The organism is Bacillus sp. L_1B0_5 (assembly GCF_000836715.1).
GTDB lineage: Bacteria > Bacillota > Bacilli > Bacillales > Bacillaceae_G > Bacillus_A > Bacillus_A thuringiensis_S.
Genome location: NZ_JXIS01000020.1, coordinates 56,813 through 103,362 on the forward strand (window position 1 = coordinate 56,813; position 46,550 = coordinate 103,362).

Genomic DNA, 46,550 nt, shown 5'->3' on the forward strand with positions numbered 1-46,550 from the left:
CATTTCCTTTTACATATGTATCAACAACACGTTCAAGTTCTCTTTTTCGAATAGAAATGTTTCGTTTTAAATACACATCACCTTCTACTAACCCATCTGGTGATTGATAAAATGCTAATTCTTCTCCACCGGTAAATGAATAAAACATACTTGCGACAGGTGCTCTCCAATCAATAATGATTGGTTTCATCGTGTCCATATCCGAAACCCCTACTTTTCCAATATAAATCGGCATAACTGCTTCTTTACCATCTTCCTGAAAATCTAACCTTCCAAAGTACGGCTCTTGCACACCAATACGTAAATTTTGTCTATTAGACTCTCTCATACTTTCAAGAATTTGCTCCTTAAAATCTTCCCCATAATAAACTGGGATTTTTTCAAGCTTATCCAATTGCTCATCCATCGTATGTAAAGTATCCTTCATTTTTTGTAACTCATCTTCAAATATGTTGCTCATTTCGACGATTCCCTCCTGTCCGTTCTAATTTTTCAGTCGAATTATCATTGTATTAAAAATTCAATCGTAAAGTCAATAGTTTCAATTTAAATTTTCCGAAAAAACTTACTTTTTATCTTTCTAATTTTAAAGATATATACAACATCTAAATCACATCACTACACATATAGTATAGTGATGCATACAAAAGATACCACTTTCTATTTGTCACCTATTTAATTTATATATTGACAAACAATGTAAAAGTCAAAGATACATAAAGTGAAAATTTTATAAGTGTGGTTTTACTGCCCACAAATAGTAGGATAAATTAAAGTAAAGGAGTCTATTCAAATGAAAGTCGCGAAAAAGAAACCGCTAAAGTTATATTTACTTATTTTTGTATTCATTGTTTTGGCCAGTGGATGGATTGGGGTATTTCTAGATTTTCTTCTAACAGATCAACCTGAAGGAAACACTTTAGGTATGGGATTATGGATAATATTCCCTTTCCTCGTAAGCATTTTCCTTAGAGTCATTAGCCGAGATTGGAATGATTTTGGCATCAAGCCCAATTTAAAAGGAAACTTTATATGGTATTTCACTGCACTACTTATTTATCCATTCGTTACAGTAATAACGATAAGCATATCGCTCATTTTTGGAGTAGCTCATATTTCTAGTTTTGATATATCCACGTTATTGTCACTCATAGTCATGTCTACTATTGGTAACTTTATTAAAAATATTTTTGAAGAGTTTTCTTGGCGTGGTTATTTAACTCCAAAGTTGATTGAACTAAATCTAAACGATTGGTACATTTATATTATTTCTGGTTTAATTTGGGCACTTTGGCATGCTGCATATTATATAGTCTTTTTGCCAAATGAATATTTTGAATCTATCTCAAGATTAAATACGCTTTTATCTGGCTGTATCCTTATGGTTTGTTGGTCAATTATGTATGTTGAAATATATAGACTTACAAAATCAGTCTGGCCATGCGTTATCATGCATGCGATCGAGGATGCTGTTCCTACTGTTTTAGTTACAATAACAGGGATTATTACTCTTACAAACAGTAGTGATTTTTGGTTAAACCCTATTAGCGGGGTCGCTGCTACTGTTTTATTTCTCGGAATTGGAATCGTACTAAGAACTATAAGAATAAAAAGAGAACGACATTTATTCACACAATAAAAGTAAAAAGAGTAAGGATTTAATCCCTACTCTTTTTCACTTTTACTCGATATGATAAACATTCATTTAAAGATGATTGCTCTTTATATTTCCCAGCTTCAAAATCATACGCTCCTCCTGGGAAAATCCCAACTATACTTAAATGAGCCTCAGCACATAAATTACTAATCTCATCTACAGCATAGCAGCGTAAAGATTGTGTCACGATATCATTTGAAGAATCTATTTCCCACCAATGGTCTAGCATTCTTGCATTTTCACTATCATATTCATACTTTCGCATTGCAGAACCTATCGGCATTTCTTGTCCATTGGCCTTTTCCCAATATAACGGTTGATAAATATCAATAAGTGCACATCCATCATCTTTCAACCAGTTATGTATACGTTTTAATAAAAATAATTGTTCTTCATCGGTTCCTACACCAAATCCGTCTAAATAACAAATAACATCAAACTTTTCTTTAAAGTTAATTTTATAAAAATCGGCGCAATGAACCTCAATGTCATTAGTAGAATGTTCTTTTGCAAACATAGCTAACTCCGGTACAAGCTCAACAGTAGTCATTTTTACATTCAAATTAGACATCGCCCTTGCAAATCCGCCATTTCCAGCCCCTAGTTCTAACATCGTCTGAATTGGATATCCAACTTGTTCTTGCACTTCTTTAGCAACTTCCTGTAACCAATTTTCATTATTTATATCATAGCTTATTAGTTCAAATTGTTTTTTATAAAATTCTTTTACATTTAATTCGTTCATTATTATTCTCCTCCTGCAAATTATTTTTCTGTTACAGGTGAGAAACTAAATTTCTAATCCCCATGAAAAATCCTCCTTTTAATTTCACTATATTTACAATTTATCAAAATAATAAGAATTTTGAAAGTGAAAGTATAAAAAATAGATAATGGATTATACCACTATCTACTCTTTAGCTACTCTTATTTTTCTTTTTGATACTCCACCCAGTCACCAGAATCAATAACTTTTAATATCATCTTTTTATCTTGAGCGATATACACATATGCCTCTATTTCCCTATCAGCAACATATACTGTTTGCGTAATTCGATTATATAAATCAGTCTCCGCATTACCTGTATATTCTTCTAGTTCATCTAACTTACACAATATCTCATCATTTACTACATAAACTTCTCCATACACCTTTTCTTCAATCGAATAAGTCATGGCCGGATATCCTTCGTTCGTATCAAATAATTTTCCATATGTCCAAGCTCTGTCTGGAATGCACGTTGCACCTAGCATATAATGAGCATTCGTTTGTCCTCTTCTTAACGTGCCATAAACGAAAACATGATACATAAATTCTTATCCCCTTTATATGTCTCTACTTTCTTATTTGTAAATAAGCACGAATCATAAAGTAACTCACTTCATTCGGAAGCTGTTCTTTAATAGATTTCAGACCACCCTCTGCATTTTGAACGGCAGTTTCAATAAGAGATTCATACTCTGCCGGAACAAAACTTTTCCACTCTACTTCCATTCCATCCTCGTAGCAGCGAATTAAATGGTTTTCTATTGTTTGTCTTGATAAGTTGCGTTCTTTTGCAATCTCATTCAAATCAATACCTTGTTTATACATTTCATACGTTTCTAAATGAGAATTCGCGGACGCTTTTCCTGCCTTTTTACGTTCTGAAACTACTTCTGTCTTAATCGTTTCAGCATAATTTGGATTTTCTTCAATAAAATGCTGAACTGCTTGTAAGAAGTGCGAGCCATATTTCACAAGTTTGTGTTCTCCGATACCTTTTACCGTCAACAATTCGGAATCACTTTGTGGCATTTTCACGCACATATCTTTCAATGTTTGGTCAGAGAAAATAACGAACGGAGGTACACCTTCTCCTTGTGCAATTTCTTTACGTACTTCACGAAGCACTTCAAATAAAGGATGATCTTGAACAATTTGTCTTGTTTCTACTCGTTCTTTTCGTAAAACATTCTCTTTACCAAGTAATACTTCTTTCCCTTTTTCTGTTACTTTTAACGTCGGATAAGTGCCATGTTCAACTGCAATTAACTCATCTGAAATTAAAAACTCAATAAACTCACTGACCTCTTTTACACTACGGTTCGATAAAAGCCCATACGTTGGTAAAGTATGAAAATTAAATTCAATAACTTTCTTATTTTTCGAACCCGTTAATACTTGCGCTATCATTTGCTTTCCAAAGCGTTGGTTCGTTCTAATCATGCATGATAAAACCATTTGTGATTCCCTTGTCACATCAATGCTCTCACGATCGTCTGTACAATTACCACAGCGTCCACAATCTTCTTTCGGTTCTTCTCCAAAGTATTGCAAAATGAATGATTGTAAACATTGTTCTGTATGACAGTAATCGGTCATATTTTGCAATTTTTCAAGTTCATTTGAAAAACGTGACTCTCCAGTTGATTGATCAATTAAAAAACGCTGTACTTGTACATCTTGAGAAGAATATAACAATATACATGTACTATCTAATCCATCACGACCAGCACGTCCTGCTTCTTGATAGTAACTTTCCATATTTTTTGGAAGCTGATAATGAATTACGTAACGAATATTCGATTTATCAATACCCATCCCGAATGCAGATGTTGCTACCATTACACTTACTTCATCTCGTAAAAAGAGTTCTTGTTGCTCATTTCGATCACTATCACTCATACCAGCATGATATTTTGATACAGAAACTCCTGCCTTCATTAAATCTTCATATAACTGATCGACTACTTTTCTAGTAGCTGCATATATAATCCCAGATTCCTTTTGATTTTGACGAATATAATCCGCCAAATATGCATTTCGATCTTGTCCTTTAATGACAGAAAACGATAAGTTCTCTCGCTCAAACGTTGTCATAATTGTATTTTCTTGATTAATTTCAAGTGTGTTACAAATATCATCACGTACTTGCGGTGTTGCTGTTGCTGTTAATGCTAATACGAGCGGTTTTTCTGGAAGATAATCTAATATGCGATGTATATGTAAATAACTTGGACGGAAATCATGTCCCCACTGTGAAATACAGTGTGCTTCATCAATCGCAATCATAGGGATTTTCATATCGATAAGTTGGTCAACAAACTCCATCGAATCAAGACGCTCAGGCGCCACATAAAGTAACTTGTAATGTCCTTGTTTCGCTAATTGAATTCGCTGATTTGCTTCAGCAATAGAAATAGAACTATTAATATATGTAGCTGAAATGCCATTCTGTACCAATGTATCTACTTGATCCTTCATAAGTGATATTAAAGGGGATATAACCAACGTCGTTCCTTCAAATACTAATGCCGGAATTTGATAACAAATCGACTTACCGCCACCTGTTGGCATAATACAAACTGTATCTTTCCCATCTAGTACATTTTTAATTGTTTCATCTTGTCCTCTTCGAAACGAAGAATAACCAAAGTAGGACGCTAAAAGTTCTTGTGCTTTAGTAAACAAAAAAGAGTCACCTGCTTTTCTTTATCTTTCATCTACTTCTATTATATCAATCACTTATACGACTTGAAAGGGATGAATAAATGCTTATTGTTTTTTCATTATTCTATATTTAATATGAATTAGCATCCGTGTTTTATATGTTTTACAACATTTATAACGTAAATCCAGTACACATGAAGAAAGAGTTTCAATTTAGATGTTCATTTTATTTCCATTTCTTGAATACTACTAATTGTATACATATAAATTCAGGAGGTTACTATATGAAACATCGTAATATGAGTTCCATCACGGCAAAAAAGAAAACAACACAATTCCAATTCTCTAATAATGATGCGTGGAAATATGAATCATACTATAAGTATCAGCCATTATTCTCTTATAAAAAGCTTTTACATTTTCTTTCTCAATTTTTTAGACGTTAATATATGCGCAAAAAATGTATCATTCACAGAAGTTTTCTCAATATTAAATGTATAGACTTACTACAATTCAGTTGTTACCATATATAATAATCTGTTGAATAAACCCCTTAAGTTGACCTGCTCATATTAGCAGGTCTTTTTCATGATTACATACTTCTGTCCACTTCAATCTCACTTCCAAGTCTTTTCTCCATTTTATAACCATATTTAAATCCCAACAATTGATGATAATCATAAATTGTTGGGATTTAAATTGTTCACATATAATTATGCAATTCTTCTTTCTCAATACACAAAACACATTTTACTTGTTACTATAAAAGTACTCCAGATGAGTTTTTGCTCATCGACATTATCTAGTTAATGGGGCCAGCCGCGGGAAGCAGGTCCCTTTGACTTTATGACGGTACCAATTTCATTTGGACACATTTACCAGGTTTTTTCAAAAGAATTTTATGATAACATTACGTAGTCGAGTCCGACATCTCGGCAATACCCTTTTGAGGGTCTGCAACTTCCCTTGCAGACCCTCTTTTACTTTATATTCATTTTATTCATATATACCACAACATCATTCATTGAATTTCTCCATTTCAAATTCCCTAAAAATAATCTAGGACACGTAACTAAAAATAAATATTTATCATACTTTGAGTTATACATGTTCAAAGGAGTGTTACTATTTATGTATTCTTATTGGCAATCGTATTACTCCCCCTACCATAACCCTTATGTAAACTATGATTTATCCGTACGTAACTACCGAATTAGTAAAAACGAGAATTTTTTAAAAGGGTATATGCGTTCTTTATGGGAACAACACGTCGCTTGGACGAGATTGGCTATTATAAGTATTGTATTTAATTTACCAGATGTTAACGTTACTGTTGGACGGCTTCTACAAAACGCAACACATATGGGACTATCACTTGAACCGTTTTACGGTGAGGATGCAGTGAAAAAATATAGTGCATTAATTAAAGATCACTTAGTAATTGCAGCAGATCTTGTTAAAGCCGCAAAAACTGGTGATCAAAATGCAGCGGCCGCTATAGAGAAAAAATGGTACGCTAATGGTGATGAAATTACTGAATTTCTTAACAGTATTAACCCATATATTGATAAAGAAGAATTTAGAAAAATGTTTTATGAACATTTAGCATTAACGAAAGCAGAAGCACTTGCCTTCCTAAACAAAGATTATGAAGCAGGAGTAAAACTTTACGATAAAATTGAAAAAGAAGCATTAGAAATGGCCGACATGATAACAAACGCAATCGTAAAACAATTCCCGCAAGTATTTCAATAAAGTGAAACTTTAATCAGAGTAGGTTACTACTCATTAATACTGGATAAAAATAAGTCGATTTCCCAACATAAATCGACTTATTTTTATCCATGATATTTCACCTCTCCTCTTTACATTTAGCTTATATCGATATATTTTATTAATATCCGTTTTTTATAGGAGGAAATAGTTTGATTAACGCCATTGGTCTCGTTTTTATACTCACAAATAAACACGAGAAAAAAAAGAAAGTTTACCTAAATGAAAAATTTGCACTAATAGATATTATTGATTCTAAAGAAGTATTTGATGATGAAGGTAATCCTTTAGTAGAACTAACATGTAAATACAGCATATATTTAGACGAAAAATATTACTGTAAATCTCTCGATGATTATACCGGACAAGTATTTCCTTTCTTAAGTGCAAAAATAGGAAAAGGTCTTCTAAGAAACTTAAACTACTACTTTTCTTACGTTGATGCCTATGATAAGAAACCACCGGTTAAAGAAATAAGACCACTTATGAAACATGTAACTAACAGATAGCGAAAAATACAAAAAAGAAAGCATCTAACTCTGGATGTTTTCTTTTTTATTGAAAACTCATTCACCCTCATCCCCTTCTAAAAATACGTATCCAAGCATAATTTAAATTAAAAACATTGGAGGATTAGACTGAATGAAATACTCAGAAACAATTATAAGCAAACGACTTCGAATACTTAAAATGACGGGTATGTTTTTCATGCTAGTATTAATAGCATGGATTGGATATACAAAATTACTTTATGAAAACGGATTCCTTCAAGAAAAAAAGAATTCAGTAGAAGTAATGAATACTAGCATTACAGGAGAAATAGAGCAGCTTTTTCATATAAACTTGCAAGGTTATCGAAAAACAAGCCTTGATGCTGTTATAGAAGCAAGTAAAACCGATCCAAGCGAACTATCCCTAATTGAACTGGTCAACAAATCCTGCTCGCGAGATTGCATAGGCGAGCCAGTAACATATGTAAACTCAAACAATGGATATATCTTTTATAAGGAATCTAATGGAACTAATGTAGCTATAACGGTTAAAAAGAAAGACACATGGGTAATTGTAAAGAAATCTGTTCAAGATGGATTATAATTCCCCCCAAAAAAAGAGTACGTATCGTACTCTTTTTTATTATTAATCTCCTTCCTCTTCACCTCTACAATGGCATTTCAGTTTTGTTTTACAATGACATTTTTCACACTCACATTTCGTTTTCTCTTTGCAACAACATTCGTGAAAATCTCTGCGTTTACATCTACATCTCCCAAACATTAAATCATCCCAAAATTTATTACAATTTCGGGAATGCCCACAATGACAAGTATTCCCCATGAATATACTTCCTCCTAAATAGAATTCATCATATTCTATGTTTGAAAGTATACAAAGGCTTGTATATTAGTCTATTTTCTCCGTATCATAAGTAGAGTTAGCAGATTACATTAAAATAAAAAGCCGTCACATGACGGCTCTTATTTTTATTTAGCAAGCTACTCTTTTGTATAAAAAAATTTAATTCCTTTCGTATCTAACCAAGCCGTTGCTTTGTCCAGTTCGTTCCCTTGACGATAATCTGTCTCAAAATACACAAGCCCTTGGTTATTTCCGCGAGATATTATTTTAGAAGTATATCCAAGCTTATCCATCATTTGAATCATGTCAGGAATTAAATTTACACCAAATTCATAAGTAACTACTTTGTTATATTTATTCACTATAATTCCAACCCCTTCTTGTTTTTTTATTGGCTCAACAGTTTGATTTGTGAACCAAGCTAACGGTTTATTTCCAATTAGCTCATTTAAATCACACTTTCCGATACCAGCTACATTCCCTGTTTCTGTGTATTGCCAAATTTCACATGGATACGCCGGTTTGTTACCACCATAACGAGGAATCCATATAAAATCAGAATTGACATTTGCCATTCCAAATGGAGCATACATATGATGAGCAATATATAAACCGACTTTCTTAGCTCCTAATCTGCGTAATTCATCAATAAAGGCTTGTGCACCCGTTCTCATATCGTTCATTGTTCTTACTTCTACGTCAGCTACCCAAACTGTTGCATTTTTATCACCACGGTTCCAAAAGTCTCTCGCTTCTATCCGTGCATCCTCTACTGAAACGAAATGACAGAACGCGTAATTACCAAACGGAATATTTCTTACTTTCATTGCTTGTACATAATTTTTATATAAAGGATCAACATAATTTGAACCATCTTGCACACGTGCAATTACGAAATCTAATTGTGGGGCTGCGATATCCCAGTTAATATTGTCATTCCATTTTGAAATATCTACAATGTAACCCATAATTCATCATCTCCTTTTTTATTATTATATTCAGAGCTTGTATTTTTTGCTCTTATCCCTTAAACAATCAAGTCAGTTTTTTAATTAGCAGTAGAGATTTTGTATTAATTGATAATGATTTAAAATTTAACTTATGTATCGAAAAATAGAATATTATTGCAGATTTAAAAGATGATTATTCCAAAAACTAAAGTATATAATTAAAACAATAAAAGCCAACTTGTATTTTCAACCCACTAATCATTAGTTTTACCCCGCATTAACGGGCAGTAAGACCCCCACCTCAAAATTCAGCGGAAGCAACGAAGTTAGCTGGGGGCGGGCTGCCCGTAAAAGCCCGATTGGTGAAGGCTGATTAAAGTTTCACTTTATCTCACATACTCATAGTACCACTTACGTGCATCTAACCAAGCTGTAAATTTATCGATATTTCCAGCTTGGTAGCCATTCGTTATAGCATAACCAATGCCATCTTTCTGAACGATAATTTGTCCATCAATACCTGCATCAACCATTGCTTGAGCTAAGGCTTGTAAATTACTAAATGCTACACCGCCAGTTTTTACTTTGAGCAAATCCACTGCACCTCCTCCAGTTTGTCCTGTAAGAGCAAATACAATAGAATTAGCGATTTTATCAACATTCCATTTTGCCATGTCGGACTCATTGTCAATAAATCCTAATTCTATAAGAATAGCAGGTGCTTTCGTCCCATTTAATACCGCTAAATCTGTACGCTGTTTCGCACCTCGATCACGCCATCCAATATCTTTTGCTAGTTGAGCTGAGATTTTAGCCGCTAAGTCTTTCTGATCATAATACAGAACCTCAACACCCTGTCCATTTCCATTGCTCGCATTAAGATGAAAAGAAATAACTAAATCCACAGCATTGGAATTGCTTTTACGAATGATATTATTTAAATTTTGTGATTGAGTTGTCCCTACCTCGTCCGTATCGTCATAAACCGTGTGTCCTAAGGCTCTTAACTTAGCCGCCACAGCATCTTTAACTTGCCTATCTAGAACGTGTTCTCTCCGATTCCCAAAATTAGCACCTTGAACAATACTATTGTGTCCTCCGTGCAAACTATATCTGGCCATTATTCATCAACATCTCCTTTCTTAATATCCTATTCAAAACTTGTCTTATTGCTATTCCCACTTACAATCTTAACTGTACCCATATATCCTACATTTTCTAAAGGTGAAGGCAATTCGTTTTCGATTTTAAAAAGAGATGTCACTTCACAAATCGGATTCTTTGTTCTCTAAATTGCATTAACTTGAATGGTGACACGAACAAAAAAGCATCACCTTTTTGGCGATGCTTAAAAACTCTATTTTACGTTTTAGTTCCCTAAATAAAGTTTAAGATCATGGTGATCGAAACTATACCTATATTTCCGCCTCTTCCTTCACTGCCTCTTTCAACCTCTGTAACATATACCCAATCCCTTTGCATCCTTCTAACGGATATGTAATCATTTCTTCTGGATATAACTTTGTCACTACTTTTTTATGCTTTTTTCCCGCTAGTAAGACGATTTCGTCAAACTGTAGTAAACTTTTATCTACCATCTGTTTTTGTAATTGCTCTATACTTATTACCTCATCGCTTTTTGAATCAAATGCAAGATCATAGTTTTCTAATACAATATCATTTGGTCTTAAAAATCCATGTTTCGCTGATAATATAACCCAGTTTTCGAAAAACATAGTTGCGTACGCCTGACATGCTTTTCCGAACGGACTAATATATACATCTTTTGCTTCCATCGGTCCGTAGTTTGAATACTTATCCCAAATTTTCTTTTTTCCACATGGAATTATACATAGCCTTTTCATATATATTTCTACTCCCTTTACTTCTGTAAATAAAATTCGTTATTTTGTACATTTTTCTCTCGAAATACTATATAATAATTCCGAAAGTTAAAATTACACATTTTACCATATACGTACTATGGATTACTCTCGTTGCAAATATTATAATACCATAAAATTTTTGCATTTTTTCTTCAAAATATTAAAAATAAATTGTAATATGAGGATGTATGAATAAAATTAAAAAGGAGGTTCATAAAAATGAAAAATATTATCCCTGCACTATTAGTCTATTTTATCGTTTGCGTTATTTCCGTTATCATTCCAGCATCTGAAGGCTATAATTATGTCAGCTGGAAGTTATTTGTTGGGCAAGTGTATGCGATACCTATTTTCTTCATTACTACTATCATTACATTTTATATAAACAAGAAAAAATCTTACGAATAAACGATTATAAGGATAGCTAACGCTATCCTTATTTTAATTCGTTAATCAAATCTAAAATAGCCCTTGCAGTACTTTGTATCCTTTCTTCCGAAAATTCAAACGCAACACCTGTATTTTTATATATTTCCTGTATAGATAAATTCCAATCTGAACTCGCTCCCTCTTTAAAGAAAGCAATCGCTTGTTCCGGATTCTCTCGATAAATTTGAAACAATTGCATTGCTCCTATTTGTGCAATTGCATATTCAATTTTATAAAAAGGAAACTGAACAAAGTGAAATGACTCAAACCAACTCGAACCAATTTCATTCTCTACTCCTGCAATATCAACTGATGAATATTTATACCTTTTACATAGTTCAATATATTTCTCATCTCGCTCTTCTGGTGAATGGTTTGGATTTGTGTAAAGCCAGTGCTGAAATACATCTCCTGAAACTGACGATATTAATAACGATAAAGTACGATATAATTGAACTCGCTGTACTTCTTTATAATCATCCTCTTGCGTATAAAAAATATTAAGCTTATCCATTAATAGCAACTCCAGGCTAAGGGAATAAAGTTCCGCCACCTCTTCACGAAGGTACCTTTCCTGCATACTACTTTCATTGTTAAATTGTTTATAAAAATGAAATGCATGCCCCAATTCATGTATTAATGCATTAATTGCATAAAATGAAGGACTAAAATTAGAATAAACAAAAACGTCTTTACTATGAGGTAAGGTAAAGCAAGCTGCCCCTGATGCTTTATTTTTCCGTTCTTGTACGTCAATTAATCCCGCTTTCCTTATATGAGTAAATTCCTCATGAAAACATGAATCTGTCTTCCGAAACATTTCTTCAACCCCATCCAATAAATCAATGTAATTTTCAAATGAAGATTTTTGCAAATTACAAGGAGCAAGATCCCAAGGACGATACGTTTTTACATCAAGATTCTTTTTAAAAAGACTTCCTAACTGTTTCCAAATTGGTACAACACACTTTTCTATCGACTCATGAAACTTATAACAATCTTCAATACTGTAATCTCTATTTTTTTGTTTAAAGGCATATTCACTATAATTATTAAACCCTGCATTTAAAGCCATCTGATTCCGCAATTGTACGAGTTCCTTCATAATACAATCTATTTCTATTTTTATTATACTTCTTGCTTCGCACAAAGCGTACCAAGCTTTTTCACGAATAGCTCTATTTGGGTTATCTAGCCTTGCTTTTACGTATGCATACGTCTTTTGCTCGCCTTCCCAATTAATAGATATGCTAGACATTATTTCTCTATATTTCGTAATAAGTTCTTGCTCTTTAACGGAAAGCGCTATGTTCTTTTCATTAAACATCTCACTCTTCACAAATCTTGCTTTTTTCATAAATCCATATTTCTGCTCATCTAATAAATCAGAAAACGGACAATCTCTAAATTTCTGGTCAAATTTTGCATTGTATCTTTTTAAAAGTGGCTGAATTTCATTTTGGTTATACATATGTATATCACGTATATTACTATCTTTTGTATTTCTATACATAGCGATTAAATTGATCGTTAACTCCTCTTCTATTTCTGTGTTTAAACGCAGCTCCTCCGAAAGCCAGCTCTCTAATTCTGAAACCGACGTAATATTTCGCTCTAAAAGTGACTGTAATTTACTCTCCAAATCATTAAACATACACAATCCTCCCGTTTTTAATTTTCTGTTTTTTAGAGATAAAAAAGGACAAGTAGCCAATCTGACTACTTGTCCTTGCTGTTTATGTGTACTCAATAAAATTAAGCTTGGAATGCTTCTGTTAATACTGGTACGATTTGTTTTTTACGAGATACAACACCTTTTAATGTAGCTGTGTTGTTTTCTAGTGATACGTTGTATGCTTTCTCAACTACGTTTGCTGCTTTACCGATCGCAAGACCGACAGAATCGTTAGTTAAGATATCAGTTACAACGAATAAGAATAGGTCTAAACCTTTTTCTTCTACTACTGCAGAGATTACTTTTTCAAGTTCCGCTTGGTGTACAAGAACGTCGTTTGTATCAACAGCGTTTACTTGTGCGATTTCAACTTTCGCATTACCCATTTGGAATTCTTTAGCGTCAAGAGAGATTAATTGCTCCATTGTTTTTCCGCTTAAGTCAGCACCAGCTTTTAACATTTCTAAGCCGTAGCTATCAGCATCTACACTAGCGATTTCCGCTAATTCACGAGCAGCTGCTACGTCTTGTTCTGTGCAAGTTGGAGATTTGAATAGTAAAGAATCTGAAATAATTGCAGATAACATTAAACCTGCAACTTCTTTACGAATTGTAACGCCATTTTCTTTGTACATTTTGTTTAAGATTGTAGCTGTACATCCCACTGGCTCACAACGATAGTATATAGGATCGCTTGTTTCAAAGTTAGCAATACGGTGATGGTCAATAACTTCTAACACACGAACTGATTCGATATCGTTAGCACTTTGTTGACGCTCGTTATGGTCAACTAAAATAACGTTGTCCACTTCGCTTGCTACTGTCTCAACAAAACGCGGTCCTTCTACTTTAAAATAGTCTAACGCAAATTGAGTTTCACCGCTGATTTCGCCTAAACGTACAGGCTCAGCATTCATTCCTAATTCTTTTTTCAATTCTGCATAAGCAATTGCAGAACAAATTGCATCTGTATCTGGGTTTTTATGCCCGAAAACTAGTACTTTTTCCATGTTTTCCACCTCTTCATGAAAAGGATATCTTAAAGAAGCAAATATGACAATATTTAAAGCATATTTTTTTATAAATAATTGCACTTTCTTCTATATTTTTCATCATTTTCATAAAAAAAATCATCTAAAATGAATTAGATGATCGAAATATATGTTTCAATTAAAATAGTGTAGGAGTTTGCACTACATTGTTAAAAGCGAAATTTGAAGCTAAGCCATTATTCACAAGGTTTACATCTATAACTTGATAAAACGCATTTCCAGTGTCTGCAATTTCCCAAACAGCTAAAATAAGATGGTATCCACTACGGTCAGTTGGTACATTTGCTTCGTGCGTTACTGTTGTCCCCGGTCTAGCTCCACCGTCATTTTTCACATAGAATGGCACTAAATCTAAATCTGATCGCGTTAAAGGTTTATTTGGATTCCAACCTTTTTTCGTAATATAATATTTCCACTCTTTCGTACTATGAGGAGCCGTTAGTTTCCACTTGAATGTATTCGTCCCGCCATTTAACGTAACTTTCTTCCACCTATCTACAGTTTGAACATCTAAAGCGGGAAAGTGACCAGCCCCTGCAATTTGTCCATCAGAAGGTCCTAGTTGCGGAAATCCACCTATCCCTTCTACACTTTGTGGTTCATATTGAATTGGTCCACAATTTACATTTACCCCTTGCTTACATAAATAAGATCGGCTCGCTGGTGATTCTACATATCCATGAGCTGAAGCCTTTTCTGAAAATCCAAATGTTAATAATCCCGTAAGTAATACGCCACCACTTAAAATAACTTTCTTCATCTTTTGTAAACTATTCTTTTTCATTCTTTCATCCCCTTCCGATAATAAAGCGAAAACAACTATAGTTGGCTAGTCATCTTCTCTACATTTATTATAAGACGAGAATCATTACTAAAAGAACCCTCTAAAAACTTTCTCAAATTCATTTAGTGCGTTAAATGGATTATATCAATAAATTTATTTAACACCGCCAGAAAAATATAGACGGTGTTAAAATAGTTTCTTATTATTCAGTATGATAACCTTTTAATCACAATTTATATGCATTTATAATAAAGAACCGTAGCATCTAACTTTCCATTCGGAGAAATTGCATACCCTGGTATTGTTCCAACTTCTTGGTAGTCTAGTGATTTGTACAATTTATTGGAAGGATCTCCTTCTCTAGTATCTAATACTAAAAGAGACCTGTTTTCTTCCTTCGCTCGTTCCTCTGCTTTTTGCATAAGCAATCGTCCAATACCGTTACGTCTAAAGTTTGGATGAGTCATTAATTTGCAAATCTCGGCTCTATGAATTCCGTTTGGCTTTGTAACTAATTGTAATTGAATACTCCCTGCTACTTCGTTGTTTATTTTAGCCACATACAATATCACTTCTGGCGCTAATACTGTTTGCCAATACTTTGTTGCGTCTTTTTGTTCCAGTGGAGGCAAAAAACCAATTGATGCCCCATCATTTACAACCGTTTTCAAAAGTTTCGAAAGTTCTTCCATATCATTTTCTAGTTGCTTAATTTCTTCAATTACTAAATTTCGCATTACTTTTCCCCCTTTTGTTTCATTGTAACAATTTTTAAAGAAGGAATAATGAAATAATAAGATGAATTTATTTAGGATATGATTTTTTTAGTGAAAGGATAACTATATGAAATATATATTAGATAGAACATATGCAAAAGAATTACTCGAATGGGCATATGAACAAAACCCCGGCCCTTGGTTTGGACATTCAATACATGTTGCTCATGCAACTGAAAACATAATTATAGAGCTTATCAAAAAAGGGTATGACCTAGACGCTGACATAGCATATAACGCTGCCCTTTTGCATGATATCGGAAGATACAAAGGTTTTACCAAATCGGTCATTCATTCCTATGATGGTTATATGTATATGAATGATTTAGGATATACAGGAAACGCCATTATTTGTGTGACACACTCATTTCCCTGTAAAAATGAACATATAGATATCGCAGCGGAATGGAATCTCGTTCCTGACCATATGAAAAGCCGCTTAGTTGCAATATTGAATGAACATAGTAACTACGACTTATATAATAAAGTAATTACTCTTTGTGACGCTCTTGCTGACGCAGATGGCTTTACTACGCTGGAAAGAAGATTAATTTCAGTTGGTTTGCGTCATGGTACAACATCTCATACATCTTTACATTGGAAAGGTTTTTATGCAATTAAGCAAGAATTAGAAGTTTTAATCGGTAAGAGTATATACACAGTTCTTCCTGATGTAGAAACATCTATTTATAAAGATATGAAATATTAAAGTGAATACAAACTGAAAACGATAAAATTTGTATGTGTGTTTCTAAAAGACTCTTTCAAAAGTGGAGGGATTTCTTATTAGTAAAATAGGATTTGACTTGATAAACCTTGAGGCGAATTTTGATTTTGGATATGAAGATATAAAAGAGATTTCTATGAGATGTAAATTTTCTAACTGTTCACATACAAACGAACCATACTGCGCGGTTAAAAGAGCTATCTCTGACAGAGCTCTTTCTGAAGAAGTAGTAAACAGTTACTATAGAGATTTTCATGAAGCACATTATGTTTCTAAACAGAAAAACAAAACAAAAGCTATTGATTATATGAAACAATTGAAGCTTTTTACAAAACCTTAAAATTAAATAAATAGTTGTTATTTCTCATTCTTACTAAATTTGAAATTCTTCCTTTATTGTATAACCATAAATTGAACCCATCCTAGATAATTTTTATACTCAAATTTAATTTCACATAAAAAACGTTTTAAACATAAAGTTTAAAACGTTTTTCTATTCAATGCTTTTGATTTTTCAGTTCTGTTAAACATTCTTGTACTAAAGTTACCGCTTGACTCATCGCAGCTCCGCCAGCAAATGCTGCTGAAACACCACATGCTTCCAGAATCTCTTTATCCGAACATCCTTGATCAAGACAACCTTTTGTATGATAAATTGTACAATACTCATCTTGCGTTGCTAAACTAATTCCTAATGCAATAAGTTGTTTTTCTCTTTTTGTTAAAGTACCCTCTTGAAAACAAGCTTGCGTGAACGCATTATATGTCTCAGCGATTTCAGGAATTTGATTTGTAAAACTACCTATACCTTCTTTATAATGGTGTAGAATATCATTTATCGAACTATGTTGCTCATGTTCCATCTTATTCCCTCCAGTCATTTTATCCATACCTATTGTAGTATGTGATGAAATGAAGGCAATATACCCCTTTAAAATTAAGAATTTTCAGTTAATTTAGGTTATAATTTTAAATTATCATCTACTATAACTTTTTCTCTAGAACTTTTCCTTTCAACCTCTTTACTTCTTTCTTCCCAAAATGTTAATCCTTCAATCCCTACATTTTTAGGATCAAATACTGGATCTTTCCCTTCTTTTTTCTGCGTTTCATAGTCTTTTAACACTTTTAATGCGATTTTACTTAATAATAGAATCGCGATTAAGTTTAACCATGCCATACTACCAATTCCTAAATCTCCAAGATTCCATAAAAGCGACGCTGATTCAACACTACCGATGTAAACCATAATTAAAAATCCAAATTTTAAAACTGGTTTTAACCAGCCATACTTCAATTGACGATCTAAATAAGTAAGTGTTGTTTCAGCGATATAGTAGTAAGCGAGTAACGTTGTAAATGCAAAAAAGAAAATCGCAATTGAAATAAATATTGGACCAAACCCTGTCATCACAGTTTCAACTGCTTGTTGCGTATAAATTGGACCTGCTTCCACATTTCCTATGTTTTTTACAATAGCGCTTTTCCCTTCAGGTATAACATTATACATACCTGTAATTAATATCATAAGAGCTGTCGCTGTACATACGACAATTGTATCGATATATACGGAAAACGCTTGAACTAATCCTTGTTTTGCAGGATGCGATACTTCAGCAGCCGCCGAACTATACGTCGCTTCTCCGACACCAGCAACGTTTGAAAATACAGCGCGTTTGACGCCCCATGCAATAGCTGCACCAACAATTCCACCAAACATTTCATTTACACCAAATGCGCTAGAGAAAATTAAAGCAAACATACTTGGAATATCCGATACATTCGCAATTAATATGATACATGTAACAATTACATAGCCAATTTCCATAAATGGAACAAGCATTTGAGAAACGCCAGCAATTCTCTTTACACCACCAAAAATAATTGCTGCTAGTAACACGACTAAAAATATACCAGTTATATATTTGTTAATACCATTAGAGTTTTCAAATCCAACTGCGATACTACTAGATTGAATACCTGGTAATAACACGCCATATGAAAGTGTTACAACTACCGCTACAATGACTGCAAACCATTTCATTTTTAAACCTTTCTCAATGAAATATGGAGTACCGCCGCGATATTCATTCCCTACTTTACTTTTGTATACTTGAGATAATGTTGATTCAACAAACGCGCTCGCTGCCCCTAACAAAGCCATTACCCACATCCAAAATACAGCTCCAGGCCCGCCGAAAGCGATTGCTGTCGCTACCCCTGCGATATTACCAATTCCAACTCTTCCTGATAAGGCTAAACAAAATGCCTGAAAAGATGATATTCCCGTCTCTGAACTCTTTCCTTCAAATAATAGTTTAATCATCTCTTTAAAATAACGAATTTGCAAAAAGCGTGTTGCAATCGTGAAATATACGCCTGCCCCTAATGCAAAAACAACTAAACCGATACTCCACACTTGCCCTACTAACCATTCTACTAAATTCTCCATCCAAATCCCCCTTATCATTCTTTTGAAAAACAATTTTGTATATAAGAAAACGGACAACTATTATCAAACTTTCTAGTTGTCCGCATCTTTCATTATTTCATCCCTCAATTTTTGTCAGTAAAACGCCCTATTACTTTATATTTACCCAAACACTTTTCACTTCTGTATAATTGTCAAGCGCATATGAACCTAATTCGCGGCCAATACCAGATTGTTTGTATCCACCAAATGGTGCAGCTGCATTTTCTAAGTTATAATCATTAATCCACACTGTTCCTGCTTTTAATTTATTTGCCACTTGATGACCCGTTTTGATATTTTGCGTCCATACACCCGCAGCAAGACCATAGGATGAGTTGTTCGCTCGTTCAATTACTTCTTCTGTCGAATCAAATGGAAGTACAACAACAACTGGTCCAAATATTTCTTCCTTAACGATTGTCATATCGTCTGTAACGTCTGTGAATACAGTTGGCTTAACGAAATAACCTTTTTCAAGCGCACGTTCGCCACCAGCCGCAACTGTAGCACCTTCTTTCTTCCCTTGCTCAATGTAATTTAACACACGCTCTTGTTGTTTCTTAGATACGAGTGGACCCATCTCCGTTCCTTTCTCCATACCTGCTCCAAGTTTTACGTTGTTCGCCATTTTCACAAGTGCATCTACTACAGTTTCATAATGTTTACGATGAACAAATACACGTGATCCTGCGCTACAATTTTGACCGTGATTATACATAATACCTTGGAATGCACCATTAATTGCTTCTTCCAAGTCCGCATCTTCTAAAATGATATTTGGTGATTTGCCGCCAAGCTCTAACGTTACATGCTTAATCATTTCTGCAGACTGACGCATAATATACTTTCCTGTAACAGTAGATCCTGTAAAAGCAACTTTATCAATGTCATGATGATTTACAATTGCCGCTCCTGCTTCAGGACCAAAGCCTGGTACAAAGTTTACAACACCGTTTGGAAATCCAGCCTCTTTAAAGAGTTTTGCTGTATATAGTAAGGATAAAGGTGTTTGCTCTGCTGGTTTTAATACGATCGTACAACCTGTCGCCAGTGCAGCTCCCATTTTCCAAGAAGACATAACGAGCGGAAAGTTCCACGGAATAATCTGACCTACAACACCTACAGGTTCATGTCTCGTATAGTTTAAGTAATCTTTTGAAATCGGGATTGTTTGCCCAATAATTTTTGTAGCCCATCCTGCGTAATAACGATAATTTTCTACAGTCGCTGAAATATCATCCTCAAGTGCTACTTGATACGGCTTCCCATTATCTAAAGCTTCTAATTGCGCTAACTCTTCTCTATGTTCTTCAATTAAATCTGCTAATTTATAAATAAGATGCGCTCTTTCAGCAGTAGTCATTTCTGCCCACGGACCAGATTCAAATGCAGATCTTGCTGCTTTTACTGCAGCATCAATATCCTCTTCTTGCGCTTCACATACGACTGCTAGAACATCTTCTGTTGCTGGATTGTACGTTTCAAACGTCTTTCCGCCAATAGCAGAAACAAATTCGCCATTAATAAACATTTTAATTTCTTCATTTAAAAACGCTTCCACTTTTGGTTTCAGCTCAATATTTGTCTTTAACATTATGTTCTCCTCCTTATTTAAACAGCTGCATGAGCTGCAATATTTGATAAAATCGTTTGAAGCTTTTGATCTTCGTTAACAGTTAATCCTAGTCTTGGATAGCGAGAAGGTCCTCCCGCTTGCCCATGTAATTCCATGGAACGTTTAACGATTTGAACATATTTCCCTGACCCTTCAAGAAACTCGCAAAGTGGTAAAATAGCATCGTTTATTTCCCATGCTTTTTCTAATTCACCATTTTGAAAATGCTCATACATTTTTGTAACGAGACCAGGAACGATATTTCCTGCTACTGAAACCCATCCCGAAGCACCAACTAAATATGATTCCATAACTAAATCTTCAGAACCACAGAAGACTTGGAAAGCCCCTTCACTTTGTCTTACTAAATCTCTCGCTTTTCGAATATCTCCGCTAGATTCTTTAATATGTGTAACATTTTCACACTCTTTTCCAATACGGAGCATTAGCTCTGTACTCATATCAACACCAGAAGTAAATGGATTATTGTATAACATAATTGGTATATTTACAGAGTTTGAGATTTCTTTAAAATGAAAATAAATCTCCTCTTCCTTCGGTTTACAATAGTAAGAGTTTATAATTAATGCACAATCCGCTCCGTGTGCTTCTGCATGTTTCGTATATTCAATTGTTTCTTTCGTCGTCTCTGCTGCAGTTCCAACAATGACTGGAATACGGCCATCAATTTCTTTCAACACGGTTTCTACCATTTTAAATCGTTCTTCTTTTGATAAACTTACAAACTCTCCTGTACTTCCATTAATGATGACACCTGCAACCTTTTGTTCGATAAAGTAATTTACATTTTGTTTTACCCCATCCCAATTAATTTCCTGAAATTCATCCATCGGTGTTATTAATACTGGAAATGCCCCTTTAATTTTTTGCATATTTATCTCTCCCTATCACATTTTATTTTAATAAGAAACCTGCCGGAAACGGATCCGTAGGGTCTAATAGAAACGTCTGCATCCCTGTAATAAATCCTCTACTTTCAAAACGGAAAATGTATCCTAGTTCCTCCTTCTTCACTTTTTCCACAGTTATAAAACTATTAAATATACTTTCATTTTTAAAAGGTTGATCCGCCATATAATCATTTTTAAATAATGCATGAACATAGGAAACAATAGTAGAAACAAACCCCGGTGAACGAACAATAAAATTATTTTCATGAAATGTAATCGATTTTATATGGTTTTCCTCTTTATTTAAGGAATCTATTAATATAAGTCTTTTTATAAGTAGTTCCTTTTTTATAGCTTGAAGCGTAGCTTCTCCCCATTTTTTTAATTCAGAAATATTTTCCATACAGATTTCTGGTGAATACGTATCCTTTTCTACTACTGCATATACTTTATCTGCCTGTATGAGAGAGTAAGTGATATTACCACTCTTTAAATTTTCCTCAATCATATAGCATAATTTGCTTTCAAACGAAACAGATATAACTTCATCATTCTCTACATACGCATGAACTAAAAATATTCCAGATAACGTTTCAATTTTATATTGATTGGACTCTCTCTTTTTTAAATACCCACTTTCGAGTAACATCGTTATTACCGCAACAATGCCCCCATAATGAAGCGGAATCGAACCTTCATGATTAAAAAATAATACAGCTGCATCTACTTCATTATGGATAGATGGAACGACAATACACCCATTCAAACCAATAAAACCACGTGGTTCATTTAATAAAAGCTTCATCTCTTCTGCTAATTCACCTGAAAATTGTTCATTTAATTGCTCCAAACTGTAGTAGTATTTGCATGGTACGTCCTTCATTACACGAAATGCCTCGCCATTTACATGTACGTCTACTGCTGTATACATTTTTTGAATGTTCATTTTATATCCTCCGTTTCATGTTCCATCGGCGGAATTAGCAAAAATCCTTCTTTGAGTGGATCCATTTCATTGTAAAAAAATTTATGCATACCCATAAGCCAAGCTGATCCCGTAATTTTCGTTATGACAGCTTCAATATTTTCAACATGTGTCGTATTCATGACATATCCTTTAAATAAAGAACCAACGATACTCTCATGAATGAACTCTTCACCAATTTTGATTTCTTTCTGAGCGTATAATACAGCTAGCTTCGCAGATGTTCCTGTACCGCATGGGGATCGATCTATTCCGCCTGGTGGTACAACAACTGTATTTTTCACATGCGCACATTCATGAGTAGCATCTGTATAAAATTCAACATGTGTTAATCCTCTTATAAACGAATACTCTGGATGAGTAATTTCAAACTTCTCATTAATTGTGTTTCTTATATGAATCGCCTTATCGATGATTGTAGATGCATTTTCTGGTACTAATTCTAGACCTACTGACTTCGCATCAATAATGGCATAAAAATTCCCTCCATACGCAATATCAGCCTCTACAGTTCCAATGTCTTTGACGTGTACAGTAATATTTTTCAATAAAAAAGCTGGTATGTTACAGAAAGATACCTCTTTTGCTTTTCCATCTTGAACAGCAATATCTACTTCCACTAAGCCAGCCGGGGTATCTAGTTTTAAAGAAGTAATCGGTTCAACTACTGGAATTAAACCTGATTCAACTAACGCTGTACATACACCGATTGTATCGTGACCGCACATCGGTAAGTATCCACCTGTCTCTATGTATATAACACCTATATCAGCCTCAGGATGACACGGGTCTGTTAATAATGCCCCTGACATTACATCATGACCACGCGGTTCATTCATTAACAATTTTCGAATCCAATCATATTCCTTTTTCATATGTAACATCTTCTCTGCCATCGTCTCTCCAATCAACTTTGGAAGTCCGCTAATTAATGTCCTCGTTGGATTCCCGCCCGTATGTGTATCAATAGTCGTAAAGACTCTTTGTGACCTCATCCGTTTAACACCCTTTCTGTAAAACGACTCAAACGAAGTGGTTCAATAGGAATAATTGTCTCTTTTTCATTTAATAACTCTTCAATTACTTTCCCAGTAACTGCTGCAAGACTAATCCCATCACCTTCATGTCCTGCGGCAATGAAATAATTCGGAATATGTTCCACTCGTGAAATAATCGGCAAATGATCTTCTGTCCACGGACGTAAACCAGCGTAAGAACGTATTACCATCATATCTGCCATTTTCGGATAAAAGCGAATTGCTCTATTTGCGATACATTTAATGACTTCATTGTTTATCCTCGTATGAAACCCTACAAATTCACGGCTACTTCCAATTAAGAAATTTTGACTTTCAGTAGGCTCAAATACGAGCGCAACCCCGTATTTTTCAGTTAAAGCATCTACTTTTCGTTTTCCGCCAAATTTAGAAATTAAATAACCGAATTCCATTACTTTACGGCACCCTACGTGTTGTTGCCTTGAAGCTACAATAATATGCCCTTTTCTCGGTTCAATTGGTATATTTATATCCAACATCTGTCCAATCTTAGTAGCCCATACACCGGCTGCATTTACAACTTGTTTTGCTGTAAAAGTACCATTTGTAGTTTCTACAACAAATGAACCATTCGTCTCTATTTTCATACTCTTTACTTCGGTCTGCTTAAAGGCTTTTGCGCCAAACTTTTGTGCCTCTGACAGAAGCGAGAAAGCAAGGAGATATGGATTCACAGTTGAATCCGTCGCACATTCTAAACCTCCTAATAAATCATCAGCAAAAAAAGGCGACTCTTCTCTTATATCTTGCCTATCAAGCATTCGAAACGGTAATCCAGCTTCTTTTTGCCGATTTACCCATTGCTGCGCAGCTTCCATCTCTTCGTCTGACTCACATACGAGAATACTTCCTGGTGCCCTATATTCAAATGAATGCTCTAATTTTTCACTTAAATCAGTTACTAATTTTTGACTTACTAAAGACATTTGACTATCAAATCCCGGATCTTTATCAATGGCCAAAATATTCCCATCACACCGTGAAGACGTCCCGCTGACAAATTCTCCTTTTTCAATGATTGTTACGTCTCTTCCGTATTTTGAAGTGTAATAAGCGATAGAACACCCTATTATTCCACCACCTATAATTAAAACGTCGCAGTGCCTCACAATATACTCCTCCTTTCCCTAAACCTCTCACTTTCTTTTATGCAATTGACGTGCCAATTCTTCATATATACAATTTCCATAAACAATATTTTTATTTGTAAAAATAATTCAAATTTATAGTAAATAGGTGTATTATTTTTTTATCACTGTCAAAATTTTTATACATAACGGGAGGGCATTATGGCATTTTCATTTCCGACTATACAAGAGTTTTTGGAACGTGTTTTAATCGATCATACATGTAGCCTTAATCACATTAAGCAAGTAAACGAAAAGTTTTATTATCTCCCTTCTACTACAGAAGAATATAATTGCACCATTATTTATGTAGATGACTCATTCACTGCATTAATTGACGCTTTTTCTTATGAATTAGCTGTTATCATCCTTAACGAAAACGATGAGCCGATATGCTGTATAACTTCTCAGCAAATGATTCCATTTCTTTATAAGTCCTACAATGAACTACAGGCATTTTATGACACCGTAATAGAAACAACTGACTCTTCTGTTACAGTCATTGATAGTAAAGAATGCGTTCGAACTTGGACAGATGGTGCTGAAAAAATATTTTCAGTCAACCATAATGAAATTATTGGGCAACCGATTACTCGTTTTTTTGATTATAAAGACTTGGAAATTTTACAATCTTTACATGATGGAAAAAGCATAGTCGCTCAGTTCCATCAGCCTCGTCCCGATTTATTCGTATTAATTAATTCAAATCCAGTTTATTGTAATGATGAAATTATAGGAGCAGTCGTTTCAGAAACAGATGTTACAAATCAAGTCGCTTTAAATGAAAAACTATTTAATATGTCACATGAAATGCACCGTTTAGAACAAGAAGTGGCAAAGTATAAAGATGAATCCGATCCATTTCTTGCGATGAATGGAAAAAGTCCTGTTATACAAAGAACAATACAATTAGCTAGAAAAGTTTGTTCGGTGAAATCAACTGTTTTAATACTTGGGGAAAGCGGAGTTGGAAAAGAAGTATTTGCGAAAGCAATTCATGAAGCAAGTGAAGCAGTGAAGGCGCCTTTCATTTCGATTAACTGCGGGGCAATTCCAGAAGCGTTATTTGAAAGTGAATTATTCGGTTACGAGCGTGGGGCGTTTTCTGGAGCTAATAGTAAAGGGAAAAAAGGTAAAATTGAACTCGCACAAGGCGGTACTTTATTCCTCGATGAGATTGGCGAAATGCCGCTCGATATGCAAGTAAAACTGTTACGTGTACTACAAGAACGAAAGTATTACCGAGTTGGCGGAGAAAAAGAAATTAATATTGATTTTCGCATTATCGCTGCTACAAATCGGGATTTACAAGAAGAAATGAGAAAAGGAACTTTCCGAGAAGATTTATATTATCGTTTAAATGTAGTTAGCCTGCATATTCCACCGCTGCGTGAAAGACGAGAGGATATTATCGAACTCACATACTCATTCTTAAACGATTTTTCAATCAACTATAACAGACCAATTCGTGATTTACCTTCAAGCATTATGCATGAACTGCTTCATTACAATTGGCCAGGTAATATTCGCGAACTTCGAAACGTTGTTGAACGACTTGTGGTATTTGCGACAGACGGAATTATAAAACAAGAATATTTACCATTTCATACAACCGAAAATTTAGACAATCATACAGCTCATTCCCTATTACTCAGCAACAATAATACAATCCTTTCTTTACAAGAAGAGATGGATGAGCATGAGAAAAAAGTTATTGAAAGGGCTTTACGAATTTTAAATGGCAATAAATTAGAATGTGCAAAACAACTTGGCGTAACAAGGGCTACTTTATATAACCGTTTAAAAAAACTTGGACTTCAATAAAGAAGCAGTATGCACCGATTAGGCGTTTACAGGTAGCTCTCTCTCCCTCCTCTATATTGGCATGATTTTTGCATATATAATTTGTGCAAACCGAACTAGAGGAGGAATACATATGACAAATAAAAACAACTTAATCGTTTGTCGTTGTGAAGAGGTTACATACGGACAACTTCAATCGACAATTGCTGAATATAACTGCTCGGCAAGAGAATTAAAACTAAGAACACGTGCTGGCATGGGATTTTGCGGCGGTCGTACATGCAGAATAATGATAGATCGAATGATTGAAAATGCGAAGCCTGGCGTAACTCTTAATGAACTACCGTTAAAATATCAACCACCAATACGTGCAGTTACTTTTGGATCGGTAGGTGAAAGTAAATGAGTAGAATTACACATCACCCTATTTTAGGTACTTTACAAAGTAGTGAGCGTATTACTTTTCAATTTAACGGTCATCAATACGAAGCATATGAACATGAAACGATAGCTGCTGCCCTGTTAGCAAATGAAATACGGACATTAAGAGTTCATGAAGATAGCGGGACACCGCGAGGTATTTATTGTAATATCGGGCACTGTTCCGAATGCCGCGTGACAGTAAACAATCAAACAAATGTACGCGCATGCTTAACTGTTGTAGAAGAAAACATGGTTGTTGAAAGCGGGAAACAGCATCCGAATATCGTGAGAGAGATGGTGAAAAAACGATGAGTGATGTAATTATTATCGGTGCAGGGCCAGCGGGATTATCTGCTTCTATCTCTTGTGCTCGTTTCGGACTAAAAGTGCTCGTTATTGATGAATTTATGAAGCCGGGCGGGAGATTGTTAGGACAGTTGCATCAAGAGCCTACTGGAGAATGGTGGAACGGAATAGAAGAATCGAAGCGACTTCATGAAGAAGCAGAATCACTTTCAGTACATATCAGGTGCGGTGTGTCGGTCTATAATTTAGATAAAGATGAAAACAATTGGTTTGTACATACTAATATCGGTACGTTAGAAGCGCCATTCGTACTACTTGCTACTGGTGCTGCGGAATATTCTATTCCCCTTCCAGGCTGGACACTTCCAGGAGTGATGTCAATTGGAGCAGCTCAAGTTATGACAAATGTTCATCGCGTGCAAGTTGGAAAAAAAGGAATCATTATTGGTGCTAACATTTTGTCTTTCGCCATTTTAAGTGAATTGCAATTAGCGGGAATTAAAGTAGATCATATTGTACTCCCTGAAAAAAGCGAGTTAAGTCAAAAAGCTGGTGAACCTGAAGAAGTTTTAAACTCTCTTTTAAATGCAGCACAACTCGCTCCTTCTGCTATTTTACGAATAGGTAGCCACTTTATGAAATATGATTGGATTCGAAAAGCTGGATTAACATTCTATCCAAACAGCGGAATGAAAATAAACGGAACGCCACTTCACCTTCGGAAAGCAGCTCTTGAAATTATCGGAACAGATCAAGTTGAAGGTGTACGTATTGCTAATATTGACTCTAAAGGAAATGTTATTAATGGATCAGAGAAAATATATGAAGCAGATTTTGTTTGTATTGCCGGGGGATTATATCCACTTGCCGAACTTGCAGCTGTAGCTGGTTGTCCCTTCCATTACATTTCAGAATTAGGCGGACATGTTCCTCTCCATTCCGAAACAATGGAAACCCCTCTTCCTGGTTTATTTGTAGCTGGCAATATTACAGGCATTGAAAGCGGAAAAATTGCGATGGCGCAAGGAACAGTTGCAGGTCTATCAATTGCTAAATACGCAGGTGAAAAACATGATATAGTCGACCAACAATTATATCACGCCATTCAAAACGTTCACTCTGTTCGTCAAAAAGCTGCAATTCAGTTTAATCCGATGGTAGATATCGGTAGACGAAAGATGAATGAAATTTGGCGTGATTATTCTTCTACATATGCACATACTAAAAAGAGCTGCTGAGATTATTCTCAACAGCTCTTTTCTCTACTCATCCGAGTTATTAAATTTCGCTAATGCGTAAATACCTTCTTCATCATCTAATTCAAGTTGTAATCTCGCTGCGAATGAATTGACATTATATTCTCTGTCAAGCAATAAGCGTAATGCTTCGATTAAGTTTGCTTGAATTAAAATTTGCTGGCGACCATTTACCTCTACTTCCGCAGAGAAACCGTAGTCATCGTCATACATGAGTTCAACTAACACTTCTTCTGGACCCACTTGTCTTTTTTCAGCTATATATACGCAAAGCGCATTTATTAATTCTTGTTCAGAAATTTTTATTGTTTCCATGCTACTTCATCTGCCTTCTTCTTACGTTGGTCTTTGAAGTATTTAAATGCACGAACTGCTAACATTACGATACCAGCCATTACTAACATATTTACCATAAACGCTAATACAGAACCAAGAGCTCCCATATTTGCAAATAAGCTACCCATTAGTAAACCACCAAGACCACCTAGTAATAAACCTTTCATAAAGCTTCCTTTATTACTTTTTGGTGCTGTGTTTGTTGCTTTCGTTTTTGAATCTGGAGTCGTTTTTTGAGAATTTACATTTGAGTCTTTTTTGTTTAAATCAACTTTTGACTTTTGACCTGAACTTGGTGTAAATGATTTTTTACCAGATTTGTAACTTTTCGCTGCTGCATGATCTACGAACATAAAGCTGCTAGCCCCAAAGATAACCATGAATGCTGTCATTACTGCTACAAGTTTTTTCAACATATTATATCCATTCTCCTTTTATATAGATATATGTGAAATCTATCTTTCTAGTAAATTCAGAATGATAGATTTGTTTTTAAGAACATTTTAAAGGTTCTTATGAACTTATTATATGAACTTTTGTCGAAATATGCAAGTATTATTTACTTTCAACAGTTTGGTGACAAAGGAAAAATTAAGCAAAACAGAATTGACTTTAAATGAAACAAAACATATTATAAGTTCATAAGAACTTTTTATTATTTTGGAGGTGAAAAGATGGAAACATTTCATCTCACACGAAACGAAATGGCTACCCTTCTTCTATCACTAAGAGGATGGAATACGAAAAAGCCTCTCGGTATTTTACAAGAAGCTTGGGCAAAGTCACATAAAAAAGATATTGAAAGCGGACAAAGCGTTACAGCTTTTATTACTACCGCACTTTCACCTATTTTTGAAAAGCTGATTAAAATTGACGATACTGATGTCGGTTTTTCTTTAAATGAAATAGTTGCGCTTGGCAATCAGATTGAAAACACAAGTTTCTCTGTAACTGCTATGCAAAACTGGGTGAAACGAGATATAAAAGAAATGATTGGCTCTCCTCAAAAAGGGAAAAAATATTCGATTGAACAAGCAGCCTTACTGTTCATTGTCGAAGATTTAAAAACAGCACTTGATTTTGAATCAATTCGTAAGCTATTACGCCTTATCGTTAATGACCCAGCCGATCGAAGTGATGATTTAATCAATCCTGTTCATTTATATGTAGCATACTCTTCTCTATTTGAAGAACTCAATCAAGGGAATTGCTTACAACTAAATGCAACAGATACAGTTCATACAATTGAAAACATCGTAAAAGAAAAAGCTGATAAAATCGCAAGCAAGTTCGATCAAATTAATAACGAACAACGCGAAGCAATTCGTAACGCTATTATTATTGCGACCCTTTCTGTACATACCGCTTATGTACAAATGTTAGCAAAACGTTACGTAACAGCAACGTTATTTTTACAGAACTTAGATGTGAAGCCTTAAAAAATAGGAGCAGAAATGCTTCTATTTTTTTATAACGGAAACAAGCAAGCATCTGTTCCAAATATACAACAAATGCTTGCTTGATTTATTTAAATTTAAGTTTCATTTCATATAAAGCCGTAGTATTACGCATATCTACAAGTAGTGTCATTTAAGGTTCCATATATCCCTCTAACCCTCATTACATTCAGAATTAACTTTTTTTACCGTGCTATTTTCTCATTCTTAATTCTATGCATATCATACACTTTCACTTCATTCTCTATATATGATTTTACTTTTTTAAATTCAGCTTTCTCATAACAACGAATTGCCCTTTTGTTATCTTCCCTTACCTGTAATACAACTGCTTGTATATCGGAATCTAAAAACGATTTACTTATGAAATACTTTGTAATTTCTGTTCCAAGTCCTTTTGAATATAAATTCGAAACGCCAATAAGAATAGAGTATTCCATCACATAGGTATCATCATATTTCGTCTTTTTTAATCCGACTCTTCCTATTACTTCATCTCCCACTATTATTACATGATAACTTGCATAAGACCGCGCTAATTTTTTAGTCCAATACTCCCGAAGTTCTTCTATTGTATATCGCTTAAATGGTTTCACATCTGCTATGTTATGTAATTCTTCGTCGTTATACCATTCTAATATAATTGGTAAATCATCCAATTCTAGAAGACGTTCTTCCCAGTTCACATTTCCACCCCATCTATTTTATGTTTTCAAACCAATTTAAAAAGAATATGCATATTCTTTTTTAGGTAATCTCACTATCTGTTGAATAAAAGGGGATTTTTCTACAATATCCTCTAACTGCCCCTCACTATAAACGTAAATACCACCTACATATGAACTGTACGCCTTTTTCTCAGTTATTATCGCTAAATTGTTATTTTCCTTTTTAAAATCACCCTCCACTCCTTTTTGAAATGATAAACTTTTAGTTGGTGAAACATAAAGTTGAATTAAAGATACTATTTCAACATCATCTGATTTTGCAAAGCACTGTATTTCATTTAAAATTATTTCATCTTGTAACGGAAGAAAGTCTTCTACTTCTAACTTCTCTCCTTTATGAAAAAAGTTTTGAAGTTCAGGAGTATAGAACGAAAGATTTTTCTCCTCTATCATTTTAAAAATTGTTTGCAGCAATATGTCTTTTCCTATCACAAACGGGTGGCCAAATCCATTATTGTAAAGCCCCTCTTTCATTTTCATTAATTGTTCGATGAAGGGGATTCCCGATTCTTCAATAACAAGTTTACCGTCAATTAAACGCATGTTAGCAATCAATTCTTCTATCTGTAAACCTTCTAATTCAAGCGATGAGTAATATAAATCTCTATTCCAAAAATCTAATTGATCCATTCCTAATGAATTAAATAAGAGCTCATCTATAATCGGAAAAACTCCATCTTCTGTTAAAACTTTCGTTACATCACCTATTAATCCAGTTGTTTGATTTAAAATCGTACGTATTTCTTCGTCCTCTTGAATGATTCGTACCGTCCACTCACCATGATCTTCACCCGATATTTGCTGAAAACAATGTGAATATGGCCCATGTCCAACATCGTGTAAAAGGGCTACAGTAGATACTAGCTTTCGTTCATATTTCGATAAATGTATGTCACCAATCTCAGTAAGATGTTCTATCACTTTATTTACTAGCACATATACACCTATCGAATGTTCTTCCCTCGTATGTATTGCGTTCTCATGTAAAAGATAAGTATGTCCTTGTTGTTTAATATTCGCCAACCTTTGAAATGCTTTTGTATCTATCAATCGAAGGATATCTCTATCACGAATAAAGATTGGTCCATAAATCGGATCTGTAATATACATACGTTCTCCTCCTATTTTTGTAAATGAAAGACCTATGCCATTATACTTAATTTTCAGTCTATTATCATTGATATATGAGAAATTTTTAATAATCTTTTCATTAACCCTTCATGAAAACGCGGCTTATATCCTTTACTATAATACTTATGAGAGACATAAAAGAATTGAAATAGCAATCCCCTATGTAAATAAGGTATAATCTACATATAGTGAACCTTTTACGTTATTAAATAAAAGGTTCTTATACTCAAAAATTCATAAACTAGAAGGTGCAACAATGTTAAGTAGTTTTATTCATTCAGTATTAACGTTTTTTGAAGGATTAGGTTATTGGGGCATTATGCTTGGACTTATGATTGAGATTATTCCAAGTGAAATAGTCCTTGCTTATGCAGGTTACTTAGTATTCAATGGTAGTATCTCATTTATAGGTGCAGTCGTATTCGGTACAATTGGCGGTGTTATTGCCCAAATCTTTATTTATTGGCTTGGACGATACGGCGGACGCCCCATATTAGAACGTTATGGAAAATATATTTTCATACATAAAAAACAAATAGATGCTGCAGAAGATTGGTTTAATCGTTACGGAACTGGCGTCATTTTTACAGCACGCTTCATTCCAGTAGTACGTCATGCGATTTCAATTCCTGCTGGTATTACAAAAATGCCTTTACTACGTTTCACTACATTAACAGCACTTGCGATTATCCCTTGGTCTATTATTTTCATTTATTTAGGTGAAAAACTAGGCGAAAACTGGGAGAATATAAACGATATTGCTGGTCCGTATGTGAAATCATTTGCAATTGGTGGCGTCGTACTTATACTTTTATACTTCGTTATAAAAAAATGGACAAAAAAGCGCAAAAATCTTGCTTAAGAATATAATAAAAACCGCTATAAATTCATTCGGAATTATAGCGGTTTTTTATTTATATATGAATTAATCTTCAGGAATTATATAACACCTTTCCATCTACATTTACATGGATAAGCAACCATTCGATCATTCTTTTCGTATATTATCTCAAAAAGGAGTGATTCCCCTATGCATTGGCAGCAAAAAATACCATACTTAATCGGACGCCCTATCGGTATTTCCTTCATAAATGGGCAAGGAACTTCTGGCGTATTATGTTCAGCGCATGATGGTCAATTATATGTGTATGAATACCTTTATCAAGCTCAGTTCGCAATGAAACATTATGATTATAGACAGGTTCAAGATATACATGCATTCCCAAATTGCCCTCACCAAAATCCTCTATACTAAAAAAATCGGAACGGCTCATAGCCATTCCGATTTCTATACTTTATTTCTCAGAATAAAATTTCTGCACTGCTTCATCAAAATAAATCCAACCTTTCCAGCCTAAATGAATCGTATCTTTTAAGAAATACTTATCATATTCATGACCAGAGAAATCAACTACTGGATATCCTGCTTTCTCAACCTGTTCTCGAACTTTATTATAATACACTTCACGGCGTTCTTTCGGGAAGCCAGTATAATCATACCAAGGCCCATTTACAGGTACAGAAATAAAGAGTGGTTTGACATTTTTCTCTTTAAATAAATCTAAAATAATTTGTAAATCATCATATTCTGGTGATTCATCATATGTTTCATTTGCTCTAAAGTTTTTTAAACCTTTTAGTTTTTTCTTCAGATTATTCTTATGATAATACGGATTTTCAATTCCGAATGTATTTGTAGTAGACTCAGCTTTCCCTTCTTGTTCCGCGTGTTTACGTGCATCTTCCCAAGAAATTGAACGAAGTCCGATATTTGTTTTCTCTTTCATCGGTTCGATTTTAAATAAAGAGTTAAATAAATCTCTATGATCTAAAATATTTCGATGCATATAAGCAAGTGGTTTAGCTAAACCTGCTTTTATGTTATGTTTTGTATCATTATATACAATACCTTCTAATGAATTTTTTAATATATCATCTTCTTGAACAACTTTATAATCTAATAGCCGTTTCGCGATTTGCTTCTTCATTTCTGGATTTATCTCATCATTAAAAATAAAATGATATGCTTGTTGTTTGGAGAAATTATTAGTGAAATCCCCTTGTGAGACACCAGTCTTTGTAAACCATTGTGGTGAAAGAACAAAGACTACTTTTTTACCTTCTAATTCATCCATAGTAGATGTCATATTTAAAATATGAGCTAAGCTTTGTGTACCGCCAGTTCCAATTAAAAACGGTGTAAAACCAGCTGGATTTACTTTGAAATAATTAGACGGATGATATGCATCCATTCGTAAAAATTCTGATGAACCGTACATCGGTAAATACTGTGAATTCTCTAACATTTTTTGCTGTAAGAAAGCACTTTGTAATTTCTCTTTTTGTAAAGAAGTTGCCGCATCTTCTACCTTCTTATCACTAATAAGCGATACTAAACTTTTCGATGGGATTAGAATGATAATGAAAAACAGCACACACGCTAAAATTATAGGACCAAAAGCATGCTTCATTTTCATTTTCTGTCCCTCTTTCTATCGTTATTAACTTGTAACCCTTGTTTTTGACACGCCATCTTTTCTCTCCTTTTTCTCTATACATGTTCCATTCTATTTATCTATTATATACATGTATGTATTTCCTTCCTTGTTCTATTAAGCCCTATATAAATAGCGCCAGAAAATGTTTCCATAGAAACACGTTAATTATACAAGATTCTACATAAATTTCACACTGGAATTTTAGTAATAATTTTATTTTTAAGTCGTGAAAAAACATATGAAATGTCTATATTTCATTCGGAACTGTACAAAAAACAGACTATCACACACGTGAAGTCTGTTTCCCCATTCTTTTATTTTTGTACATCTGCCCATTTTAAACTTGTAGATGGACCAAATTGATGTACATATAAATCTTTCACATATGGTTTTTGTAAGTAAGATAATCCACGCTGGAATACCGGTGCAATTACTGCATCATCAAGTAGCATTTTTTCAGCATCTTGCATTGCTTTCCAGCGAGCCTTTTCATCATTACCTAATTCTGTTTTAATCTTCTTAATTAACGCATCATATTCTGGGTTTGCATATTCTGTATTATTAACACTGCTTCCAGAAAGGAATACTTCTAAGTAAGTCATTGGATCTGGATAATCCGGTAACCAGCGTGATAACGACATTTCATATTCTTTCTTCTTCTCAAGTGCTAATTTTTGCGTATGTGGCTGTAATTTCACATTCACTTTTAATCCAGGTAAATTTTTCTCAAGCTGCTCTTTAATGTACTCTCCGACTTTTTTAAAGTTTTCTAAGTCATAATTTAATAGTTCTAACGTCACTTCATTTGTACCTGTCTCTTGTTTTGCTTTCTCCCAATATTCCTTCGCCTGTTTTACATTCGTCTTATTAAACTCAACAGCCGTACTTCTAAAATCTTTCTTATCTGGGCCTTTTAAGAATCCTTTTGGTACGTAATAATTTGCAGCAACCGAACCATCATTTAAAAATGAATCCGCAAGTCCTTTCTTATCAAAAACTGTACTTAGCGCAAGCCTTGCATTTTTATTTTTAAGAATCGGTACATTTTCATTAAATCGGAAGAAGTACATAACTGGATCTGTGTATTGTTTTAGCTCTTTATTATTTTTATATTTATCTACGAATTCTGTAGAAATAACAGCTCTATCAACTTTATCTGTTTCATATAAATTTACCGCAGTTGAAATTTCTTTTACAATTTGATAGTTTACTTCATCTAACTTCACTTCTTTTTTATCCCAATATTTATCGTTTTTCTTCATTGTAAAGCTAGCTTCATGCTTCCACTCTGATAATGTAAACGGTCCATTATATACCGCTTTATTTGCTTCTAATCCGTATTTATCACCTTGCTCTTTCGCATATTTTTCGTTAATTGGATAGAAAGATGGTAAAATTAATAATTTCGTAAAATACGGTACAGGATGTTCTAGCTCTACGACGAATGTTTTATCATCTTTCGCTTTTACTCCTAATTCATCTAGACCTAGTTGTTTTTTATTTATCTTCTCAGCGTTTTTCACATCGTACGCAATGTATGCATATTGAGAAGCGGTATCTGGATTAATCAATTGCTTCCAAGCGTATACGTAATCATGAGCGGTTACTGGATCTCCGTTAGACCATTTTGCATCACGCAATTGGAATGTATATGTCTTTCCATCTTTACTCACTTCATATTTTTGTACGCCTGCCTCAATTACTTCATCATTTTTCGATAAACGGAATAGTCCTTCCATTACGTTATTTAAAACGTTAAACGAGACTGCATCTGTTACTTTCCCTGAATTTAACGACGGAATTTCACCTATTTCTAGTAACTGCAATACTTTCTTCTCATCTTTCGGCTTTGTTGCAGTTTTTTCTTTTGCGCAGCCAACTAAAAATGAAGAAGCTAATAGAGTACTAACTAATGAGTAACGAACAATTTTTTTCATTTGAAAACCCCCTCTATTTTTAAGGTAAGTAACGACGTGCACCAGCGTATTCTTCTATATATCCTGGTGTATTTACTGATATAATCTCTACCGACCTTTCAGCTCTTGGTGAGTGAATCATATTGCCATCACCAATATACATTGCAACATGATGGACACTACCTTTTCCTTGATTATGCGCAAAGAAAATTAAATCTCCCTTCTGTAAATTTTCTTTATCAACTGCAACCCCTGCTCTTGATTGCGGTCCAGAATCTCGCGGAATTGTAATGCCGTGCGATTTATAAATCGTATGCGTGAAGCCAGAGCAATCAAATCCAAAACCACTTGTACCAGCCCATATATAAGGTAAACCTAAAAACATTTTCCCTGTGTTAATTAAATCATCAGCGGTCGGTTTTGGAATATCAGTTTGAGAACGGTAAACTGTTCCATCATTTTTTCGTAGCCATGCTTTCTGACCATTTGGCAACAATACACGGTATGACATTGTGTCTTCACCTAATAGCGGCAGTCTTGTATTATAACTGACTTCAAGTGATTTATGTTTTTCAGAAGGATTTATATATAAAATCGCTGTTGGCTTTGTTATTAACACAAAAGGTTCATTTGTTTTATCTGCAAATTCTTGATTATATGTTAATTGCTTTTCAGGCATCCAGCCCGGATAACCTTCTTCATTTCGTGGTGTTGGCTGTCCATGCACTAATACCTTCACCCATTCGCCTTTCTTATCAATAACAGTTACTTCTTGACCGAGTAACGCTTGTGTTTCTAATTTATTTGCATTTGTTAACCATAGTTTCTCGTCAAGTGTCATTGATTTTGTCCATTTCCATAGATCCACTGGGTTTGTTGCACTTGGTGTATCGATTGACCTTAATGAATCAGGTGCTGTCCATAACGTTGCAGCAGATACATCTATAAATGCTTTATTATCCTTCTTTTCTTCAGCATTTGCCGATGTAAACGATGAAAATATAAATAAAGTTGTTAAAAATGCAGTTCCTACTTTTTTCATATATATCCCCCTTAAAAAATAGTTTACTAGTCTCTTCTCCTAAGACTTACTATTCACTGTCGATTGAAGGTTTACCTTTGATCCAGAATAAGTCATTCCTTCCGGCTCTTCCATTAACCAAAGCGGTGCATCAAGATCAAAATAATGAATATTAGGATGCGCTGCCGCTAAATGCGCAACAGCACTAACGGAAAGTGAAGATTCCATCATGCTTCCCACCATACACTTCACACCAGCTGTTTCTGCGATATCTGCAATACGCCATGCTTCACGTATGCCACCACATTTCATTAATTTAATATTAATTAAGTCTGCATATCTTCCTTGAACGAGCTTTAATGCATCACTTGCTGAAAATATACTTTCATCGGCCATAATTGGCGTTTGCACACGATCTTTGACGTACTTTAACCCATCCCAATCTTTCGCGTGTACTGGTTGTTCAATAAATTCTATATTTAAATTACGATTTTCCATCTCTTGAATGATAGAGACCGCTTCTTTTGGACTCCAACCTTGATTCGCATCTAAACGTAATGTCGTATTTCTTGGTACCACATTTCGAATTGCCTCAATACGTTCCAAATCTAAATGCGCCTCTTTACCCACTTTAATCTTTAATGTTTGAAATCCTTTTTCTATATGTTTCTTCGCTTCTTTTGCCATTAATACAGGCTCATCCACACTCACTGTAATATCCGTATAAATTTCTTTCTTCCCGCCTAACAATGCATATAACGGCACATTTTGATATTGGCAATATACATCATATAAAGCGATATCTACCGCTGCTTTCGCACTTGAATTTCCAATACAACTCATTTGAATGCGCTCTAGTAACTGCTGAAACTGAATGATATCTTGACCAATTAAACATGAACGCATCGGTCCTAAAATCGCTTCTTCCATTCCACTGGTGAAATCACCCGTAATAACTGGCGTTGCGGCTGCAGCCCCCTTACCAATCACTCCTTCGTCTGTATGAATATAAACATCTATACTTTCAATTTCTGTTACAGTACGAAGCGCGGTTTTAAACGGTGTATGAAGTTTTATACGTCTACGATTTACTTTTACGTCTGTAATTTTCATTTTGTTCATCCTTTCGTTCTCCAATGAAGTGAAATCTTAATCCACCGGAAATTTATACCCACAGATTATTAGGTAAACCTATTGAGCATTTACTCTCCTATCTCTCTACTTTGCTTTTGATGTAGGACTTTAATGTGGAATAAAAAAATCCAGCCATAAGAATGATTCTTACGGCTGGATTTTGTCTATGATTGAGTAGACAAAGCAGCAATCTGATTATATTTTTTCTGTGCATCTTTTAGCGCTACAAGTAACGCTTTTTGAGAAGAACCGAAATATCGGTTCTTTACTTCCATTACTAACGCCGGGTCATTTATATTTTTATGTAGAAATAAATATTTAACAAATTGAGATGTTAATGCAATTGTCGCTGAGCAGTCTGCATCTACAATTTCCCCTGTATCCTTAACAAGAACAAATGCTACGAAATAGCTTTTAAACTTTTCAGTAATGGGATTATTTTGAGGTGCTTTCGCATCCCCTACGACATAAATTGTATTTGAAGCGTACACAGCTACCTTCCTTTCTTATACGAGGATAACGGGTTTCTTAATAGTCATATGAGCGATGAACTCAACGTTGATTAAAAAATGTATCCGCTTATCTTGTATTATAATACAATTAACAGAATTTTAACAATATTTATTTCAGTGTATATTCCATAATTGTGAAAATATCTCAAACTCTTCATTTTTACAATATGTGATTGTTCCTTGTACCATGACATTTAAACATGAAAAAACAGTTAGCTATGGCTAACTGTTTTTTCATTACTTTGGCATCACAAATATAGTTTCATTTGACTTAGAAAATTGATACTCTTTTCTCGCAAACTTCAAAATTTCTTCTTCATCGTCTGTTAAATTTTCTATGTTAGTCTTTAAAGAACCTTTATCTTTCTTTAAAGATACTAATTGTTTCTTTTGATCCATAATCGTATCTTTCTTTTTATCAATTATTTCTTGTTGTTTCGTTAAAATATATTGAACGTACAAAGTAGTTGCCGCAATAAAAAGGACCATTAAAATAAGTCGCCTTAACTTCTTTTTATTTACCCTACGCTTGTCACTAGGTTGTGATAATTGCTCTGGTATATTAGGAACATTTACTCGTTTGAGTTTCCTCATTCAAATCCCCCTAACCCATATTTTTCACTACCATCGGCACGTTTTCTTACTAAACTAAATTCTATTCTTATAAAATAAACTCCTTCACAAAAATATCCCATAAATTAACCAATTAAAGATAGCATTCGACGACATTTCCATATTTACATCGAAATTTTTTATGTATGCTGCTATAAAATAGTAGTTTCTGTAATTCTTTTTCTACTATTGTAGAAGAGTTTTTTTACACACAAAAATCCTTGCCTACATATCCATGTTATAACATGCTTATAAGGAGGGAAAATATGCATTACCGTACATTAGGTAAAACTGGAATAACTGTTTCTGAAATAGGTTTTGGGGCATGGGCAATCGGTGGTGATGAATGGGGACCGGTTAACGATAAACAATCTATAACCGCTATAAAAAAAGCAATTGAGTGTGGTGTGAATTTTATTGATACTGCGGATGTGTATGGTTTAGGACATAGTGAAAAGTTGGTGGCTACCGCGATTAAAGGACATCGTAATGATATTATCCTATCAACGAAAGGTGGTTTAATCGGACACCACTACGACCCTAATGGAGTTCCTGTATATGATACTCCCGAAAAAATCATCGCCGTATTCGAAACAAGTTTACAACGTCTTCAAACAGATTATATTGATCTTTATTTTTGTCATATTTGGTGGCATAATCGTAGAGAAACAGAAGCATTTCTACGTGCATTTGACATATTAAAACGTGATGGAAAAGTAAGAGCAGTCGGTGTTTCGACTCATGATTTACAATACATTCATCATTTCAATAACAACAACGAAATTGATATCGTACAACTTGATTACAATATATTAAATCGAAAACCAGAAAAAGATATATTACCATTCTTACAAGAGAAAAATCTAGGAGCTATTATTCGTGGTCCATTAAAAATGGGCATTTTAACTGGAAAATTCACAAATAAAACAATTTTTCCAGATGGAGATTTACGCAAAGATTGGCCAAATGAAACTTGGTTTCAAGAAGACTTACAAACCGTAGAGAAACTTCGGTTGCTCTCAAATAAAAATCAGACCCTAGGGCAACTTGCACTTCGCTATGTACTCTCTCATCCGGCAGTAAGCGTTGTAATTCCTGGTGCCAAAACCGGAATGCAAGCACAAGAAAATGCAAATGCATCTGTTCGCCCTATTTTGAGTGATGAAGAGCTTAACTATATTCATTCAATATAAAAAGCCCAATCCGGGCTTTTTAATTTGGCAAACTAATATCATACTCCATTCGCTTCGCTGTGTCCTCCGCAACATGCACACCTAACAAGTTTTTCACAATATGAAATGCCATATTAATTCCAGCTGAAATTCCGGCAGATGTTATAATATGTCCTTCATCTACAAACTTTACATTTTCTATAACTTCAACATTTTGAAACTCATTTTTAAACTTTTCAATACTAGCCCAATGTGTTGTTGCTTTTAAACCTGCCAATAAACCTGCTTTCGCCAGTAATAGCGCTCCTGTACAAACTGACGTCATCAGCTTTACTTCTTTCATTTGCTGGCCAATCCATTTTATTACTATTTCATTTTTTATTTCATATTCTCTAGCACCTAGCCCACCCGGAATTATTAAAATATCCACTGGTGGTAAATTTTCAATACTATAATCTGGCTGTACCTTCAATCCGTTCCTTGCTGTAATCATTTCCCCATTCTCGCTAACTGTATAAACAGTAAATGTTTTTTCTTCATTCACCTCAGTTACAGAAAAAACTTCAAATGGCCCTGCAAAGTCTAACACTTCTACTTCATTAAATAAAAATATACCAACACTCCATTTATTCATCATAAGTTCACTTCCTGTTTCAAATGATGTAATAGGTGATCGTATCCTTTTTCTAATGCAATTTCATACGCTGTTTTCCCATCATTTTTCTTAATCATCTTATTAGCTCCATTTTTAAGGAGTAACATAATTATTTCTTCATTTCCTAATAATGCTGCTTCGTGAAGTCCTGTCCAGCCACCACTTTGCATAATATTTACATCTGATCCTTTTTCAATTAAGAAAGTGACAAGTTCACTTTGCTTGTTCGCAATTGCTGCTTGCAAAGGTGTATTTTCATTTTCGTTTTTTGCTCTACTATGTATATCTGCACCGCTTTCTAAAAGAAAACTCGCTATTTCTTTCTGTCCAAAATAAGCTGCTAAATGAAGTGGTGTCCAGCCATCTTCACTACATTCGTTAACAATACTTGGACTCACCTTTATAAACTCCACTACTTTTTCCCTATTACCACTTATAACAGCTTGTGCTATTGATTGTAAATGCTCCATAATAATCTCCTATCCTTCAAAATATTTAAGCATCCCCTTCTACATGTTCTATTAATTATTACATTTTCCTTTTAAAAACTTAAGTTTACATAATAATATTATAAATTACTTTTGTACTTAATGTTGAATAGCAATAATGTTAAAAATAATACCTTTAAACAATGAAGACTATGATTTCATTATAGTTACTGAAAAAGCAATCAAAAAAACTATACACATAGTTTTCATCATATTTGTCAATTGCATGAACTAAAACAGGTAATTTCTATTACTGCCATTCATGCTTTCAACATATCAAATAATATTATTCCAATAAAAAAACAATCCTTTTTAAAATGGATTGTTTTTTTATTTCTGTTTTATGCAGTTTATTTTATTTTTGTATTTTCAATAACGAAATAATTACATTTACAAAAATGAAATGATACTATCTTAACCACTCTTATAGTAAGATTTTCGTTTGAAAACAAAAACACATTTTCGCCTTACGATTGAAAAAAACATATGTAAAAGCTTCTAAAACAGCCGCCTTATCATATTAATCTATAGCAATTCTGTCTTCTTCCCTTACCTGTTTCCTTTAACACATACGATTTTAAAACAAGTGCCGTTAATGAATCTGTTAATGTTTTATATGATAAATTTGATAATGCCAATAGATCGTTCGTATATAACATTCTATGCTTCTCTAATAGTAATAGTACTAATCGTTCCGACGGTTTTAATGCCTCATCACTTTCTAGTATAAAGTCTATATTTTTCATTTCTCTAATTATTACTCCTTATATAAAAAATACTTTAAGTGCTAATTTAATATAAAAATAATACACAACAAACTTTGAAATATATTAAAATAACATTACTTTAAGACACTATTATACTATAACATATAAAAAGCATTTGCCGAAATAGGAAATGCTTTTTATATTGCTTATATAATTCTTCAAAAACTACATTTAAAAACGGTTGGTCATTCTCTAAATATGAATGACTAACCGTTTTCCAGCTTCTTCTCAATTACATGTTTCACCTTAAATATTTCTTGCAATATGTGGCTTACTGTAATGACTTGTTCCACCGCCACCTACTACTACTTTACCGCCTTTTTCGAAAATTAATAATTTACTTGAACCATCTGCAAGAAGTACTATTACTTCAGCATTATTACTTGTTGCTACATAAATTACATAACCACTCTTTGATATACAAGTTTCCCAATTCGCATCAAATTCTGATCTTACTACACGATTTGAATACACTTGATTTTCAATTCTATCTTGTTCTATATTTTCCAAATTGATTCCTCCCACTTCACTAAAATAGCATTTATAGGAAAATAACAGCCCTATATAAAATAATAGCTGACTTTAACATAAATAGTATATGTAGTAAGTAGCAGAATGCTTGGACAATGAAAACCTAATAACATGTAAGCGATATACAATTAAAATAAGGCAATCGATATTATATCAATTGCCTTATTTTCATAGATAGTTCCTTTATTTCTCGTTTCGCACAGCTTCAAAAGTAATCATTTGATTTGCATTTGACGGTTCTTTTTCATAATCATATTCGGCAGAGCAAGTAATGTTAGAGAAACCTATACTTTCTAAAAGGAGTTTAAATTCTACTATTCCATACCAGCGCAGCGCAAAACGTTGTAACTCTGTTTGTACTAGCTGTCCTTTACTCCACTTTTCATATTTCAAATATGATACAGTAATTTGGTTCAGCCAATCTATTTCAATTGATTTATTTTCTAATGTGATTCCGTCTCCTCTCGGCAAAGAAAAAGTCGATGTATGAATTTCCCCAGTCTTCCAGTCATGCGGAAGCATAATATCTACGATTAATCGTCCGCATGGATTAAGATGTTCATAAAAACATTTCAATGCGTTTATAGAATCCACACGATTTTCAATTAAACAAAAAGATCCAGTAGGAATGATAATTGCCTCATATTTATGCGGAAGTGAAAATTGTTGCAAGCTTCCTTCATATAAATTAGGATGTAAGCCTCTCTCTTTACACCGCTTACGGCAAGAATCAAGCATTTCAGGTGAATAATCTATCCCATCAACTTTAAAACCAGCTTCAAGAAACGGAATAATGACACGTCCCGATCCTACTGCAGCTTCGAGAATTCTTCCCTTACAATTTTTTAAACGTTCTTTGTAATACTCAATATCACCATTTAAAGAATAACCGACTGGTTTTGTGTAATCATACAGTTCCGTACAAAGTGTACTATAAAAACTAAACATTTATTTTCTCCTCCGTTTTTACGTACGGAAGATTTCAATTAAACTAATCTTCTCGTACCTCTAATTTTAATGCGCTTTCGAAAGAGCTGACTGTCATAATATATCACTCACTTTCCATAGAATATAATGATATTGTATTACATAACCTTCCAATCCGAAATATAAAATTAAAAATTCAGACTATAAAATAAAAAGCTTACTTTAGTAAGCTCTTTGTAAAAAATATTTATTTCACAATCGGCAATGTCACTTCACTTAATTTCACTGTAAGTTTCGTGCCCGCTTTCGGTCTAATTGTATAATCATAGTCGCTAGCAATTAAAACAACCCCTATTTGATGTCCAGCTTTAAAGACATAATCATCTGGCTGCATGTCCCATGTAAATGTATAATCTTTGCCCGGTTGAATCACTGTTGAATTTTCTATACTATTTAAGTTTTGTGGATCCATCCAGCCTCGTGTTACGATTTCCGGCTTCGTTCCTCCATAGTCAACAAGTAATGCTGTTAAATTTGATACAGATCGATCAATATTTCCTGTAATTGAAATCTTTGGTGTACCACTTATGCGTGTATCTTTTTGAAGTACAGGCATTGTATATACTAATCGATTGGCTACTTCTAATTCTGGGTTTGCTACTAATTGATTTGATTTCATTTGTGCATCATCTAAGAATGAGAAAACTTTATTAGCCGATCCCATACTTAGTGGCAAATTGACTGATTTATTACTTAAATACATACGGATTTTTGAAGGTACAGCCGCTGGATCTGGCCAATTTTTTATCTTTTGCCACGATTTATTTTCTCTTTGCACATCAACCATTGGTTCATCCATAATTCCATTTTCAATTCCATACAACCAATAATCTAACCATTTATTTTGTGTTTGCTGCCAGTTATTACTTGATGTCCCACCATGACCACCTTGGTGTAGCCACATTTTACGAGGAACATTATTTTCTCCGAGTGCATCCCACCATTGCGCGAACTGCTTCGTCTTAACATTCCAATCATTTAAACCATGAACAACAAATACGCTTGCTTTTACATTTTTAGCATCTTTTACATAATTGCGTTTATCCCAAAAATCATTATAATTACCAGTTTTCCGGTCCTGACCAGCTGTTAACTCTTTTATTACTTGCCCGCAAACTTCAGGATTTTCTCTTGTTAGTACTGCTTCTGCCATATTATCTGTATCTTCTCCTTGATATCCACCTGGCGCAATGACTGCACCATTTGCACGATAATAATCATACCAACTACTAATTGCTGCGATTGGAATAATTGTTTTTAAACCTTCAACTCCAGTAGTCGCAACAGCATTTGGTAATGTACCATTATAAGAAACTCCAGTCATACCTACATTTCCTGTAGACCAATTTGCCTGAACTTCCTCACCCTGTTCTGTAAATGCTTTCGCGCGACCATTTACCCAATCAATAACAGACTTTGTACCGAGTATTTCTTGTTCATCTCCAGTTGTAGGGCATCCATCTGATTTTCCAGTACCGATACTTTCGCCTAGAATAACTGCATAACCTCTTGGCACGTAATAGTTCCCATACGAACCAAGATTAACCGCTCCATACGGTTTTCCTTCATACGCATACAATTCTTCATCTACATTATATACAGGAACATCTTTTAATCCAGATCGATATGGACTCATTTCATAAATAACAGGAACCTTCACATTCGGATCTGTCTTTGGACGCATAACTTTTATCGATACTCTGTCTTTCTTACCGTCGCGATCACTATCAACTTCTGTCTCTACATATAAATTTTCGATAATGGCTTCATCGAGAGAATAAATCGGTTTTGTCATCCCATTTTCTAATTCAATTTTCGTATTTTTAGTCTCTTCCTTCTTCTCTGCATGCACATCCATAGTAAAGCTAGGTATAATTGTTGCAGATAGCATTGCTGACAGTGTAATTGCCATTTTCTTTTTACTCAAAATGTTCCCTCCCCTTATTCGTTCTCTTTTACTATATAACAAAATAACTGAAAATTCAGTTTTATTTTTATATAAAAGTTGAGAAACTCAAAGATTTCTTGTTAAGTAAAATTCAATACAGGTGTGAAAGTATTTTCCCACTCCCAGCTTCTATATAAAGTGAGCCCTCACCAATCGGGCGTTTACGGGCAGCGGGGCCCCCACCTAACTTCTTTGCTTCCGC

The 46,550-nt window shown here is 34.2% G+C and carries 51 protein-coding genes (1 of these 51 cut by a window edge); 16 read left to right on the forward strand and 35 right to left on the reverse strand.

The genetic code is table 11. From position 1 onward, the window contains the following. Window positions 1-460, reverse strand: partial view of a 3'-5' exonuclease gene (locus tag RT27_RS06815; RefSeq protein WP_016081289.1) — the 5' portion only. Its footprint begins 1,616 nt before the window's first position; only the first 460 of its 2,076 coding nucleotides appear in the window; its start codon is at window positions 458-460; its stop codon lies off the left edge, out of view. 333 nt (window positions 461-793) lie between these two features. Here RT27_RS06815 and RT27_RS06820 point away from each other — a divergent pair, with 333 nt between their 5' ends. Beyond that, window positions 794-1,639 (forward strand): CPBP family glutamic-type intramembrane protease, encoded by an 846-nt coding sequence (locus tag RT27_RS06820; RefSeq protein WP_043935639.1) that lies wholly within the window; start codon window positions 794-796, stop codon window positions 1,637-1,639. Between the two features lie 19 nt (window positions 1,640-1,658). On the opposite strand, the gene RT27_RS06825 is transcribed toward RT27_RS06820, so the two are convergent. The 3 genes from RT27_RS06825 to recQ all read right to left on the reverse strand — a co-directional run bounded on the left by RT27_RS06825 (window position 1,659) and on the right by recQ (window position 5,111). Further along, window positions 1,659-2,402 carry a class I SAM-dependent methyltransferase gene (locus RT27_RS06825; RefSeq protein WP_016081287.1) on the reverse strand — a complete coding sequence of 248 codons (744 nt, stop codon included), beginning with the start codon at window positions 2,400-2,402 and terminating at the stop codon, window positions 1,659-1,661. A gap of 182 nt (window positions 2,403-2,584) precedes the next feature. Continuing rightward, window positions 2,585-2,968, reverse strand: coding sequence for a gamma-glutamylcyclotransferase (locus tag RT27_RS06830; protein WP_043935640.1), 384 nt, complete (start codon window positions 2,966-2,968; stop codon window positions 2,585-2,587). 25 nt (window positions 2,969-2,993) lie between these two features. Next, window positions 2,994-5,111 carry a DNA helicase RecQ gene (gene recQ, locus RT27_RS06835; protein WP_016081285.1) on the reverse strand — a complete coding sequence of 706 codons (2,118 nt, stop codon included), beginning with the start codon at window positions 5,109-5,111 and terminating at the stop codon, window positions 2,994-2,996. A 263-nt stretch (window positions 5,112-5,374) separates the two neighbouring features. Between recQ and RT27_RS35140 the strand changes: the two genes are divergently transcribed. The 4 genes from RT27_RS35140 to RT27_RS06850 all read left to right on the forward strand — a co-directional run bounded on the left by RT27_RS35140 (window position 5,375) and on the right by RT27_RS06850 (window position 7,958). Then, window positions 5,375-5,536, forward strand: coding sequence for a hypothetical protein (locus tag RT27_RS35140; protein ID WP_016081284.1), 162 nt, complete (start codon window positions 5,375-5,377; stop codon window positions 5,534-5,536). A 685-nt stretch (window positions 5,537-6,221) separates the two neighbouring features. After that, a complete protein-coding gene (locus RT27_RS06840) occupies window positions 6,222-6,845 on the forward strand; it encodes a hypothetical protein (protein WP_016081283.1) in 624 nt (207 codons plus the stop codon). Between the two features lie 170 nt (window positions 6,846-7,015). After that, on the forward strand, window positions 7,016-7,372 hold the full coding sequence (locus tag RT27_RS06845; protein ID WP_016081282.1) for a hypothetical protein: 357 nt from the start codon (window positions 7,016-7,018) through the stop codon (window positions 7,370-7,372). A gap of 133 nt (window positions 7,373-7,505) precedes the next feature. Beyond that, window positions 7,506-7,958 (forward strand): hypothetical protein, encoded by a 453-nt coding sequence (locus tag RT27_RS06850; protein WP_000877573.1) that lies wholly within the window; start codon window positions 7,506-7,508, stop codon window positions 7,956-7,958. 42 nt (window positions 7,959-8,000) lie between these two features. Here the strand turns inward: RT27_RS06850 and RT27_RS06855 are convergent, their stop codons facing one another. The 4 genes from RT27_RS06855 to RT27_RS06870 form a co-directional block, all read right to left on the reverse strand. Next, complete coding sequence (locus RT27_RS06855; RefSeq protein WP_231583603.1) at window positions 8,001-8,198, reverse strand: hypothetical protein; 198 nt, start codon at window positions 8,196-8,198, stop codon at window positions 8,001-8,003. A gap of 158 nt (window positions 8,199-8,356) precedes the next feature. Further along, a complete protein-coding gene (locus tag RT27_RS06860; RefSeq protein ID WP_043935641.1) occupies window positions 8,357-9,187 on the reverse strand; it encodes a GH25 family lysozyme in 831 nt (276 codons plus the stop codon). A 368-nt stretch (window positions 9,188-9,555) separates the two neighbouring features. Next, the gene (locus tag RT27_RS06865; protein WP_029442551.1) at window positions 9,556-10,290 is read right to left on the reverse strand and encodes an N-acetylmuramoyl-L-alanine amidase; all 735 of its coding nucleotides are present in this window, start codon (window positions 10,288-10,290) and stop codon (window positions 9,556-9,558) included. A 294-nt stretch (window positions 10,291-10,584) separates the two neighbouring features. Then, window positions 10,585-11,034, reverse strand: coding sequence for a DUF6884 domain-containing protein (locus RT27_RS06870; RefSeq protein ID WP_016081278.1), 450 nt, complete (start codon window positions 11,032-11,034; stop codon window positions 10,585-10,587). A 240-nt stretch (window positions 11,035-11,274) separates the two neighbouring features. Here RT27_RS06870 and RT27_RS06875 point away from each other — a divergent pair, with 240 nt between their 5' ends. Beyond that, window positions 11,275-11,463: a DUF4017 family protein gene (locus tag RT27_RS06875; protein WP_016081277.1), complete on the forward strand. Its 189-nt coding sequence runs from the start codon at window positions 11,275-11,277 to the stop codon at window positions 11,461-11,463. A gap of 28 nt (window positions 11,464-11,491) precedes the next feature. On the opposite strand, the gene RT27_RS06880 is transcribed toward RT27_RS06875, so the two are convergent. The 4 genes from RT27_RS06880 to RT27_RS06895 form a co-directional block, all read right to left on the reverse strand. Then, window positions 11,492-13,138, reverse strand: coding sequence for a M3 family oligoendopeptidase (locus RT27_RS06880; protein ID WP_016081276.1), 1,647 nt, complete (start codon window positions 13,136-13,138; stop codon window positions 11,492-11,494). A 101-nt stretch (window positions 13,139-13,239) separates the two neighbouring features. Further along, a complete protein-coding gene (ppaC, locus tag RT27_RS06885) occupies window positions 13,240-14,169 on the reverse strand; it encodes a manganese-dependent inorganic pyrophosphatase (protein WP_029442553.1) in 930 nt (309 codons plus the stop codon). A gap of 160 nt (window positions 14,170-14,329) precedes the next feature. Then, window positions 14,330-14,995 carry a lytic polysaccharide monooxygenase gene (locus RT27_RS06890; RefSeq protein WP_016081274.1) on the reverse strand — a complete coding sequence of 222 codons (666 nt, stop codon included), beginning with the start codon at window positions 14,993-14,995 and terminating at the stop codon, window positions 14,330-14,332. 233 nt (window positions 14,996-15,228) lie between these two features. Next, a complete protein-coding gene (locus tag RT27_RS06895; RefSeq protein WP_016081273.1) occupies window positions 15,229-15,732 on the reverse strand; it encodes a GNAT family N-acetyltransferase in 504 nt (167 codons plus the stop codon). A 106-nt stretch (window positions 15,733-15,838) separates the two neighbouring features. On the opposite strand from RT27_RS06895, the gene RT27_RS06900 reads away from it, so the two are divergent. Further along, the gene (locus tag RT27_RS06900; RefSeq protein WP_043935642.1) at window positions 15,839-16,480 is read left to right on the forward strand and encodes an HD domain-containing protein; all 642 of its coding nucleotides are present in this window, start codon (window positions 15,839-15,841) and stop codon (window positions 16,478-16,480) included. A 61-nt stretch (window positions 16,481-16,541) separates the two neighbouring features. Continuing rightward, the gene (locus RT27_RS35710) at window positions 16,542-16,838 is read left to right on the forward strand and encodes a hypothetical protein (RefSeq protein ID WP_224413438.1); all 297 of its coding nucleotides are present in this window, start codon (window positions 16,542-16,544) and stop codon (window positions 16,836-16,838) included. Window positions 16,839-16,995: 157 nt separating this feature from the next. Here the strand turns inward: RT27_RS35710 and RT27_RS06910 are convergent, their stop codons facing one another. The 7 genes from RT27_RS06910 to RT27_RS06940 all read right to left on the reverse strand — a co-directional run bounded on the left by RT27_RS06910 (window position 16,996) and on the right by RT27_RS06940 (window position 24,649). Continuing rightward, the gene (locus RT27_RS06910) at window positions 16,996-17,388 is read right to left on the reverse strand and encodes a carboxymuconolactone decarboxylase family protein (protein ID WP_172452194.1); all 393 of its coding nucleotides are present in this window, start codon (window positions 17,386-17,388) and stop codon (window positions 16,996-16,998) included. A 71-nt stretch (window positions 17,389-17,459) separates the two neighbouring features. Beyond that, complete coding sequence (locus tag RT27_RS06915) at window positions 17,460-18,950, reverse strand: alanine/glycine:cation symporter family protein (protein ID WP_043935644.1); 1,491 nt, start codon at window positions 18,948-18,950, stop codon at window positions 17,460-17,462. 130 nt (window positions 18,951-19,080) lie between these two features. After that, a complete protein-coding gene (locus tag RT27_RS06920; protein WP_029442557.1) occupies window positions 19,081-20,565 on the reverse strand; it encodes an aldehyde dehydrogenase family protein in 1,485 nt (494 codons plus the stop codon). Window positions 20,566-20,582: 17 nt separating this feature from the next. Continuing rightward, window positions 20,583-21,479 carry a 4-hydroxy-tetrahydrodipicolinate synthase gene (dapA, locus tag RT27_RS06925; protein ID WP_043935646.1) on the reverse strand — a complete coding sequence of 299 codons (897 nt, stop codon included), beginning with the start codon at window positions 21,477-21,479 and terminating at the stop codon, window positions 20,583-20,585. Window positions 21,480-21,501: 22 nt separating this feature from the next. Continuing rightward, a complete protein-coding gene (locus tag RT27_RS06930; RefSeq protein ID WP_029442559.1) occupies window positions 21,502-22,443 on the reverse strand; it encodes a proline racemase family protein in 942 nt (313 codons plus the stop codon). Further along, window positions 22,440-23,477 carry a proline racemase family protein gene (locus RT27_RS06935; RefSeq protein ID WP_016081265.1) on the reverse strand — a complete coding sequence of 346 codons (1,038 nt, stop codon included), beginning with the start codon at window positions 23,475-23,477 and terminating at the stop codon, window positions 22,440-22,442. Before RT27_RS06935 ends, RT27_RS06930 begins: the two co-directional genes overlap by 4 nt. After that, window positions 23,474-24,649, reverse strand: a complete 1,176-nt coding sequence (locus RT27_RS06940) for an FAD-dependent oxidoreductase (protein WP_029442560.1) — start codon at window positions 24,647-24,649, stop codon at window positions 23,474-23,476. The genes RT27_RS06935 and RT27_RS06940 overlap by 4 nt, the downstream gene beginning before the upstream one ends. Window positions 24,650-24,829: 180 nt before the next feature. Here RT27_RS06940 and RT27_RS06945 point away from each other — a divergent pair, with 180 nt between their 5' ends. From RT27_RS06945 to RT27_RS06960, 4 genes are all read left to right on the forward strand, one after another. Beyond that, entirely contained in the window at window positions 24,830-26,491 is a 1,662-nt protein-coding gene (locus RT27_RS06945) for a sigma 54-interacting transcriptional regulator (protein WP_043935647.1), read from the forward strand. A 112-nt stretch (window positions 26,492-26,603) separates the two neighbouring features. Then, window positions 26,604-26,876: a (2Fe-2S)-binding protein gene (locus RT27_RS06950; protein WP_043935649.1), complete on the forward strand. Its 273-nt coding sequence runs from the start codon at window positions 26,604-26,606 to the stop codon at window positions 26,874-26,876. Next, window positions 26,873-27,205, forward strand: a complete 333-nt coding sequence (locus RT27_RS06955) for a (2Fe-2S)-binding protein (RefSeq protein WP_000087063.1) — start codon at window positions 26,873-26,875, stop codon at window positions 27,203-27,205. Before RT27_RS06950 ends, RT27_RS06955 begins: the two co-directional genes overlap by 4 nt. Then, a complete protein-coding gene (locus RT27_RS06960) occupies window positions 27,202-28,437 on the forward strand; it encodes an NAD(P)/FAD-dependent oxidoreductase (RefSeq protein ID WP_043935651.1) in 1,236 nt (411 codons plus the stop codon). Before RT27_RS06955 ends, RT27_RS06960 begins: the two co-directional genes overlap by 4 nt. Before the next feature lie 24 nt (window positions 28,438-28,461). Here RT27_RS06960 and RT27_RS06965 read toward each other — a convergent pair whose 3' ends face one another. Together RT27_RS06965 and RT27_RS06970 are read right to left on the reverse strand one after the other, a co-directional pair. After that, complete coding sequence (locus tag RT27_RS06965) at window positions 28,462-28,770, reverse strand: YxcD family protein (protein WP_000447759.1); 309 nt, start codon at window positions 28,768-28,770, stop codon at window positions 28,462-28,464. Then, window positions 28,758-29,207 carry a hypothetical protein gene (locus tag RT27_RS06970; protein WP_000914478.1) on the reverse strand — a complete coding sequence of 150 codons (450 nt, stop codon included), beginning with the start codon at window positions 29,205-29,207 and terminating at the stop codon, window positions 28,758-28,760. The genes RT27_RS06965 and RT27_RS06970 overlap by 13 nt, the downstream gene beginning before the upstream one ends. Window positions 29,208-29,465: 258 nt before the next feature. Here RT27_RS06970 and RT27_RS06975 point away from each other — a divergent pair, with 258 nt between their 5' ends. After that, window positions 29,466-30,230 (forward strand): DUF1836 domain-containing protein, encoded by a 765-nt coding sequence (locus tag RT27_RS06975; protein ID WP_000447231.1) that lies wholly within the window; start codon window positions 29,466-29,468, stop codon window positions 30,228-30,230. Between the two features lie 203 nt (window positions 30,231-30,433). Here the strand turns inward: RT27_RS06975 and RT27_RS06980 are convergent, their stop codons facing one another. Both RT27_RS06980 and RT27_RS06985 read right to left on the reverse strand, forming a co-directional pair. Further along, window positions 30,434-30,934 (reverse strand): GNAT family protein, encoded by a 501-nt coding sequence (locus RT27_RS06980; RefSeq protein WP_043935653.1) that lies wholly within the window; start codon window positions 30,932-30,934, stop codon window positions 30,434-30,436. Window positions 30,935-30,970: 36 nt separating this feature from the next. Continuing rightward, entirely contained in the window at window positions 30,971-32,086 is a 1,116-nt protein-coding gene (locus RT27_RS06985) for an HD domain-containing protein (protein WP_016081260.1), read from the reverse strand. A gap of 277 nt (window positions 32,087-32,363) precedes the next feature. Here RT27_RS06985 and RT27_RS06990 point away from each other — a divergent pair, with 277 nt between their 5' ends. After that, window positions 32,364-32,969, forward strand: coding sequence for a DedA family protein (locus RT27_RS06990; protein ID WP_000952913.1), 606 nt, complete (start codon window positions 32,364-32,366; stop codon window positions 32,967-32,969). A 168-nt stretch (window positions 32,970-33,137) separates the two neighbouring features. Then, on the forward strand, window positions 33,138-33,362 hold the full coding sequence (locus tag RT27_RS06995; RefSeq protein ID WP_000558692.1) for a hypothetical protein: 225 nt from the start codon (window positions 33,138-33,140) through the stop codon (window positions 33,360-33,362). A gap of 40 nt (window positions 33,363-33,402) precedes the next feature. Here the strand turns inward: RT27_RS06995 and dltD are convergent, their stop codons facing one another. The 6 genes from dltD to RT27_RS07025 form a co-directional block, all read right to left on the reverse strand. Beyond that, window positions 33,403-34,584, reverse strand: coding sequence for a D-alanyl-lipoteichoic acid biosynthesis protein DltD (gene dltD / locus RT27_RS07000; protein WP_043935655.1), 1,182 nt, complete (start codon window positions 34,582-34,584; stop codon window positions 33,403-33,405). A gap of 335 nt (window positions 34,585-34,919) precedes the next feature. Further along, a complete protein-coding gene (locus RT27_RS07005) occupies window positions 34,920-36,542 on the reverse strand; it encodes a peptide ABC transporter substrate-binding protein (RefSeq protein ID WP_043935656.1) in 1,623 nt (540 codons plus the stop codon). A 19-nt stretch (window positions 36,543-36,561) separates the two neighbouring features. Next, complete coding sequence (locus RT27_RS07010) at window positions 36,562-37,563, reverse strand: C40 family peptidase (RefSeq protein ID WP_043935657.1); 1,002 nt, start codon at window positions 37,561-37,563, stop codon at window positions 36,562-36,564. Window positions 37,564-37,602: 39 nt separating this feature from the next. Continuing rightward, a complete protein-coding gene (locus RT27_RS07015) occupies window positions 37,603-38,664 on the reverse strand; it encodes a dipeptide epimerase (RefSeq protein WP_043935659.1) in 1,062 nt (353 codons plus the stop codon). A 176-nt stretch (window positions 38,665-38,840) separates the two neighbouring features. Continuing rightward, on the reverse strand, window positions 38,841-39,167 hold the full coding sequence (locus RT27_RS07020) for a DUF3870 domain-containing protein (RefSeq protein WP_000271322.1): 327 nt from the start codon (window positions 39,165-39,167) through the stop codon (window positions 38,841-38,843). A 258-nt stretch (window positions 39,168-39,425) separates the two neighbouring features. Further along, entirely contained in the window at window positions 39,426-39,782 is a 357-nt protein-coding gene (locus RT27_RS07025) for a septum formation initiator family protein (protein WP_016081255.1), read from the reverse strand. A gap of 284 nt (window positions 39,783-40,066) precedes the next feature. Between RT27_RS07025 and RT27_RS07030 the strand changes: the two genes are divergently transcribed. Beyond that, window positions 40,067-40,993 carry an aldo/keto reductase gene (locus RT27_RS07030; protein ID WP_029442568.1) on the forward strand — a complete coding sequence of 309 codons (927 nt, stop codon included), beginning with the start codon at window positions 40,067-40,069 and terminating at the stop codon, window positions 40,991-40,993. Window positions 40,994-41,012: 19 nt separating this feature from the next. Here the strand turns inward: RT27_RS07030 and RT27_RS07035 are convergent, their stop codons facing one another. From RT27_RS07035 to RT27_RS07060, 6 genes are all read right to left on the reverse strand, one after another. Then, complete coding sequence (locus RT27_RS07035; protein WP_016081253.1) at window positions 41,013-41,609, reverse strand: DJ-1/PfpI family protein; 597 nt, start codon at window positions 41,607-41,609, stop codon at window positions 41,013-41,015. Beyond that, on the reverse strand, window positions 41,606-42,097 hold the full coding sequence (locus tag RT27_RS07040; RefSeq protein ID WP_043935661.1) for an ankyrin repeat domain-containing protein: 492 nt from the start codon (window positions 42,095-42,097) through the stop codon (window positions 41,606-41,608). The genes RT27_RS07035 and RT27_RS07040 overlap by 4 nt, the downstream gene beginning before the upstream one ends. Before the next feature lie 533 nt (window positions 42,098-42,630). Next, on the reverse strand, window positions 42,631-42,861 hold the full coding sequence (locus RT27_RS07045) for a hypothetical protein (RefSeq protein ID WP_000789030.1): 231 nt from the start codon (window positions 42,859-42,861) through the stop codon (window positions 42,631-42,633). A 267-nt stretch (window positions 42,862-43,128) separates the two neighbouring features. Beyond that, window positions 43,129-43,392, reverse strand: coding sequence for a hypothetical protein (locus RT27_RS07050; RefSeq protein WP_016081250.1), 264 nt, complete (start codon window positions 43,390-43,392; stop codon window positions 43,129-43,131). 204 nt (window positions 43,393-43,596) lie between these two features. Further along, window positions 43,597-44,361: a class I SAM-dependent methyltransferase gene (locus tag RT27_RS07055; RefSeq protein WP_043935663.1), complete on the reverse strand. Its 765-nt coding sequence runs from the start codon at window positions 44,359-44,361 to the stop codon at window positions 43,597-43,599. A gap of 226 nt (window positions 44,362-44,587) precedes the next feature. Then, on the reverse strand, window positions 44,588-46,327 hold the full coding sequence (locus tag RT27_RS07060; RefSeq protein ID WP_043935664.1) for a Xaa-Pro dipeptidyl-peptidase: 1,740 nt from the start codon (window positions 46,325-46,327) through the stop codon (window positions 44,588-44,590). Window positions 46,328-46,550: the final 223 nt, after the last annotated feature.

What these genes read in the sequence shown, in the direction of transcription:
- RT27_RS06860 (WP_043935641.1), bottom strand. Translation starts at nt 9,187, where the DNA reads ATGGGTTACATTGTAGATATTTCAAAATGGAATGACAATATTAACTGG.
- RT27_RS06970 (WP_000914478.1), bottom strand. Translation starts at nt 29,207, where the DNA reads ATGTTGAAAAAACTTGTAGCAGTAATGACAGCATTCATGGTTATCTTT.
- RT27_RS06910 (WP_172452194.1), bottom strand. Translation starts at nt 17,388, where the DNA reads ATGGATAAAATGACTGGAGGGAATAAGATGGAACATGAGCAACATAGT.
- RT27_RS06865 (WP_029442551.1), bottom strand. Translation starts at nt 10,290, where the DNA reads ATGGCCAGATATAGTTTGCACGGAGGACACAATAGTATTGTTCAAGGT.
- RT27_RS06900 (WP_043935642.1), top strand. Translation starts at nt 15,839, where the DNA reads ATGAAATATATATTAGATAGAACATATGCAAAAGAATTACTCGAATGG.
- RT27_RS06955 (WP_000087063.1), top strand. Translation starts at nt 26,873, where the DNA reads ATGAGTAGAATTACACATCACCCTATTTTAGGTACTTTACAAAGTAGT.
- RT27_RS06850 (WP_000877573.1), top strand. Translation starts at nt 7,506, where the DNA reads ATGAAATACTCAGAAACAATTATAAGCAAACGACTTCGAATACTTAAA.
- RT27_RS06825 (WP_016081287.1), bottom strand. Translation starts at nt 2,402, where the DNA reads ATGAACGAATTAAATGTAAAAGAATTTTATAAAAAACAATTTGAACTA.
- RT27_RS07045 (WP_000789030.1), bottom strand. Translation starts at nt 42,861, where the DNA reads ATGAAAAATATAGACTTTATACTAGAAAGTGATGAGGCATTAAAACCG.
- RT27_RS06995 (WP_000558692.1), top strand. Translation starts at nt 33,138, where the DNA reads ATGCATTGGCAGCAAAAAATACCATACTTAATCGGACGCCCTATCGGT.
- RT27_RS07040 (WP_043935661.1), bottom strand. Translation starts at nt 42,097, where the DNA reads ATGGAGCATTTACAATCAATAGCACAAGCTGTTATAAGTGGTAATAGG.
- RT27_RS06895 (WP_016081273.1), bottom strand. Translation starts at nt 15,732, where the DNA reads ATGCGAAATTTAGTAATTGAAGAAATTAAGCAACTAGAAAATGATATG.
- RT27_RS06950 (WP_043935649.1), top strand. Translation starts at nt 26,604, where the DNA reads ATGACAAATAAAAACAACTTAATCGTTTGTCGTTGTGAAGAGGTTACA.
- RT27_RS06820 (WP_043935639.1), top strand. Translation starts at nt 794, where the DNA reads ATGAAAGTCGCGAAAAAGAAACCGCTAAAGTTATATTTACTTATTTTT.
- RT27_RS07035 (WP_016081253.1), bottom strand. Translation starts at nt 41,609, where the DNA reads ATGATGAATAAATGGAGTGTTGGTATATTTTTATTTAATGAAGTAGAA.
- RT27_RS06930 (WP_029442559.1), bottom strand. Translation starts at nt 22,443, where the DNA reads ATGAACATTCAAAAAATGTATACAGCAGTAGACGTACATGTAAATGGC.
- RT27_RS07025 (WP_016081255.1), bottom strand. Translation starts at nt 39,782, where the DNA reads ATGAGGAAACTCAAACGAGTAAATGTTCCTAATATACCAGAGCAATTA.
- RT27_RS06965 (WP_000447759.1), bottom strand. Translation starts at nt 28,770, where the DNA reads ATGGAAACAATAAAAATTTCTGAACAAGAATTAATAAATGCGCTTTGC.
- RT27_RS06920 (WP_029442557.1), bottom strand. Translation starts at nt 20,565, where the DNA reads ATGTTAAAGACAAATATTGAGCTGAAACCAAAAGTGGAAGCGTTTTTA.
- RT27_RS06890 (WP_016081274.1), bottom strand. Translation starts at nt 14,995, where the DNA reads ATGAAAAAGAATAGTTTACAAAAGATGAAGAAAGTTATTTTAAGTGGT.
- RT27_RS06935 (WP_016081265.1), bottom strand. Translation starts at nt 23,477, where the DNA reads ATGAGGTCACAAAGAGTCTTTACGACTATTGATACACATACGGGCGGG.
- RT27_RS06975 (WP_000447231.1), top strand. Translation starts at nt 29,466, where the DNA reads ATGGAAACATTTCATCTCACACGAAACGAAATGGCTACCCTTCTTCTA.
- RT27_RS07010 (WP_043935657.1), bottom strand. Translation starts at nt 37,563, where the DNA reads ATGAAAAAAGTAGGAACTGCATTTTTAACAACTTTATTTATATTTTCA.
- RT27_RS07055 (WP_043935663.1), bottom strand. Translation starts at nt 44,361, where the DNA reads ATGTTTAGTTTTTATAGTACACTTTGTACGGAACTGTATGATTACACA.
- RT27_RS07015 (WP_043935659.1), bottom strand. Translation starts at nt 38,664, where the DNA reads ATGAACAAAATGAAAATTACAGACGTAAAAGTAAATCGTAGACGTATA.
- RT27_RS06990 (WP_000952913.1), top strand. Translation starts at nt 32,364, where the DNA reads ATGTTAAGTAGTTTTATTCATTCAGTATTAACGTTTTTTGAAGGATTA.
- RT27_RS06870 (WP_016081278.1), bottom strand. Translation starts at nt 11,034, where the DNA reads ATGAAAAGGCTATGTATAATTCCATGTGGAAAAAAGAAAATTTGGGAT.
- RT27_RS06945 (WP_043935647.1), top strand. Translation starts at nt 24,830, where the DNA reads ATGGCATTTTCATTTCCGACTATACAAGAGTTTTTGGAACGTGTTTTA.
- RT27_RS06915 (WP_043935644.1), bottom strand. Translation starts at nt 18,950, where the DNA reads ATGGAGAATTTAGTAGAATGGTTAGTAGGGCAAGTGTGGAGTATCGGT.
- dltD (WP_043935655.1), bottom strand. Translation starts at nt 34,584, where the DNA reads ATGAAAATGAAGCATGCTTTTGGTCCTATAATTTTAGCGTGTGTGCTG.
- RT27_RS07030 (WP_029442568.1), top strand. Translation starts at nt 40,067, where the DNA reads ATGCATTACCGTACATTAGGTAAAACTGGAATAACTGTTTCTGAAATA.
- RT27_RS06960 (WP_043935651.1), top strand. Translation starts at nt 27,202, where the DNA reads ATGAGTGATGTAATTATTATCGGTGCAGGGCCAGCGGGATTATCTGCT.
- dapA (WP_043935646.1), bottom strand. Translation starts at nt 21,479, where the DNA reads ATGCAAAAAATTAAAGGGGCATTTCCAGTATTAATAACACCGATGGAT.
- RT27_RS06855 (WP_231583603.1), bottom strand. Translation starts at nt 8,198, where the DNA reads ATGGGGAATACTTGTCATTGTGGGCATTCCCGAAATTGTAATAAATTT.
- RT27_RS35140 (WP_016081284.1), top strand. Translation starts at nt 5,375, where the DNA reads ATGAAACATCGTAATATGAGTTCCATCACGGCAAAAAAGAAAACAACA.
- RT27_RS07005 (WP_043935656.1), bottom strand. Translation starts at nt 36,542, where the DNA reads ATGAAAAAAATTGTTCGTTACTCATTAGTTAGTACTCTATTAGCTTCT.
- ppaC (WP_029442553.1), bottom strand. Translation starts at nt 14,169, where the DNA reads ATGGAAAAAGTACTAGTTTTCGGGCATAAAAACCCAGATACAGATGCA.
- RT27_RS06830 (WP_043935640.1), bottom strand. Translation starts at nt 2,968, where the DNA reads ATGTATCATGTTTTCGTTTATGGCACGTTAAGAAGAGGACAAACGAAT.
- RT27_RS06985 (WP_016081260.1), bottom strand. Translation starts at nt 32,086, where the DNA reads ATGTATATTACAGATCCGATTTATGGACCAATCTTTATTCGTGATAGA.
- RT27_RS06880 (WP_016081276.1), bottom strand. Translation starts at nt 13,138, where the DNA reads ATGTTTAATGATTTGGAGAGTAAATTACAGTCACTTTTAGAGCGAAAT.
- RT27_RS06840 (WP_016081283.1), top strand. Translation starts at nt 6,222, where the DNA reads ATGTATTCTTATTGGCAATCGTATTACTCCCCCTACCATAACCCTTAT.
- RT27_RS06875 (WP_016081277.1), top strand. Translation starts at nt 11,275, where the DNA reads ATGAAAAATATTATCCCTGCACTATTAGTCTATTTTATCGTTTGCGTT.